Genomic DNA, 57,671 nt, shown 5'->3' on the forward strand with positions numbered 1-57,671 from the left:
CGCTCGCAACCTCAGAAGGCTTGTCAGTTTGACAAGTCTTTTTTTATTTTTCTCCTTATTCGTTCCTCTCTTCTCGCCATTTGGAATCTTTTCTCAATAGTTCTACGTGTTTTTTTCGGTATTTTTGATTGTTTTTCCTTTCTGTGAAAAAGTCTTGAATCTCTGCTCAAATCTGAATATGCTAAAAAGAATAATACTAACAGTAAGGCTAAAGGAATCAATATCAGATAAAAAGCAGTATAGTCGACAAAATAGTCATATGATTTGACAGAAAAAGATGTAAAAATCAATTTTGCAAGTGTTGTTATACCCAATAAAAGCCCAATGACTAAAGGTTGTTGTCTTTCAGAAGCCTGTGTAATTACCACAGCATAAATAATTGGAAGAATTGGAGCTAAGCAAAATGCAGTAGCTGCCAAAAGTAAAGAATACGGCGATATATTGTTTAATTCAGAAGCTGCAATAATAATAGTATCCTTAAAAATATCGCTATTCCATAGAACAAGTAATATCACTCCCACAATACAGAACACAAAAATCATGAAGCGTCCTGCTCGTTGTAAAATTACTCCAATAAATAAACGACTTACTGCCATAACAAAAAATATAACTGCCAATACGCCTAAATTATAAAACTGCTTGGTTCGCAAATCTATAAGTTTAACAGCAAAAATATTAGCCCACTCTTCAAAATGAACATAGATAATGGAAGCAATAAAAACACAAAAAATAGAAAGTATCAAAATAGAATTGACCAATAATCCATTTAAGGATTTGCTCGCATGTCGAAACTCATTTTTCCAAGATTCAGGCTTGGTTCGCAATGGATAATGATAATGTAGAAACTGAAAACCTATAGAAATAATTAAAAAAGGTAACAATATCCAGTAGGCGTGTGTCCAAGAAGAGTCAATATCTTGAATATAAGGCAAAAAAAGCCCATAACTAAGAGCGACTCCCAACAGATACATGCCTTCTAAGTGCATAATACGCCTTGCATGTTGTCCTTTTTTTTCTGATTCTAAACTTATGAGCCAGTAGGCAGCCAGCCTTACAAGGGCAAAAGAACCTCCTGTAAGACAAAACAAAAATTCAGCTAAAGCAAAGTTATGACTCTGAAAAGAAACAGCTAATGAGCAAATTGCCATCAGAGAAAGACAAGCAACAATAATATTTCTAGCAGACCAACGAGGTACTATAATCGCTCCTACTATGGTAAAAACAATATAACTTATATCACGAATATTCATCAGAATTGTAGTCTCACTACTACTTCTGTCGTACGAAAATACAGCTCCCAACACGGCAAATGCAGCAGCATGATAAAGTATTCCATAGATAAGAAAAGCACTACCCAAAACTGCCGTAATTGGAAGCTCTGGACGTTTATAAACTCTCTTCAAGCCTTGTCCACTCTTCAAACTTGAGGAAGGCAAAGGGATATTAATTGAATTTTCTGTACTATTTTCCAAGTCTTTTATATAAGGTAAGGGATAACAAAATAGCTTTTAAAGTTATTTCCCACAAAATACATTATTTTGATAGATTCTCAAAGATAACTTTCTCATTGCTTTCTATGAAGAGAGTTTAAAGATAGAAAGGTGGTGATTTTCTTTGTCTTTTGAAATAAAAAATGCTTCTAACGGATATTATGAAAATAAGTTGAGGTAGATTAGCAAAAAAAATGAAATAAAATTTGCATAGCGTCTTTTTTCTTGATTTATTTGTGAATTGATTAAAAATAGATAGTATTTTGATCGATTCAGACCTTTAGAGAGGTGTCCGAGTGGCTTAAGGAGCTCGCTTGGAAAGCGAGTATACCCCAAAAGGGTATCGGGGGTTCGAATCCCTTCCTCTCTGCAAAGAGACTAAAATAATAAAAAATCAATCAATTAAACTTCTGTTCTTGTCTCTAAGAATGATATTTTATTGATTATCTCAAACTAAAATGTTACTTTTAGGTCGCAAATTGTATTATTAGACTAGCTTAGCATAAGTTTCTGATAAAGACTTTCTAGCCATTTGAGCAGTTTGTGTTAATTTTAAAATAATTTATTTCAGCAGAACTGAAAAGATTATTTTTTTTGATTGAAATTTTATTACTTTGTCAAATCGTATTTCAAGATAATAAACTTGTTTTTAACTAATTGAATCAAAATTTTAAATAATTACCTGCTAAAAAACACAGTAATTACTTTCGTTTTGATTTGATGTTGTCAATTTTAATTTTACAACCTTAGCCCAAACTGCTAAACTATAATATCTTAAAATTATTAAGATTATTTACTCCGTAAATCACTCAGACTGATATGAAAAAATTATTTTCTCTGCTTGCCCTAATTTGCTTCTTCGCTATTGGTACAGTACAAGCCCAACCCCTCACTCCTGAAGATTCAGTTGCAATGGCTGATTCTATTGCTGCTGCTGAAGAAGCTGCTGCACAACAACAAGCTGAAGAAGAAGCTGCTGCAAAAGCAAAAGCTGACGCAGAGGCTGCTGCTGTTCCAGTTGCCCAAGACCAAACTACTCACGAAGCTATCAAAGAAAAATTTATTGAAGGTGGATGGGACTTTATGTCATTAGTACTTATCTGTTTGATTATCGGTCTTGCAGTAGCTATTGAGCGTATCATTGTACTTAACCTTGCTAGTACCAACAAAGACAAATTATTAGCGAAAGTAGAAGATGCTCTTCGTGAAGGTGGCGTAACTAGAGCACAAGAAGTTTGTGCTGCAACTCGTGGTCCGATTGCTGATATTTTTGCACAAGGCTTAATGAGTGCTAACCGTGGTATTGAAATCGTAGAAAAAACAGTTATGTCTGCTGGTTCAGTAGAGATGTCTAAATTAGAAAAAGGACTTATTTGGATTTCACTTTTTATCGCTCTTGCTCCAATGCTTGGGTTTATGGGTACTGTAATCGGTATGATTGGTGCATTTGATGCTATCCAAGCAGCAGGTGATATTCAACCTTCACTCGTAGCAGGTGGTATTAAAGTAGCCCTTCTTACAACAGTAGGTGGTCTTATTGTGGCAGTAATCCTTCAAATTTTTTACAATTACTGTGTATCTAAGATAGACTCTATTGTTACAGATATGGAAGATGCTTCTATCTCTCTCATTGATTTGCTTATGAAACACGACCTTTCTAAGTAATTAAAGACAAAAGTTGAAATAAAATCGGGTGTATTGTTACACCACCAAGTAATGATACACCCATTTTATTTTTTTCAAACTTAGAAATCACTTTCATTATCATTTCAAATCAGAATACTCATCATTAGATAAAAGAATTATGCAAAAATATCTTTCTTTAATAATCTATGGCATTGTTGTAATTTTATTTGTTGCTTTTGGCATATATGGATGCTCTGGCTATCCAGCACAAAAGAAAGCTGCATTGAAGCAAGCCGTAGAAGAAAAAGGTTATACGGAGGTTACTCCTGAACTTATGGAAAAAGTAAAACTACCTACAAAGGTAGAAGACCAAATCACAGGTAATGCTGTTGCAGATTGGTTTATCCCTCTATCTTATGTACTTGTGGGTTTTGCTATGATTTCAGCTATTGTTCTTCCTTTAATTTATGCCATTACTCAAGACCCTAAATCACTTGTAAAGATTGCCGTTTCGTTAGTCGCTCTTGTGGTGGTCTTCTTTATCTGTTATGCTTTTGCAGAGGGTGAAGCTGTCAAAACACCAGATGTTGAAATGTCAGCAGAAGGTTCAAAATATATTGGAGGCGTACTTATTATGACGTATGTTATGATTGCAGTAGCTTTTATTGGTGCTATCTTCGGAGAAGTAAGCCGTTCATTTAAATAAGAAATTTTCAATTATGGGAAAGAAAAAACGTGAAGACCCAGGGGTAAATGCCAGTTCGATGGCAGATATTGCCTTTCTACTCCTTATCTTTTTCTTGGTAACCACACGTATTGCTTCAGAGAAAGGTATTTATAGAGATTTAGCTCCCAAACCAGAAGGAGAAGTTCCTCCAGTAGAACTCAATAAGCGAAACGTTTATAAAGTTATTATCAACTCTAGTAACGAACTCTTAATTGAAGGAGACGAAGGAAGAATAGGTCAGATAAAAAAAGAAGTCAAAGCACACGTAAATAACTACGGTGCAGACCCAGAACTTTCTGTAAGTCCGAAAGATGCTATTATTTCTATCAAAACAGACAGAGGTACAGATTATACTACCTATCTTGCTGTTTTAGATGAAATTTTACAAGCCTACAACGAACTTAGAGCAGAATATCTGACAAAACAACTGGGCGAGAAAATTACTGTGGAAGATTTCTTAGAAATCTCTAGGCAGGACACACAAGTAAACAAAGACCGTTACAAAATGGCGAAAGATAAATATCCTCTCAATGTTTCTGATGCAGAGCCAACAGGAAGTGGAGGAGCAAAGTAATTTAGCCAATTAGTAACCAATGAATTATACAGAAACAACATTTCTAAACTAGAAATAGCATGCCTTTTAAAAAGAAAGCCAAAGCGAATCCAGAAATACCTACTTCTGCTTTACCAGATATTATTTTTATGTTACTTTTCTTCTTTATGGTTTCTACTGTAATGAGAGAAAATACACTTAAAGTAAACGTACTTTTGCCACAAGCAAATCAAGTACAGAAAATGGAAAAAGCCAATTTGGTAGCCAATATTTATATCGGTAAGCCAAAAGAAGCAGACCAGTTTGGTACAGCACCTCGTATTCAAGTAAATGATGTATTCATCAACTTAGACCAAATTCAACAGTTTGCGATAGAAGCTATGGCAAATGTACCCGAAGTAGATAAAAATCGTTTTCGTGTAGCTATAAAAGGAGATGTTGGTTTGGATATGGGTGTAGTTATAGATGTTCGTGAAGAACTTCGTGAAACAGAAGCTCTCAAAATCTATTATGCAGCCTCTAAAGGAGAAGAATAATCTCAATACTAATATTATATCTATTAAAAGTCATTTTCAAAAATTGAAAATGACTTTTTTTATTGTATATTTATTCAGAATAACCTCTTCTAAATTAACTATACATGGAAAAGACACTTCTTACAGACATACAAAATGAGTTGGGAGATACGTATGCTCAATACTATAAATTGGAGCAGTATCCTCATATTCTACTTCAAGAATGGAAAGGCTTCTGTATGCCAGACGAACTCAAAACTGGTCATCAAAAAGTAATAGACTTAGTAACTAAACACAAATTTACTCACTTAATTTCTGTAATTGTAGATATAGAGGGGTCATTTGAGGAAACAAACGAGTGGTTTCTGACAGAATTTAATCCTAAAATGGTAGAACTGGGAATGAAATACGAAGCCATTATTCAAAGTGAAAATCTTTTTGCACAGCTTTCAGCAGAAGAATTAGTAGAAGACAGCACACTCAAAGAGATTGGCTACCACATGCGTTTATTTGACTCTGTAGAAAAAGGATTAGAATGGTTTGAGGAAAGTAAAAAATCTTAAACAAAATCCACATCAACAACAACCTGAACTTTTTTAAAAGACTTGTCCTTATAAAGTTCATCTATTTGAGACTGAATAAAATCCTTTGTTTTTCCTAAAGCAAACTGACTGCGTTCTAATTTTATCAAAATAGCCTGTTGAAACTTATTTCGGATACGCTCAATAATAGGAGCTTCGGGTCCCAATACACGCTGATTTCCAAGTTTAGATTGTAATTTTTTAGATAAAATAATGGCTGCTTTATAGGCTGTTTCTCGCTCTTCGTGTCTAACCATTAGTTTTATAAGTCTTGAAAATGGTGGATAGAGATACTGCTCTCTTTCTACAATTTCTTGATTATAAAAAGTCTGATAATCGTGCAAGCCAATGATAGAAAACAAAGGATGTGAAGGAGAATATGTTTGAATGACTACTTTTCCCTCTCCACTTCTTCGTCCTGCACGCCCACTTACCTGCATAATAAGCTGCATAAAACGCTCTGATGAACGGAAATCTGGAAAAAATAAAATTCTATCAGCATCAAAAACACCTACTAGATTTACCTTTTCAAAATCTAGCCCTTTGGTTATCATTTGAGTTCCAACCAAAATATCTATATCGTGCTTTTCAAAGGCTTCAATAATTTTTTCATAGCCTGTACGTGTGCGAGTAGTATCTTTATCCATTCTTGCAACTCTACTTTCTGGGAGCATTACTTGTAAGTCTTCCTCTATTTTTTGTGTTCCGAAACCTTTTGGATATACTTTGGTAGAACCACAAGCAGAACAGTTTTGAGGAACTTGCGTAGAAAAACCACAATAATGACAACGCAACTCTTGCGCTCTTTGATGATACGTCAAGCTAACCGAACAGTTCTGACATTCTGGAATCCATTCACATTCCTCGCAACTCAAAAAGGGTGCATATCCACGACGATTTTGAAAAAGTAAAATCTGCTCTTGCTGTTCTAAAGCTGTTTTCATTTGCTCAAAAAGCTCTAGCGTAAATTGTTCTTTGAGTTCTTTTCGTTTTTTAGATTCCCTCAAATCTACAAGTTGTATTTGTGGCAGAGTAGCCTCACCAAAACGCTGTAAGACTTCTACCAAACCGTATTGTTTTTGCCGAGCTAAATAATAACTTTCTACTGATGGCGTAGCCGAACCCAAAACAACCTTTGACTGATGTTTGTGCGCCAAAACAAGTGCAGCATCACGAGCGTGATAACGTGGCGCAGGGTCGTATTGCTTATACGAAGGGTCGTGTTCTTCATCAATAATAATCAAGCCTAGATGTTCGAAAGGCAAAAAAACTGACGAACGAACACCAATCACAAAATTTATATCGCCATTCAAAACGCCTTTCCACACTTCTACACGCTCATTATCTGAAAAACGAGAATGATACACTCCCACAGCATTTCCAAAAATACGCTTCAAACGCACTACGATTTGGCTTGTAAGAGCAATTTCTGGCAAAAGCATCAAAACTTGACTTCCACTTTGTAGAACTTGTTCTATCAGACTGACATACATTTCTGTTTTTCCACTTCCTGTAACGCCGTGCAGTAAAACAGTAGATTTATCTTGAAAATGCTCAAAAATTTGATGAACAGCTTTTTCTTGGGTAGAAGTTAAATTTATACTTGAAGTTTCCTGTATCCAATCTTCAAACTCAAAACGAGACAGTGTTTTTTCAAATTCTTCAAATATTCCGTTTCTAATTAAGGTTTTGAGCGAACTAGGAGACAAATTTTCTCCTAAAAGTTCTTTCTTCGAAATGCTTTTAGGATAATCTTGTATAGGATTTTTGGAGAGATAAGTCAGCAAAACTTCTTCCTGTTTTTTGCTTCGTGTTGTGTGAGTAAAGGCTTTAGCAATTCCTTCTTGTGAAGCATATTTTTTGGCAATTCGAATTTGTTTTTCTTTAAGTGGGCTATATTTTTCCTTTAGCTCTTCAAAAATAATAACAATTCGCTTTTGCGTGAGTTTTTTGATGATTTGATAAATATCTCTTAAATTCAGTTTTTCCCCAGCTTGTTCGTAAGTAAGAGAGCTTTCTAATTCTAATAAATTGATAAGGTTAATTTCATCGTCTGACAGATTATATTCCTTTCTTTTTTGCTCAATGTCTTCCTTACCGATTCCACTTTTCCATTCTGGATGGAGTTGCAACCTACTCGTACTACTCAATTTCAAACCAGAAGGCAAGGCTGCATTCATTACTTCCCCAACAGAACACATATAGTATGATGCAATCCACTGCCAAAACCAAAGCTGAGTAGGCGTAACCACTGGATTTTCATCTAAGAGTTCCAAAATATATCTTGCCGAATAGCCTTTAGGTGCTTTATCTGTAACAGATTTCACTATCCCCGTCAGTACTCTTTTTTTTCCGAAAGGAACAACCACACGAACACCTGTTTGAACAAAATCATTGAGTTCAAAAGGAATACGATAGGTAAAAGTAGTTTTGAGAGGCACAGGAATAATTACTTCAGCAAAAAGTGTTGTTCTTTCAGCAGAAGAAATATTTTGAGCATCAGAAAAGGATTGAAAAAGTGACAAATTGAAGTAAAATTATATAACAAAACTAGAATAAAAGAAGCAACTGATTGTAAAGCAATGACTAATTGTATCAACAATTATTAGAGCAGCATTTTATTACTATAAACATACAAAGTTCGTCATTTTTATCAAAAAATCTCTTCTTATAACGACATATTGCTAATATTTTTAGATTACAGCTCGCATGCTATTTTTTGTTTAACTGAGGTTGATTATATTTGCTTTATATAACAAACAAACTTAAACAAATTAGATTATTCCCTTTATTTTATGAAAACATCCTCTTGCCCTATTTGTCAAAATGAAATATTTTATGACTCTAACTATCCTAACGAACTTTGTAAATCTTGTGTAGGACGTGCTACTGACGGACATGGACGTTATGTAAAGTTTTATAATCGCAACTTGGCAAGTGGAATAATTGGTTTTTATGCAGATGCCGACGGTAAAGAAGAATATGAGCATACGACGTGTTATGTAAGTAAGCAAAAATGCGAAGCCAAAGAAGCTCGTTTTGGAGGTGTAGTTATAGAATTGATACCCTCAAAAGATGGAAATTCAGAAAAAAAATAAACTTTTTTGAAACTTTTTTTCAGTATTTGTAACCTTTCAAATTAGATTACGTTAGTTCAAGCAGTAGAGAAAACATTTTTTATTCTTTCTCTACTTTTATATGAGTTTAGCCTAACTACTAGACTTCATTTTTTAACCTTAATTTTTGTTTTCTACATAGTTCACTATTCAAAAATTCATTTTCCATACGAACAAAAAGTCAAATTAGATAGATTGTTGATTTTTGTATGCTTCATATAAAGTTTACATATCTATAATCTCTCAAAATTTGGATTTAACGCAAAAAATGCTATATTTAGTAGTATTTGAAATATAAATTTTCAAAACAATTGTACAAACAACCTTTTGTTCAACTTTTTTAACTAAATAATTACACAGAAATTTGGATACTTGTTTAATAAATAGTAGATTTGTATTAAACAAACTCAGAAAAAACATTTTTCTACAAACCCAAAATTTTTTTAACTATGACAGCCTTCGAATTTGGATTTGCACTACAAAAAATAGCGTATTCTTTACGTCCTTTCGCATTAAAACTTACTAAAGATTCTGATGAAGCTAATGATTTGCTTCAAGAAACTATCCTTAAAGCTTTCTCTAATCGTGAGAAATTTACAGAAGGAACAAATCTTAAAGCTTGGTTATATACAATTATGAAAAATACGTTTATTACGAACTATCAGCGTTTGGTGCGTCGTAATACGTTTATTGACACAACTGAAAACTTACACTTTTTAAATTCTCCAAATCATGTTGCAGCTAATGGAGCGTATGGAGACTTTATGATGCAAGATGTAGTTCGTGCGATTGAGAAATTGGATGATGCTTACAAAGTACCATTTATGATGCATTTTAGAGGTTTCAAATATTATGAAATTGCAGAGCGTTTGGAAATCCCTATTGGTACAGTAAAAAACCGTATTCATATTGCCCGTAAGGAATTGAAAGGAAATCTGAAAGTATATGCTTCTAAAAACTAATGATTTTTTATAAAGAAAATAAAAAAAACGTACACTTTTTTCAAACAAAAGTGTGCGTTTTTTTATTTTGACAATATAATCAACAACTTCACTATTCCGTTTTATAAGAAAAATTGTAAAGCTACTAATGAACACTATTACCACTTCACCATCAACAAAAAAAATAGAAACTGATACGATTTCAGATTCTATGGCACTTTACAATACAACGGCTTTGAAGTGTAGTAAACTCATTACACAACATTACAGCACTTCTTTTACGCTAGGTATTCAAACCCTTCATAAAAAGTTACATTTTCCTATTTATGCCATTTATGGATATGTACGCTATGCTGATGAAATTGTAGATACTTTTCACAACAATGACAAGGCAAATTTACTTGCTCGTTTTAGAGAAGATACATACAGAGCGATTGATGAAAAAATAAGCACTAATCCTGTTATACATTCTTTTCAACTTGTGGTGGACAAATATTCTATCGAAACTGAGCTTATAGAAGCCTTTTTGGAAAGCATGAAAATGGATTTAGACAAAAAAGAATACAATAGCCATAAATATAACGAGTATATTTATGGTTCGGCAGAAGTGGTAGGACTGATGTGCTTGAGAGTCTTTTGTGAGAATGATAGTGAGCTTTATGAAAGTTTGAAGGCTGGAGCAAGAAGTCTTGGTGCTGCTTTTCAAAAAGTCAATTTTTTAAGAGATATGAAAAGCGATTTTGATGAGCGTGGAAGAGTATATTTCCCAAATGTCAATTATTCTAAGTTTGATGCAAATGCAAAAATTCAAATAGAAAATGATATTCAGAAAGATTTTGATGCAGCTTATGAGGCTATATTGAGACTTCCTAAAACCTCAAGAATGGGAGTTTATTTGGCATACGTATATTATCTCAAACTCTTTAATAAAATAAAACAATCTTCAGCACAAACTATTCTTTCGAAGCGTGTTCGTGTGCCAGATAGTAGAAAAATGGTATTATTGCTCAAAAGTTATGTCAAACATCATTTAAATTATATTTAGAATAAAAAAGCTCGTAGAAATAAGATTTTTCCACGAGTTTTTATTTTTGTATTAGTAACTCATAATATTTAGTTTAAGATCACTCTCATCCATAAAATCTTCTCCCTCTATTCTCATATCATCGTGGTCTTCTTCAGGATAATACCAATTTACTGTAATTTTCTTTCCTTTCTTCTCATAGTCCTTTAAAAGCCTAAACAAATCAAGAATTGCTCTTGATGAGCTGGTATTAAAATATGATAATTTGCAATCTATAGTTACTTTTTCGTGTAGTTTAAAATATTCTTCAAACCATTTGTTTAGATTTTCATAAAACTCAAAAGCATCTTCTAAATATGACTCACCTTCTAAACGGCAGTACTCTTCATCTGCATTAAAGTTTACATAAGGAACAAAATGAGTTCCTTCTTTAGCTTGAACCACTAAATTTTTTCCATTTTCTAAAAACATAGTTATATAATAGTTAATAATTTTTGATAAGATTTATTTCTCAATAGTAGATGAAATAATAAAAAATGAATTTATGTCATCTATTACTTTAGCTTGTACGTGCAAGGGATGCTCAGATTTTAGAGCTACCTGTATGAGTCCAATATTTCCTCCTATGTGGTCAGTTTTTCGCTCTTGGCTTCTGACTTCTTTTTTTAATTCTCTAAGTTGTTCTGTACTTAGTGAGTTTATTTTTTCACACTTTATTATAATATCTTGGACTTTATCTGTTGGAACAAGATTTCCAGCACTCAGAATAATTTCATCACCTTCACTATGGATCACTACAGTTCCTACTCCATGGTTTTTTACACGGTCATTTTCTCCATATAGAATATTTTTCTCTTTTGAATCATCATAAAAAAAATTAGATTCAGCTGAGTAATAAGAAATATTTTGTGCTAACTCTATAAAAATAGAAAATAATTTGGCACTCATACGTGGGTTATCTGCAAACCTACGACGTAGCTGTGAGCTAATATTTGCTAAAATTTCTCTATCAAAAGGTCCTTTGTAGTAAAGAACTGCACTCTGAGGGTTTAATATGTTATGGTAGTCGACCATAATGATTAGTTTTTTGAGATTAAAAAATAAGTTTTATTAGTAATAATCTAAACTCTAAAACCAATCAGTGTAATATCATCTCTTTGAGCTGTATCTTTCTGATGGTCTTCAAGTTGGGCTATAAATATTTTACCTTGTTCTTTCATGGATAACTGTCCTACTTCTTGTATGAGTTCTCTAAACCTTTTTTTAGAAAAACTCTTTCGTTCCTCATTGGCTTGGTCTGCATAACCATCAGTAGCTAAATAAATGGCGTCCTTTGCCTCCAGTATAATACTTTCTTGTTCATACTTTCTATCATCTAGCCTTTTACTTCCCCCAATGGAACGACGATTGCCTCTAAGCTCTAAGAGTTCTTGTCCTCGGCAGAGATATAGATTTTGTTTTACTCCACCAAAAGTAAGTCTAGTAGTATTGTCAGTTGCTGGTTCTAATAAACAAAGTGATAAATCCATTCCATCATTATTTGCCCCTTCTCTCTGATTGAGTTTTTGTACAACTCCCTTATGAAGTTCATTAAGGATGAGATTAGGTTGTATAATACCTCTTTGATTTATAATTTCGTTCAATAAATTATTTGCCACCAAGCTCATAAATGCTCCTGGTACGCCATGTCCTGTGCAGTCAATTACACCAATAAGTATTTTATTTTCATGACTAGAAAGCCAATAAGCATCTCCAGAAACAATATCTTTAGGCTTATATATTATAAAACTCTCAGACAACAAATTATCAAAACTACTTTGAGGTGGTAAAAACGCACTCTGAATAGTTTGAGCATACTGAATACTTTTTGTAGTTTGTTTGTTGGTTAGTTCTAGTTCTTCTTTTTGATTTGCCAATACTTCTTGTGTAGCATGTAACTCTTCCATGTTTTGCCTCAACTCTTCTTCTTGAGTTTGTAACTGCTCTACACTTTCCTTTAAAACATATTCCTGTTTTTTCATTTTTTCTAAAGCCTTTTTCAAAACAGCTTCATTTGCCTCTAGTTTTGATTTTTGCTTTTCTACCAAAATCTGTTTTTTTACCATTTCCTCTTGTGTAGCACTCAACTCTTCCATGTTTTGCCTCAATTCTTCTTCTTGACTTTGTAGCTCTTCTACCGTGTCTTTGAGGTCTGATTCTTGAATTTTCATCTTACTCAATGCTTTTTTGAGGATAGCTTCACTAGAAAAGAGTTTCTTGTTTTGTTTTTCTACCAACTCTTGTTTCTCCAACATTTCCTCTTGTGTCATTTGCAGAATCTCCATATTTTGGCGTAATTCCATTTCAGAAAGTAGGAGTTTCTCATTTTGTTCTTGTATGAGTGCTTCTTTACTTTTTTGTTCTGTAATATCTTCATACATCCCTAAAACACCAAATACTTTCCCTTTTTCATCTCTGAGAGGTATTTTATTTGTTCTAACCCATCTTTCTTTTCCATCTGCTGTAATTTGTGGTTCAACAATTCCTAGTTTAGGTTCGTTTTGTTCCATTATTTGCTTATCATCTTTACGATATAAGCCAGCATGCTTAGCCCATGGCATATCAAAATCACTTTTTCCTATAATTTCGTCAGCACAATCTTTTCCAGCCCCCTCTGCAAATAATTTATTACAACCTAAATAATTAAAATCTAAATCTTTCCAAAAAACAGCTTGAGGAATGTTGGCGATGATAAGTTCAGATAGGTTTTTTTCTACAAATAATTCTTTTTGAAGTCTTCTGAGTTCTTGTTCCTCTTCTTTTCTTTTGGTAATATCTGCATGCGCCCCAGCCATACGCATAGGGTTTCCATCCTTATCTCTAAGTAAAGCTCCTCTAGTATGAATCCATTTTATACCTCCATCTTTGGTTTTCATTCTGAACTCTATATCATAGTCTTTTATTTTCCCTTCAAGAAACTGATTTAAGTTTTCTGATACTCTTTCTTTATCCTCTTCATATAGAAGTTCATTAAAGGTATCAAAAGAATTGGCAAGCTCATCTTCTTTATACCCTAACATTTCTTTCCATCTTGGAGCAAAATAAATTGTATTGGTTAGAATTTGCCAATCCCAAATACCATCAGCAGTTCCCCGTACGGCTAAATGAAACTGTTCAGCTTGTTTTCGTAGTTTTTCTTGTACATTTTGAATTTCAAACTCTTTTTCTTTCTTATCTGTAATCAAATATCGAATAGAGAGATAACTCATTACTTTGCCATTATTATCTAGCATTGGGTTAATGACCGTATCGACCCAATAATGAGAACCATCTTTGGCTTTATTTTTTACATCTGCTCTCCACGTCTTGCCTCTTGAAATATCTTGCCACATCTGTTGCCAAAACTCCTTGGTATGATAACCCGAATTGACAATATTATGGTCTTTGCCTATAAGTTCTTCTTCACTATACTTTGAAACTTTACAAAACTCTTTATTTACTTTTGTAATTTTACCTTTTTTATCTGCAATAGAAATAATGGCACTTCTGTCTAGTGCTTCTGTGATAGCTTTTAATTGTTGATGATGATGTTGCTCTTCTGCATTACCACGCAAAATAACCTGTGTTAGCATTTTATCACCTATTTCTAGTTTTGATAAAAATACTTTTGTAGGAATAATCTTTTTGTTGCTTTCAAAATTCCAATCAAACTCTGTTTTACCTTCTTTACCACATGTTTCCAAATAAGAAAGTAGCTGCGTGTTTGTTTGAGAATGATTAGCAGAAAAGTTTGATAGCTTTTTGCCCAACAGTTGCTGTTCGTCATCTATCTTCAAGAGCTTTTGAGCAAGCGCATTACTAGAAATAATTTCTTCATTTTCAAGAAGTAGAATTGCATCTGGATAGTTTGAGTAAAAAGATGTATATAATTGTAAAGTGTTCCCCATTTTTAAATTCCTTTAAAACAACTAGATAGTGGTAAATCGTTTGTCAAATATTGTTTTGATTTTTTAATTAATTATAAAGCTAGAGTACTCAAGATTTTGCTTTTATTTTATAGCTCAACAATGGCAACATATCCAGCACTCTCCTAGAAAATATATTTTACATCATAATCCATTCTCTAGCCTCTTCTACATTATCAAAATATTGTGTTGTTATCTTTTGCCCTTCTTTTTCTTCCATCACTTGCTCTATGGAAAGCTGTGCCAAAAACTCGGAACTCATCACAACAGCTAACTTGTGAAAACCAACTTCTATAGCAGGAACAAAAACATTAATATTCATCCACTCTTGTGTATCTGGATTTACCACAAAACCTAAATCTTTTACATTTCCTACTACTTTTTGTGTTTTCTGTTCTAGCATAAACTTTAGAAGTTCTAAATGCTCATTTCTATACTCTTCATCAGTCATATCAACAGTTGCTTTTAGCCAAGTCAGCTCTAGTAGTTTTTGGTCGTCAAAGGCATCTATTTGTAGAAAGTTACTGTTATATACTTGCATAAAAATATGATATATGTGTAATAAAAAAATTGTGGTTATAGAATCATAGAGACTGACACTAAAGACCTATTATTTTGAGAAGTAGAAAAATTAATTACCGACTAAATATAAAAAAAATAATAAAGTTAAAAAAGCGATTTTCTATGATTTATAAGTAATAGCTGACTAAAATTTATTTTACCTAAAAAATCTATTTATGTAGCCTATAAAAAATGTACAAATAAAAAGCACCAAGTATGACAAACAATATTAACTTGGTGCTTTGTACTTAAAAAAACTCTAATGACTTAATCCTGTTAATCATTCTTAATTCTCTCTTTTCTATTGACAAGCTCCCAAGCTGTGGCAAAAACTAATCTACTTATTGCTTCCATTTTTCCAAAATGAATTTTATCTACCTCGTCAGTGTGTTGGTGATAGTCTTCATGAACTCCATTAAAATAAAAGATGACCGGAATGTCGTGTTTTGCAAAATTGTAATGGTCTGAACGATAATAAAAACGATTTGGGTCGTCTTTAGAATTGTAAGTATAATCTAACTTTACGTTTGGAGCATACATTTTAGCTGTTGCTTCACTAAGATTGTGTAATTCTGTTGAAAGCATTGTAGAACCAATAATATAAACATAATTTGGATTTCCTTCGTGAGCTTTATCCATTCTTCCAATCATATCAATATTGAGATTAGAGACTGTATTTTTGAGAGGGAAAACAGGGTTGTCAGAATAATAACTAGAGCCTAAAAGTCCTTTTTCCTCACCAGTAACGAGCATAAATAATATACTTCTGTGTGGTGCATTGCCCTCACTTTTTGCCTTAGCAAATGCCTCTGCAAGTTCTAAAATGGCTGTTGTTCCAGAGCCATCATCATCTGCTCCATTATGGATTTTTCCATCAATGATTCCGATATGGTCGTAGTGTGCTGTCAATACTATGAGTTCTTCTTTTTTGTCTGTTCCTTCTAAATATCCCAGTACATTTTCAGTTTCTACTTTTTCTATTTTAGTTTCAGAAAAAACATTAGCTTTGCCTTCCAAAATATTTTTCTTTTTATTCCATTTCTTAAATACTTTATTCCATTTTTTGTCGGTATAGCCTAAAAGATTTGGAAGTTTGTCAGTAGTAGAAAGAGCCATCAAAAAATCTGGAGTATCTTGCTTTTTTTCAGAAGGCAATTCCCATTTTGGATCTTTGAAGTAATGCCCATACATCTGGTCGAAGAGTGTATATTCTGACTTACCTGTTACGAAAATAACCCCCTTTGCTCCTTTTTCTTTAGCTAATTTGGCTTTAAATCTCATCTGTAAATAAATAGACTTTCTAGCTTCTTCGTCTGGAATAAGGCTTTCCTTGCCTTTTGGAATGCCTGTCATTACAACAGCAATTTTATTCTTTACATCAATATTTCGGTAGGATGAAAAACCATTTTCATTTTTATCTTCTAGTCCGTAACCAGCAAAGACAATATCATAATCTTCTTTATTTCTATCTTCTTTGAAAGAATTTACAACAATAATTTCATTTTTAGACAATTCAATTTTTCCTGTAAGTGTTTCTACTCTAAATTCAGTAAGACTCGTTTTGTTGATGATAAATTTCTGAAAATAAGAACCATTTACAGGAGCATCTAGCCCTAGTTTCTTGAAGTGATTAGCGATATATTCGGCTGCCATTTTTTGTCCTTTCTCTCCAGTTTCCCTTCCTTCGTATTCATCAGAAGCTAAAATGGAAAGATGTTTTTCCATATCCTTTTCATTGATATGTTGAACATATTTGAGCAAAAGGGAATCTTTTTGTTGTGCAAATACAGAGGAACAAAAAAGAAATAAAGACAAAACCAAAAGCGTGATTTTGTGTGTAGAAATTTTAAACATAATATGATAATTGAAAATTAATAATGAACAATGGATAATAAATTACTTTAAAGGTTATCACGGTTATTTACGTAGGTCAGACTTCCAGTCTGACGACAAAGACTAAAAAGACTTTATTTCAATCCAAAACCTATGTTTTGGATTTTACAGACCAGTCTGGAAGACTGGTGTACAAAATTTAACTGTGATAACATTTTTTAAATATGTAGGGCAATTTAAGTAATTATTACAAAATGAATTTTATATGATATAAGAACATGAGCTTACTTATCAAACCCTAAAAAAAACTATCTTTTTACAGAACTTACCCTTAATAATTATCAATTCTTAATTATTCCTTGTACATTTAATTTATGCAACGCCTAATAGATTACTTAGTAGTTTTTGCCATGAGCATGTTCAAATTTATTTTTGGATGTGTGGGTGGTGCTGTGCGTGGTTTTTCGTACTTCGAAACAGTTTTGATTACTGTTTTAGGAATGATGACTAGCGTAATTATCTTTACATTTTTTGGTATTTCGATACGAAATTGGTATTTCCGAAACTTTCGTAAGAAACGTAAAATATTTTCCAAGCGCAGCCGAAATATTGTAAAAATATGGCGAAAATATGGAATTGTGGGTGTAGCTTTCCTAACTCCTGTTATTTTTTCTCCCATTGTCGGAACAATCATTGCCGTCTCGTTTGGAGAAGATAAAAAACGTATTTTTTTTCACATGCTTTGGAGTGCCACAATTTGGGCAATGATACTTTCTTATATCACTACCCAATTTGACGTTAATTCTGTAAATGAATTGAAAAATTATTTTTTTAATTGATGGTTTATTTGTTAAAGGCGAGCCTTTAACCTATTTGTTCATTTTCAATTTTAGTGGTGTTACACAAAGTATGACGAGCATTTATATTTTGATATTGAATATGAATTATTGTTGGTGTCTCACTGATGACCAATATCCTCCATCATACTTTTTACAACACCACCTCAATTTTTAATTATTCATTGATTTCTCTTAGTTTCAAGATAAGGTCAGTTTTTAGGTTGTAAAGTCCTTTTTCTAGCCCAACAGGATATGAATGTGGGTTGGTAAAACGTTTGATGCTTCGGTGAAGCGTAGCAAGTTCTTCTTGTACTTTTGTTCGGATAGTTGCAAGTTCTGGTTTTTTATATACACGTTTTCCTTTCACAAAAATAGGTTTCAAAAGGTCTTTGTAGTCTCCTTCTTGGCTAGACATTTTCTTACGGCGTGTCATGTCCATTGGGTCAACGATAGTCCAATTTTCAGAAGTGGGTTTGTTTTCCTCATCATAAATAGCATCTCCAATACACTCTCCATCTGCATAAAAACGGCGTACTTGCTGTAACCCTGGTGTAGAAATTTTGATAGCTTGTTCGGATAATTTCACTTTGTAATCCCAAGCTGTATTTTCTTTATTTCTTAATGCAGAGAGTTTATAAACTCCCCCAAGTGCTGGTTGTTCGTAGGCAGTTACCATTTTCGTTCCTACTCCCCAAACATCAATCTTTGCATCTTGCTGTTTCAAACTATCAATGATATGCTCATCCAAATCGTTACTTGCCACAATTGCTGTATCTTCAAAACCAGCAGCATCTAAAAGCTCTCTAGCTCTCGTACTCAAATAGGCAAGGTCGCCAGAATCTAGGCGTATTCCAGCAAACTTATAACCCTTTTCTTTGAGTTTGTTTCCTACCTTGATAGCATTTTTTACTCCTTCAATGGTGTCATAGGTATCTACTAAAAACACACAATTATTAGGCAAACCTTCAGCGTAGGTTTCAAAGGCTTCAATTTCAGATTCGAAAGACATCACCCAACTATGAGCATGTGTTCCTTTCACAGGAATACCAAAAAGTTTTCCAGCCAAAACATTGGAAGTGCCTACACAACCACCGATATAGGCAGCACGACTAGCAGCCAATCCTCCATCTATTCCTTGTGCTCTTCGAAGTCCAAACTCCAATACATCTTGTCCTTTTGCAGCCAAACAAATACGTGCAGACTTTGTAGCAATAAGCGTTTGGAAGTTTACCATATTGAGAAGCAAGGTTTCCAAAATTTGGCATTGGATGAGTGAGCCTTTGATACGAATGAGTGGTTCTTGTGGAAAAACAACTGAACCTTCTTCTACGGCATCTACATCACAAGTAAATTCTAATTGTTGGAGATAGTCTAAAAATTTTGGGTCAAAAAGTGGCTCATCATCGTTTCCTTTGAGCGTAGAAAGATAGGCTACATCTTCGTCTGAAATATTGAAGTTTTCCAAAAAATCTATAACATAGCTCAATCCACATGCAACAGCAAAACCACCTTTGAAGGGATTGCGTCGGAAAAATAGATTAAAAACGGCTTCTCTGTCTGTCATTCCAGCTTTCCAATAGCCATGTGCCATTGTAAGTTGGTAGAGGTCGGTTAGTAAAGTAAGATTACTACTGTATAGGTTTCTAGTGATTTTCATAAAAGATAAATTGTAGTTGATTATAATGATATGCAATATAATAAAATTATCTTAGTGTACGAAAAACACTTAGCAAAGTTTCAGATTTATTTTTGTTAGCAAAATCTACACTTGAAACCCTACCACAATCACATCATCAATTTGTTTGTTATTTCCTTTCCAGTCGTCAAACTCTTGTGCAAGGAGCTGTCTTTGCCTTACCATAGGTTCTTTATGAATATCTAAAAGCAGTTGCTTGAACCTTTTAGTCATAAACTTACGATTTTGCTTTCCTCCAAACTGGTCGACATACCCATCAGAAAAAATGTAGAAAGTAGTAGGTTCATCAAAATTTACTTGATGTGAAGTATAAGCATTCTCTGCTTTTGTTTGGAAGCCTCCAACAGAATGTTTGTCTCCTTTTATCTCAAAAATAGTTTCGTTTTGGATGTAAAGAAGTGGACGCTTTGCACCTGCAAAAGTAACGTGTTTTTGTTCTAAATCTATTACACAGATGGAAATATCCATTCCGTCTTTATTCTCTGTGCTAGATTGGCGTAAAGCTCTACGAATTTGTCCGTGCAGACGGCTCAAAATAGAATCTGCCTTTGTTATGCCTTGCAAATTAACAATCTGATTGAGATAAGAGTCACCCAAAATAGACATAAATGCCCCTGGAACACCGTGTCCAGTACAGTCGGCAGCAGCTACAATAATTTGATTGTCTTTCTTAGCAAACCAATAAAAATCTCCAGAAACAATATCTCTAGGCTTGTAGAGAATGAAACAATTTGGAATATTCTTTTTAAAGGTTCTCAAATCTGGTAAAACAGCATCTTGAATACGTCTTGCATAATTTATACTAGAAGTGATGTCGTTGTTGCGCTTTTCCATCAAGCCTTTTTGCTCCATTAAGGAAGTATTTATGGCTTCTATCTCTTCTTTTTGTTGTTCTATTTCTACTGTTCTTTGCTTTACCTTTTTCTCTAAAAGTGTAGTTGTTTCTTTTTGTAGCTCTAAGTTTTCTGCGAGTGCATCTGACTTTTCTCTCTCTAGTCGATTGACTTGATAGCCAATTCCTAGCGCATAAAATACTAACTGAACCACTACTCCAGCTTGAAATAAATACGTAAATATATCAGATTCTACTTCTACACCATTCAAATAGAATAAATATGACATCGCATAAAAGAAACCTCCTATTAATAATCCACTTGTAGCAATAAGGTAATAACGAGCTGCTAGATATCCTTTTCGAAGTGTCATTACCCCAATCATAAATGCAAGGATAATAGAAATTAAAGCAATAGAGAGAATAATGAGCAGTGAATATCCACCAATGTTTACTTTGTCATTCCAGTCGGGCGTAGAAGAGAGTAAGTTATTGGAAATATAGGCAATAACAGCAATAGCTAATACGTAATTGATACCATTGATAATCTTGTTCCATTTTGGCAATAACTCTTTTACATTTAAAAAACTCTTTAAAAACAACAGCCCTCCACCAATCATAAATAAATGAGATATCACGATACAAGAACGTATAAGAAGGTGGGAAGTAGGGAATAGGAAATAAATATATCTGTAATAGTAAAAAACATTGAGTTGTATTCCTACAATCATCAAGACATAGTAGATATAGAGTTTGTCTCTAATAATAAAAAACAGAAGAAGATTATAGAACGCCATTACCCACAAAATCCCTTGAAAAATTCCTTGTGCATACGTAAACTCATCTGCTCCTTGTCTGACATTTGCAGCATCTTCTATAAAAGCATAAATAAATTTGGGATGGAAACGCTTTGCATTGGAGTGTATTCTAATATAAACAGTAACCTCTGATTCGGATGGCACATCAATATTAAAATAATTGCGCCATTGTTTTACAGGTTTATTTTCTGGGTCTACATCAGTTCCTGAACGTTCTATGCGAAAGGCTTCATCTTCTACTGGCTCATAAAAAATAATTTCTGACCACGTTTCAAACACAGAACCAACTTGCAAAGCTACATTTTCATCTCTTACTCCATTTCCCACCAGTTTTACACGTATCCAATAGTAAGCACCCACTTCCATATTGGCATAAGTAATATTATTTTTACTAAAAGTAATATTCGGATTATTGATAATATCCTCAATCGTAGCAGTTCCATTTGTTGTATCTTTCCAAATACCTAAACTTTCCTTAATACGAGTTTGCCCTTTTTTGGGAAGCTCTAATGGCAAAATATACTTAAACTTTAGATTTTGTTTTTCTGAAAGAAAGTAGTTGAATTTTTTTGTGTTTTTTTCTTTATAAAACTGTATGAGAGAGTCTAAGATAGCTAGTTGCTGGGTAGAATCTGATGAAGATAGTTTTGCTATATGATTCAACTTTTCAAACTCCGTCTCTAGTTTTTGAGCAGAGAATGCAAGAGAACTATCCAAAAGAAAAATGGTAGTGTCTTGTTGTCCGTTTGCAGTATTAGCATAAAATACGACAAAGAGGTTAATTAAAAAGTAAAATATATAGCCTCTCGGCATCATTGTAAAGGGATTAAAAAGGTTAAGCAGAAATAAATCTATATCATCAACGTAATTTTATATTTGTCTTGTAAGAATTTCAATTATGTATTTTTTATATTAAAATTCCTTTTTCAATTAATTTATCTAACATGCCCATAGAAATCAGTGTTCCAGCGATTTCTAACTTAGAATTAGGACTACAAAAAACTGCATCAGTCTCTGTTGAAATAGGGGAATATTTACCTACTACTAAGTTATTGTTATTATTGGTCTTGTCAAACAAATATAACTTTTTTGGCTCAAAAAAGTAAGTAATTATTTCGCAAAGTAGCTCAGAGGCAGGAAAAAAACGATGAGTGAACTTATCAAACAGAATATTCTTTGATTTGTCTTTCAGATTTTCAATGAGAGCAAATCTTTCCTCATTAAAGACATAACTCACGTTTTCCTTATTTGATAAAGACATTTTTCTATTGGTTTTGGAAATATCTTTTTGAATTTGTTTGAAAAATTTATTTACAAAAATCCATCCTTCCCACTCACCCATTAAAGAGGTATTTTTGCTATTTTTTATTACCTCACTTTCTAAAATAGCATATAGTTTTTGCATAGTTTGAGCAGAATACTCCTCTTTTGAGACGTTATTTTTTTGAGTATAAATACTTGGAAGAAATTCAAATTTTCTCTTTATCGTCTTAATACCTTTTGCATATATTCGGCTAGAAATAACAGGCACTATCGGCACGTCACAGAGATAAGACAAAAATGCTACACCTTGCCGAACCATTAAATCTTCACTCAAAAACTGAATGTTTGCTAAATTTTTACTTTGTTTGTTAGAGTTATTTGAACTAATATTTCCATCTGGATAAACAATCAGAGACTTTCCTTCTTTCAACATCTTGATAGCTTGCCAAATACCTTTTTTCTCTTCTACATTGATAAGGTGCATTTTTGATGTTACAGAAGTTTTTTCTTGTTTTCCTATTTGGATACACAAATTTTTATGTGCTTCTGAAAATATATTTGCTTTTCTCTGATGAAGCGTTTCATTAAGCAAAAAACCAAATTCTAAATCGTTGTAGGTAAATAGGGTAGGAAGTAAAGAATATGCACCTAAATGAAAACAACAAAATAAAAATGGTTTTCCGTTTCGTGTCTGTTCAAGAATGTTATCTTCATCAACTACTTCAAAATGGGGAGCAAAAAATGTAGGATTTTGCTCCTCAATATCTAAGAGTTGGAGATTGTGAAGCAGCTTTTGAAAAATAGACTTGTGTTCAGTATATGGAATCTGAGGCATCAAACGAAACAAACTAGCAGAAGTAGTCGCAAATAAATAGCTATTTTTTCGAAAAAACTCATTTTCTTCTTCCTTATTGTTAAAGGAAAACGACTGTTTTAGTTGTTCTATTTTTTTAGCAACCTCTGACATATATTGTAAAATTATGAAAATATATACTCCACTAAAAAAGCATAGCCTTTAGAATAAAAACCATGCTATCAAGATACAAAATATTCTTTGATAAGAAAAAAACCTCACTACTAAATATTAGAATAATCCTAAAAAATTACTCTACACGCTCAATTTTTCCAGAGCCCGAAACGTTTGATGTCATATTTCCATTTCCCTTTACATAGATAGTTCCACTTCCACTTAATTGAGCATTTATTTCTGCATCTGAGTTGGTAGAGGTTGCATTTGGGTCGTTGGCAGTTAGTTCAATATTTCCAGAGCCAATCAATTCGGCTGTACTTATCAAGACAGGTAAGTCAAAGGCTTTAATATTTCCAGAACCACTGACATTGAGCGTATTTTCTGTTGCTTCTCCCCTCAAAGTAATATTTCCAGAACCATCAAGTGCCGTATTTATAATAGTTGAGTTGTCAAACTCTAATTCTATGTTTCCAGAGCCTTTTAGAGTAACAAGACATCTTGTAGAAGCTATAATGGGAAAATTAGGAGTGGTAGAAATATTTCCAGAGCCTTCTAAAACTATTTCTATTTCAGACTTACGAACAGTATCTTGCAGAACAATGTCTCCAGAACCAGTCAAAACTATTTGAGAAAGTGCAGGCGTTCGAACAGTAATTACTACTTCTTCATTCGTATTATAACACTCGTCTGTATCGATGATAAGGCTTTGTCCAACAAGGTTGGTTTGTATAAGATTTATAATACTTTCTTGTGCAGAAACAGTAACCTCTTGTGTTGTGATACTAGCATCTTGAAAAAGATGAACCGTAAAACTTCCCTTAGATTCTATAGCTGAAAAGCCTGTGATATTTCTTTGTTCACTTATTACTTGCCCAGTTCCATCTTTACAAACTGTATCTACAATACTACATGAAGAAAGCGACAAAAACAGGAAGATGAAAGGCAGAAGATATATTTTAAATTGATGCTTCATTTTAATTTTGATAAGTATTTTGTTGTTGAACTTGTTTAAGAATAAAAAAAACTGTGTTATGTGTGCCACAGAACACGAATAATAGTTTTATTTTGTCTTTAAGACGTAAAATTATTTTATACACCCTAGTTCAATCCTTGTAATAACACTTTTTTATAATTTGTTAAGATTGAAAAAACTCTCCCCAAAATAGTTTTTGAAGAGAGTTTGATAATAGTAGAAGAACGAATTTAGTTATTGTAAAACGTGAATCCAACCTCTACAAGTATCTCCGTCTGGAGAAGTCAAGTAATAATAATACATAGCAGGCTTTGCATCGCTTCCCCAATCGTTGTTGTAATCATCTGAAGTAAAGACTTCTTGTCCCCATCGATTATAAATTTGAAGTTTCCATCCTGCATTGGCTTTGTCCAAAACAAAAGTTTCATTAATACCGTCTCCGTTTGGCGTGATTACATTTGGAGGCAATACGTTATCAACTGTGATGGTAGCTGTCTGTTCTTCATCACAAATTCCATTAGAACCCTTTAATTTAATAGTATAAGTTCCTGCTTCTGTATAAGTATATTCTGTTGGATTGGTAACTCTAAGCGAATCGCCATTTCCTAAATCCCATACCCAATTTCCATCTCCTGTATTTTGGCTATTGAACAAGATAGTAGCTGGTGCGCCACATTCAGGCGAGTGTTGAATATCAAAATCAATCACTAATTTGTCTACTACTGTAACCGTAACGGTACTATCTGTGAAACATCCTCCATCAAGATTTGAAATTCTGACGTTGTAAATTGTCGTTTCTGTTGGTGAAGCTATCGGATTTCTAATAGTTGGGTCGCTTAATCCTGTTGTTGGTGTCCATTCAAAATTATCTCCACCCACTACATTTAATTCTGCACTTTGCCCTCTACAAATTGTCGGACTCTCTGGCATTCTTATCGTTGAAATAAAAATATTATTATCATCAATAATCGAATTAGCATCATTGCTTACTGAATCTTGACAAAGTGAATTTTCAACTCTAAGCGTGATTGTATAAACACCTTCGCTATCGTACTGAAATGAAGGTGGATTTTGTGCTGTTGAAGTTCTACCATCTCCAAAATCCCAAAAATAAGATGTTGCTCCTACTGTATTATTTGTAATCTCCACAATAGGTAGTTTATCACATCTATCTAAAATAGTAACATCAAAATCTGGCTTGAGTTCTGGCAATACAGTAATGGTTACTTCTTCTTCCTTCACACATCCGTTTTGTGTAGTAATACTGACAGTATAGGTGGTTGTTTCTGTAGGTGAAGCTATTGGATTTGAAATGGTAGGGTCGCTTAGTCCTTCTGCTGGAGACCAACTGAAAGCTACACCTTCTCTAGCTTCTAACTGAACAGATTGTCCCAAACAAATAGAGTTATCTGGCGACACAAAGAATGAATTAGTAAAGAAATCAAATTCTTTTGTAAGAGAATCAGAACAGCCTACATTTCCTAAAACTAACTTTATTCTATATGTTCCTGTAGAATCATAAAGCAAGTTAGTTGGATTTGGAGAGGTGGAAGTTTGTCCATTACCAAAATCCCAAAAATAGGATGTCGCTCCTACTGTATTATTGACAATGCTTACTGTCGGAAACTCCTCACAAATATTAGACTGTACAATGTCGAAGTCTGGAATAATTTCTTCTCCTACTGACACTGTAATTTGTCTTTCCTCCTCACAGCTATTTCTACCTACTACTTTTACAGTATAAGTTGTTGTTTCTGATGGTGAGGCGATAGGATTTCCAATAGTAGGGTCGCTGAGTCCTGTGGTTGGTGTCCACTCATAAGATGTTCCTCCCGTTACATTGAGCTGAACAGACTGTCCAAAACAGAGCGTTGTATCTCCACTAAATGTAAAAATATCTGGATTGATAACTACCTCTTGGGTTACAGAATCTCTATCATCACAAATATCATTTATGGCTACCAATTTTATAGTATATGTTCCTGGTGCATAACTTTGTGGAGCTGGGTTAGTCTGTGTTGAAGTTTCACCATTTCCAAAATCCCAAAAATAAGATGTTCCATTTTCAGTTGTGTTGATAAAACTAATAATTGGATTGGCAGAACAAGGGTCTCCAACATTGAAGGTAAAACTTGGCAAGAGTTCTGGTAAAACAGTAACTGTTGTGGTAAGCTCTTCTCGGCAGCCTCCTGCATTTTGTGTAAGTAATGTATAAGTAGTTGTTTCTTCTGGCGTAGCTATCGGGTTCGGACTTCTTGGGTCGCTGAGTCCTGTGGTTGGCGACCAAAGATAATCTGTCCCTCCACTTGCTTGAAGTTGTGCAGATTGCCCTTTACATATCGTTGTACTTGGAGAAATTGCAAAGTCGGCAGGAGCAACTCTAATAGTAAGGAAAGCACTATCTTCTTTTATACAAAGGAACGGATTTCTAGCAGTGAGCTTTACTCTGTAGGTTCCAGCTTCTGTAAATGTAAAAGTATCATCAGTTTGTGTTGAAGTTCCCAAACCTCCAAAATCCCACTCATAGGTAATACCTTCTACACTTTGATTTACAAAATTGACAGTAAGTGGAACACAACCACTAATGTCATCTGCTGTGGTAAAGGCTGCGTCCAACACGCCCAACTCTATCTTAAAAGCTGCATTGTTACAATTAGAAGAATTATTAGTATTGGAATATGCTCCTGCTGTAGTAAAAAAGCCACTTCCTGTACAAGCACATACAGCTTGGTAGATAGTTCCTGTTTTTTTGTCAAAACGACTTGTTCCTCCATCTACATGTTCTCTGATGTAGTTTGTTCCTCCAAAATAACTACCATACACCAAATCAGTAGCATCTTCGCTCAATATCATTGTATAGAAATCATTTCCTCCAGAATCAGTAATAGGTTGGATGGCATTGGAAGTAATTGGAAGTCCTGTTACATTTATACCTGTGAGATAAGTAGATGGTCCTCCACCCGAATAAATATTTGAGCTTCCCCACCCAGCAAGGTAAATATTTCCACAGTCGTTTATCATAAAAGCTGTTGGAGTAATATTTGGTTGAAAGCTACTTCCTCCAATGGTTGTTGCCATCAAGATATTATTCAGATTTGGAGAAATTTTACGTATAAACAATCCCCCTCTATTATTGAAATAAACTCCTTGCGTTACAGGCTGTGAACCTCTTGTTTGTCCGAATACAAAAACATTGTCATCTAAATCTACATCTACATAGTAGGCTTGATCGAAGGCAGCCGTACCCAAGTAGCTTGCACCCTGCCACGCAAAGTTAGGTGCATAACGAACAATAAATCCATCAATTTCTCCAGCATAACCCGATTGCATTGTTCCTCCATGAGTAATCAAATCACTACTTGTCGTTCCTCCCACTACATAAATATTTCCAGTAGAAGAAACTTGAATACCGAAGGCTGCATCTAAATTGTTACCTCCTACATACGTACTCCAAAGCAGTGAACCAAGATTTGAGTTCAACTTTGCCACTACTCCTTCTTGCCCTCCTTGAAAAGTAGTACGGTGTGCCGAAACCATTGGAAAATCGTTAGAGTTAGAAGTACTGGCAATATATATGTTGTCTCTACTGTCTAAAATAACCTCGTTACGCACTTCATCTCCATAATTTTTTAAGAGTTGATTATCAACAGCTCCAGTTCCTCTTCCTATACGCACTGTATTAAGTCCATCGTTTCCACTACCTCCAAGATAGGTTGCACCTGTTAAGGTACTTCCATTAGTTGTAAGCTTAGCAAGAAAAATATCAGAGCCATTCGGAAACTCATACGCTCCTAATATACTAACATTTGAACCTCCATTAAAAGAATTATCGTACGCATTAGGAGATATAGGAAAATTACTTGACCCTGTAATACCTAAAATTACAAGCTCGTTGGCAGAATTTACTATCATACTAGAAGGAACATCTGTTTGTCTTCCTCCTAAAAAAGTAGCATAAAAAAGTCCTGTACCTTGTGCATTAAACTTTAAAATAGAAACATCTACCAACCCATTAAAATCTATATCAAACGCTCCTGCTGTAATAGGAAAACCTGCACCAAAAACAGTTCCTCCAGAGTATAGATTTCCAGCATCATCGTAAGTAGCTGTGTTGCCCCAGTTATCTGAATTAGCACCAGAAAAGGTAGAAAAAATAAGTACGGGGTCTATAATAAGTTCATAATTTTTATTGTAGCCTTTTGGAAATTCGAAGGTAACCTGTGGTACTTTTCCCTTTCCTTTCTTTTGTTTTAAGACAAATTTTGAAGGAACTTCCACTTTTTTTCCATCAATAATTTGATAACAATACGGAGCTTGCTCCATAATTTCATTGACAGAAGTTTTGATAATCAGACGACCGTTTTCTAAACTCACACTTTCTGCGTGTTTATAATTCATTTTTATTTGAGAAGCATCAGCACTAGCAGCGACAATAAAATCGTATTTCAATTGCTCTTCTTGTAGGTATAGATGCAAATTTATATTTGGATATAATTCTTGATAGGTCAGTTCTGCATATCCGTTTGCATTACTTGCCCACTTATTAGGGTCGTTGTCTAAGAAGTAATTAAACTCTGTTTGGTGTTTTTGGGCAGGTAAAATAGTTGGAGAAAGATTAGCATTCTCAAACTCTACTTCAAACGAGTGTGCTTTTATTTTTCCTACGTGGTCTTTATGTTCGGTTTGGTGGTGTCCGTGTCCATGTTTCAATGCACTTTCATCATAAAATGAATACTGCAACGAGTTTTGGCGAATAAATAAAAACCCAGCTGGAATAGAAGCTCTATACTTTACTACCTTGTCCCACTGATTTTTATTTTCTATGAATGTAAGAGGAGTTTTTGCATTAGGTGGCTTTACAACCGACTGTTCATCGTGATTATGGGCTTGTAAAGAAGCCTGTTCAACAAGAGGAGTTGAGAAATTATCTTGCCCAAAAATCTTTTGAGAGGTCAGAAGCAGCAATACAGGCAAAATAAAGAGAAAAAGATTATTTTTCATTGGTTCAAAGTAATTGAAAGACTTTTTACTCAAAAGTCAAGTAAAAATACTATTTTTTATAAAAATTGTTAAATACCTTATTTTTCGTATATCATTTTAAAAAATAACCATTTAATCAATCTTTTGTAGTGAGTTATATTTTCATAGAACTTGTTTAAGAATGGTTTTCTAGCGCAAGATTCCATCTTGTGCTTACCGTTTCGTCAGCATATGCTGACAAAAAAGTGCGTCCAAGCAGAATGCTTGAACGAGAAATAATAAATAAAATTTACTCTACACTTCATTCAAGCTACTTTTTTCCATTCTTAAACAACTTCATACATAGAAGTCCAATAAAACATTACTTCTTATTAAAATAAATAAACTTCAATACACTTTCAAGCGAATCAAATTTTATAAAATCTATAAAATGTAAAAGGACTAGATAGCAAATATAATCAATTTCTGTTATGGTTTCTACTCTCAAAATACGTAGAGAATGGTATAATTTTCTCAAAAATAGCTACCTTTAGTCTTTGTTTTTTCTTTGGATAAGTCAATCCTTATCTCTACCTAAATTCATTTAGAAACAACTATGTCTCTTACTATTCATAAAATCTTCCTTTTTTTCCTCATTATAGGTTTGGTATCTTGTAATAATACATCTACTACTGAAACTACTACCTCAACGGAAACAAATAAAGTACAAGATAAGCCTCTTCTTCCTACTCCTTCCTTTAATCAAGACTCAGCCTATCACTACATCGAAGAACAAGTCGCTTTTGGTGCACGTTACCCAAACAGTGAAGCACACCAAAAGACAGGAGATTATATTATCAATAAACTAAAGAGTTTTGACAAAATCAGTGTACAAGTTCAAAACTTTACAGCAGCTTCTTTTGATGGCAAAATGCTCTCTGGAAGAAATATTATTGCGTCTTTCAATCCAGAAATAAAAAGACGTGTTTTGTTGGCTGCTCACTGGGACACACGTCCGTTTGCAGACCAAGATGAAGAGCGCACAGATGAGCCTATTTTGGGAGCAAACGATGGAGGAAGTGGAACAGGCATTTTGTTAGAAATTGCTCGCACATTATCCGTTTCACAAGAACAACCACAAGTAGGAATTGATATGATTTTCTTTGACTTGGAAGATTATGGAGATAATAATACTCCAAATTCATACTGTTTGGGTTCACAACATTGGGGGAAAAATAAGATGCCAGCCAACTATTCAGCTTACTACGGAATTTTGTTGGATATGGCAGGAGCAAAAAACGCTCAATTTGCTCAAGAAGGCTATTCTCTACAAACTGCACCAGCTATTGTATCAAAGGTTTGGAAGATGGCTCACAAAATTGGACATGGTGCATATTTTCCATTTAAGGAAGCTCCAGCCATTACAGACGACCACGTTTATGTAAACCAACTCACAAATATTCCAATGATTGACATTATCGAATATTCAACAGAAGGAAAAGGCTATTTTGGAAAATATTGGCATACACACGACGACAATATGGATATTATTGGAAAAGAAACCCTAAAAGCTGTCGGACAAACAGTAACACACGTAATTTACAATGAAGAGTATCAAGGACAGTAGTTTCCTTTTTAGAATATAATCTTATGCAAAAAATACTGTCAGTCTCATATTCTATTGTACTCTAATTGTCTTCTTTTCATCACCAAAGTCATAGAAAACAAAGCTAGAGTATTGTTGTATTTTAGATAATAGTTTTCCTACATTAGATTCTTTGTAGGGTGACCATTTTTCACCTATTACAACTTGATTTTCTATATTGGCAATAAAGTAATAGTTTGTTCCATCAAGTCCCATAGTGGTTCTGTCAGTGTCTTTTGCTTCTTTTACTGCCTTAGTAATGCTACTAATGAGATAGTTCAGTGATGCTACATCGATGTTTTCTCCAGCTCTCTTTACTATGTCTGTTTTGCATGTTTTGGGGTTTAGATTATCAGCTATGCTTGTTTTGGTAATTCCATCTTTATCAATTTTTAGATAAAAATAATATTCAAATGATGGCATAACAAACAGTGCTACTTCATTATTGCTTGGTAAAGCTACGTTCATGCGATGAATTATTTTCCAAACGTATTTGCTTTTACAAACTGTTAGGCAAGCACTATCAGCAATAGCATCTTTATAGTCCTTGTAGGATACTTTCATCAATTCTTCATTATAAGATTCACTATGCTCTTCAACTCTTTTTTTGTAATACTCTCTATACTGTTCTAAATCCATAATTTATAGTATTTTGATAAAGTTTAAATAATCACAGATAAATCGTACTGTTTAGTTCAATTCAACATACACCTTTTCCCCAGAGCGATACTTGATGTAAAATAAAATAGATTTAAGCTGTTCATCATCAAAAAAATCGTGATTAGGCATAAACTGTCCATATTCTTCATACATTTCTTGGGCATACTTATTTTTGTTGATGATTTGTTCTGGATATTTAATAAACTCTATCAGTTGCTCTTCACTCTCCCAACGCTCTGAAACTCCTGCAAGTGCAGAACCTACAACTTTTTTGTTCAGCGCATGACATTGAGCGCAGTTTCCTTCGAAGAGTTCTTTTCCGATTTTCACAATTTCTTCTTGTTGAATATTTAGAGAGTCAAATACTAATATTTCTCCATCTATTCCTGTTGGAACTGTACCACAATACCACCCTTTTACTTCTTCCTCTTTTTCAATCCACATTTTTTCATCAAAAAATATTTTACTCAAGGAAAGAATAATTATAGTTCCAATCGTAATAATAAAAATATAAAGACTTGTACTATTATTCATTTTTTTGAAGTTTAAAAAGTCTATTAAAATAGAATTTATACAATTTACCTAATAATTTGCACAAAACTTTGCTTTCCTATCAATTCTTTATTCAGTAGATATTCAAATTTTCGTATCTTTTCCTTCCAAATCAAAACAGGTTGAAAATCGTCTGTACTATTCATTTTTAATTGTTCATTTTTCCATGCCTAGTTCATCGCTCGTTACTCGTGTTGCCTACATTAGAGATTATTACAGAGAATTTCGTTACAAACAACTCCTCACGGATAGTCGTAAGCTCGGTATTGCTCACGATACAGTATTTTTTGCCATCAAAGGAAAACGCCAAGACGGACATAGTTTTATCAAAAAACTCTATGACAAAGGTGTTCGCTATTTTGTAATTGAAGACGAAGAGGCAGCACTAAGAGGCTTCCAAAATGAAGAGGAAGCCAATGGAGCAAAATTTTTACTTGTAGATAGTAGTATTCGAACTTTACAAGCTCTAGCAGCTCACCATAGAAGCCAATTTAAACTTCCTGTTATCGGAATTACAGGTAGTAATGGAAAAACGATTATTAAAGAATGGCTCTCACAGCTTTTGGCAGATAGTTTTCAGATTATCAAAAGTCCGAAGAGTTATAACTCTCAAATTGGTGTTCCACTTTCTGTATGGGAACTTTCGGAAGAACACACTCTTGCTATTTTTGAAGCTGGTATTTCGCAGCCCAACGAAATGGAGCATTTAGAAAAAATAATTCAACCCAACATCGGTATTTTTACAAATTTGGGTAGCGCACACGACGAAGGTTTTGAAAGTAGATTACAAAAAGCACAGGAAAAAGCCAAGCTCTTCGAAAACTGCAAGTTTTTGATATCAAGAGATATTTATTCTGCTGTCAATACGGCAATTTTAGATTTAAAGGAAAGAGAAGGCGACCCTCATTTTTTTGGTTGGACAACACAAGACGTAGCCATCTATCCTTCGGCTGTCGATATGCGCTATCTTGACCCTAATGTAGGAGGTGTAAATGTAGGACTGTATGACCCACATACCGACCAAAAACTCAATTTTTATCTTCCTTTTTCCAATCCTGCACACGTAGAAAACTGTCTGCACTGTATCGTAACGATGCTACTCTTTGAATATAAGGAAAAAGAAATACAGGAGCGAATCAATAAGCTCAAAGCCGTAGAAATGCGCCTTGAACTTAAACAAGGACTTTTTAATTGTAGTCTTATAGATGATACATATAACAACGATTTTGCAGGACTAAATGTAGCCTTAGATTTTCTTTTACAGCAGAGCAACAAGCCTAAAAGAACAGTTATTTTGTCGGATATGCCAGAGGAAAACCAAGAAGGTTTGTATGAGAGAATATTTCAACTCTTTGCAAAAAAAGGAGTAGAAAGAGTGATTGCGATTGGAGAAAATATCAAAAAAATGGTTCTTCCAGATACAGAAATGCTCATTGATACAGAATTTTTTGCGACTACAGAAGATTTTTTGAGTGATTTTGCTGATGGAGATGTTCGTTTTGGAAATGAAGCTATTTTGATAAAAGGCGCAAGGCGTTTTGAATTTGAAAAAATTGTAGAAGCTCTAGAACTTAAAGTACATGGAACAAAGCTAGAAATCAACCTTAATAATTTAGCACATAATTTAGATTATTTCCGTTCACTTATTTCTCCTAGAACAAGAGTTATGGCAATGGTAAAAGCATTTGGCTATGGAAGTGGAACAAATTTCGAAATTGCTCACCTTTTGCAATACCACAGAGTAGATTATTTAGCTGTGGCGTATGTAGATGAAGGTATTGCTCTTAGAAATGAAGGCATCCGAACGCCGATTATGGTAATGAATCCAGCCGTAGATAACTTTGAAAAAATGTTTGTGCATAATCTTGAACCTGAAATTTATAGCGTCGAAACGCTAAAAAGATATGTAGAATATGCCAAACAGAAAACGTATGAACTCAACCTTGCCGATTTTGGAGCAGATGTAAAAGACGTGTTCAAAATTCATTTGAAATTAGATACTGGAATGAATCGTTTGGGTTTTTCTACAAGTGACTTGCCTACCCTAATAAGTTTGGTAGAATCTGTAGGAGAATCTTTAGAAGTGGCGAGCGTCTTTACGCATCTTGCAGCAGCAGACGACGAAGCGATGGACGATTTTTCTCGCCAACAAATTCAAGAATTTGAAGAGTGGGCAGCCGAACTAGAAAATCAGTTGGGGTATTCTTTCCTTCGCCACGCTGTCAATTCGGCTGGAATTATTCGTTTTAAAGAAGCTCATTTTGAGATGGTGCGATTAGGTTTGGGACTTTATGGCGTAGATGCTTCTAGTACTTCACAACATCATTTACTACCTATAAGTGCGCTGAAAGCTACTATTTCACAGATAAAGGAAATTAATCCAGAGGAAAGTGTGGGCTATTCAAGAAAGGGAAAAGTAGAGCGTCCTTCCAAAATTGCGACGATTGCCATTGGTTATGCTGATGGCTATGACAGGCGTTTTGGAAATGGTGTAGGGAAAGTTTACTTGCACGGCGAACTTGCCCCAACCATAGGAAATATTTGTATGGATATGTGTATGATTGATGTTACTGACATTGAAGATGCAAAAGAAGGCGATGAAGTAATTATTTTTGGAGAATATCCTACCGTTTCTGACCTTGCTGAAACTATTGGCACAATTCCGTATGAGATTCTAACTAATGTAAGTGAGCGTGTGAAGCGTATTTTTTATGCAGACTAGGAATCAGTTAGCAGTAAACAGTTGCCAGTAATCAGTCAAATTCATAAATGAAAAAATATGTATTTCTAGTGTTAGCCTCTCTACTTTTTAGTTGTAGTCAGTCTAATCACCAACTTAGCGAGAGAAAAGAAAAAGAAATTAATCCTTTGGATTATACTAACCCTCAATTAGATTCTATCAATGATTATTTTAAGGATTCTATATTCAGTTTCTTTGACAAAAAAGAACCTCAAAAAGACACCACTCTACATTTCGGTTGGACAACAGTAGATTTTTTCTCTAAAAAAGATAGATTTCCTTCTTTCTTTACCTTTTTTCATAGAGTGAACGGCTCTAAAGAACCGTATTTGTATATAGCTTGCAAAGTAAATCAAAAGTATGAGGTCGTAAACCAAGTCGATTATGATGAAATGATGTATGTTCAATCCATATATTTGGAGGATGTTAATTTTGATAGTATAAATGACCTTGTTATAAAATCACATTATCATGCTTCAAGTAGGATTGTCTTTCGTTATGATTTGATTCTGACCTCTGATTTTCAAACTACTGCATACTTGCAAGGTACAGATTCCTTATACATCAATCCTAAGAAAAAAGAAATAATAACTTTTGGTGATGGAGGCGTTTTTGGTCCTCACGATAAAAACTTTTATAAGTGGCAAGATGATTCTCTTACTTTGGTGCGTTACTGGACTGCATCTACTGATATAATTGGTACTAGAACAACAGAAAAATTTGCTATCAAGAATGGAGAGCCTGTAAGAACAAGCTATGATACTATGCATGTTGAAGAATCTGATATGGATTCTATTTGGTATGCTATTGATTAAAAAATAAAAATGAACTCCCACCAAAACATCCTAAAAAATATCAAACGCTATGTTGATTTGTCTTCTCAAGATGAAGAAGCATTTGTTAGCATCATTAAGCGAAGTAGAGTAAAGAAAAGACAGTTTATAGTTCAGCCAAACTTTGTCTGCACACATCAAACCTATATTGAGAAGGGAACGTTTCGCTCCTACTTTCTGACTGACCAAGGCACAGAACACACACTACAATTTGCTATCGAAGACTGGTTTATTAGTGATTTCACGAGTTATATTTATCAAAAACCAGCCTCTCTGTATGTTGAAGCCTTACAAGATTCTATCATTGACCAAATAGAGTACAACGAGGTAGAAAATCTCTGCAATACGCACCCTGTTTTTGAAAAGTTTTTTAGAATTGTTGCACAAAAATCATTTGCCTTTGCACAACAGCGAATTTTATCCAATTTAGGCAAAACGGCAGCCGAGCGTTATCGTGAATTTAATAAAATGTATCCTACGATTGTAGAACGAGTTCCACAATATGCACTAGCTTCGTATTTGGGAATGAGTGCAGAGTTTTTGAGCAAAATCAAAAAGGAAATGCAACCATAGAGCAAAGATTTAGCTCTTATAAGATAGTATCAATTAGAGTACTAGACATGTAATATTTTTTTGTTCTGTCGGACACCTCAAAGGTGTCAAGACAGTTAAATTTTATAATTGTCTGACACTTTCAAAGTGTCTTGACAAACTCATGTCCAGTACTCTAAGTATCAATACTCCTCATCTTTGCTTTGAATCAAATTTAGTGATGTCGTTACTTTTTCTTCTTCTTCCTGTCTTTTCTCCTCTTCTTCCTGTCTTTTCTCCTCTTCTTCCTTCTTGCGTTTTTCTTCTTCTTTACGCTGTTTTTCTTGTTCTTTGATTTCTTGTTTGATGCGTTCGGCTTCTTTATCTTTTTTGAAAAGTTCACTAAACTCGTCATACTCTCTTACAAAAATAAGCGATGCACCTGTTTGGATAATTTGTCCATCAATCACACCAGCATAGCTATTTTCTCTAAAAATCTGAACTTTATAGCGTCCGTCTTCTGTAATTAGATACGAAATAATAACATCGCCAGCAATGCTACTAAGTCCTTGCTGTTGTTGTTGCTTTGCTGCCTCTCCCTCCAAATCTACATTTGTTCCGACTTGGAAAGTAAGTCTATCATCCATAAAAGATTTTGAAAGATTGATGCCTAGTTGAGTTCTGCTCTGTGATTCGCCTGTCGAATAGTCTTCATACGAATTTAGGTCAAAAGACAAATCTACTCCAGAAAGATTTTTATCTGCTAGTTTGTTGAGCTGGTCGGTCAGAAGTCCACTTACTGTATTTCTTGCCGTAGCTTCAGCAAAACCCATTTCTCCTGTGGCTCTGTCTAGTGGATTTTCGGAAATAAAACCACCCAAAATAAGCAAGGCAAAAACTTGTTTGTTGAGTTCGGATTCTTGTTTGTTTAAGAGTTGTAGGCGAGTATTTATTGTTCCTCCCATTGCACCACGCTCTGCATCGGCAATATCAATATCAAAATCAATGGTTGGATTCATAATCTCACCATTCATATTCAAGACGACTTCAAAAGGTAATTTTTGTTTGTATTTATTGAGTTCAGATTCAGATGCTCCACCCATTTGATTTGCCATAAGCTCATACGAAGCAGCTTCCACAACATGAATCGCTGTAATATCAGCTCTCATGTCCATTATGTCGCCATAAAATGTAATAGAACTTCCTTTTTGAATTTGAAAATCTTTTTTAGCAAAGTTGAAGAAATTGAGTTTATAGATTCCATTGGTAATTTCGTAACGCCCTGTCAGAGACATTTCTCCACTAGGATTAAGGTTAAAATTAATATCTCCACCTCCACTCACTTCCAAACGGTTCGAAGGGTCAATTTCTACATTTACTTTTGCCAATGGATTTATTTTGATAACAGCACGAATATCCATATCAGTTGCATACTGTGTGGTGTCGGTATCGTTTGGAGCAACAGAAACCAAAGAATCTCCATAAAAACTTCTATCGACAAACTCTACAATACCTTCCTTATCAATTGTAGCAACCTCACTCTCTGGCAGCAAATAAGTCAAATCTGTTCCCTCCAAAACATTTACATTTGCTGTAACTGTCGGACTAGTAGCTGTTCCTGTTACATCTACATTGATTCCAGCTAAGGCTTTTCCAAAAAACATTTGGTCTTCTTTTGGGTCTTCCGATTTTTCACTATCGACAAATAAAAACTCCTTACTCTTTACATTCAATGCCAAATTAAAATCTGTCAGCGTAGGCATGTTTATTCTACCATTGATGAGTAAATTATTGTTTCGTTTATCCTGCAATTTGAAGTTATTGAAAGCCAGTCCTCTATTATCAAACTTTATGGTTTCATTTTCTAATTGAAGGTACGTTCCAGAAGCCGTTAGGAAAAATGAAGCCTGATTGAAGTCTAAATTTCCTAAGATTTTTGGATTTTGAGTTGTTCCTTTCACAGTAAAATTCCCTGTAATTGTTCCCTTTGTATCTTCAAGATTTCCCATAGTGAGATTTTCTAAAGAGGGCAGGTAAAGCCTCTGAATATCCAAGTTCATATTAAGTGCATCGCCTGCATCTTCTCTAGCATTGTAATAGCCTGTAAGCTCAAAACGATTTTCTCCTGTTAGGTTTACATTTACATCATAACGGTCTTTTGCCGTGCTATTTTCTGCATCAATTTTTAAATCTCCTAACTTGCTATTGAGCACTGTCAAATCTTCAATTTTCAAATCTGCCAAAAACTGCATTTCAGTTTGGAAATTTTGTAAATCTACTTTTCCATTTAGCCTTCCTGCTGCGAGTTGTGTGGTATCATTGGGCGCAGCCATTTCTGTAATGGTAGAGAGTTCGAAATTGGTAAAGCGAGCTGCCAAATTCTTATCATTATCCGTCGTTCTTGCACTTATAGTTTGGTTGTCGTGAGTAAGCATAAATTCTTTTATACTAAGGTTTACACTATCATCACTTGGTAAAATAATTTGATTGCCTTTCCTTGCTGTCCAGTCTTCATAATTCAAAATCTGTGTTGGAGCAAGCGAAACAATAAATTTTGTTGTGTCTGGACGTTCTAATCGTGTTGCAATTCTAAATTGTTCCTTTCCTTCTGTATCTGTAAGTTTGATATTCAAATCCGCTTTATTATTGGCTGCTTGTCCAGAAATAAGAGGATGTTCAAACTGATACGTACCACTGACCACCTCTGCTACGCCAATTCTATAGTTTAAGGCTTCTTTATCCGAATCCACATTTATTTTTAAGGAGTCCAGTACAATTCCACCATAGACAATTTTTGGAAAATTACCATTGAGTTCGAATTTTTTAGTATCACTACGATATTTTCCATCTAAAGAAGCAGGTTCAAACTTAGTCAGACTAGGTACTAAAGCTGTCAAGAGTTCTGACTTATGAATTTTTATATCAAAATCCATTTGTTGTGTTCCAATTTCTTTGTTGGGCTGAACGGGGTCAATTTCTATGTAGGTATTGACATGATTTTTGACGGTCGCCACAAATGTAGAAACATCTAAATTACCCTCAATATGAGCAGAAATAAGGTCGGATTGTAAGTTAATATTCGTTTCTCCTTTCTGTGAAACCGAAACAAAAGCAGCTGTATCTATTCTAAAAGTTCTTTTTTTTGTGCCAATAATTACTCTTCGAAGATTTGCATTTCCTCTGACATTATCTAAACTCATTCCTGTAATATCAGCATCCAAGTTTAGACTAACTGTTAGAGGTTCTTCATAGAAATTTAAAGCCTGTAAATCTGCTTTTTTCAAGTCTAAATCGACAACAAACTTTGGCTTTAGTGTATCCCAAACTACATTTCCAACAAAATCGAAGGTTAGATTTTTGTCTTGCATATTGAGTTTGCCATTATAAGCCAAACCATCCACTTTGCCATCAATTTTTAGGTCTTTATAGACATAGTCTTGAAACTCAAACTTATTGACATTACCATCAATGGTGGCTTTCATAATTTCTGGCTCAAAACCACTACCATTCGCCGAAATTTTTAAATCTGCGATACCAAGTGTGGTGTCTTGCAAGATTGTTCCTAGCTGTGCATTTTCTACGGTTGCCGTAATATTATAACTTGGAATAGCATTTTCAGCTATCAGATTTTTTAACGTTCCTTCTGCACCTACATTTCCTAAAGTAGTCTTTAGCTTTGTATCAGTTTTGAAGTCGTTTAGATACCCTGTAAAGACGATATTTCCATCGATTTTTGGAGGTAACGTCAGATTTGAAGGTAAAAGCGTATCTGGAATCCAATTTTTGACATCATTCAAATACACCAAAAATTCCTTGGTAGAAATATTCAAATACATTTTTTCTGGGTCAGTCGGATTTTTGACTGTTCCACCCAAATTGATTTTTGTATTGTCCAGATTTGCCAAAAGTTCTACAAACATATCTTCCATAGAACCCTTCGCAGAGGCATTCATAGAAATACGTTGTGGAAAATTAAAACCTGCTGGCAAAGTTCCACGAGGTACAAGTTTATTCAAATCTTGACGTGAAGAAGTCAGTTTGTTGATTTTTATATCAGCATAAATATTTTCTATTTCTGGAAGCCCTTTGATATTTCCATTGACTAAAAGATGTGTATTAATTAACCCTTTGATTTGAAAATCTTTGAGTGTAGCATTGTTGGCTTTTCCTGTTGCTTGTCCAGAAATTTTGATTTTTTCGGTGGTTTCTCTAGGTAAATTGACTTGCTTTGCCAAGTCTGGAACAAAATAAAATACATCGGCAAGAGCAATTTCTGTTCCGTCCAAATTGATTTCTAAGTCTGCATTTTGCCAGTCCTGAGCAAGGTTTTCAAGTGAGGCATCTAGTTTTACTTTTTGTCCTATTTTGCTTCGTGTAGTCTGAATTTTTAAGTCTGTAACCGAAATACCATTCGAATCTAAATGAATATTTCCATCAAAATCTTTGAGCGCAAACTGATTATCGTGGTCTGTAGCTTGGATAGTTTTTAAGTCTGCTGCAATATTGTCTGGATAAAATTTAAAGTTTTCTGCTTCTAGAGCAATATCTTTAAAATGAATGTGGTTGGCATCAAATCCGTAGTCTAGTTTTTCCGCATTCTCATTGGTAAAGATAATTTCATTATCTGCTAACACCACATTTTTCACTTCGATAACCCACGGTTTGCCTTCATCTTCCTTTGTTCCAGCTACCTCTTGTGCTTCTTTCGCTACATTTTCAGCAGATTTTTCGATAGCAGAATCTAGGGCGGTTGCTACAATGCCTTGTTTATAAGAAAGATATGTTTTATTTAGTTCCACATCTTGAATAACTATTTTTTGTGTTCCCAAGTTAGTTTGTTTGGCTTTGATAAGAAGACTTCCCACCTTTCCATCTACTTGCTGTCCTGTTACATTACTCTGATAAAATGCTGTGATATTCTCCAAATTAATTTCATTCATATCAATCTGAAAACCAATTTCAGAACTTGTTGTGTCTGGTTTCTCTGGAGTAGGAGGAGGTAAATGGGTTTGGATGTAGCGCAAATCAGTGTCTTTTAGCAAAACATCTTTGACTGTGAAAGACAAATTATTCAAATCAAAATCATCTACATCTACTTTTATCTGTCCAATTTTTCCTACAATATCGTTTCCACTATAACGGTCATCAAACTTTGCATTAATATTTTTAAAATCTATTCCACCCAGTGAAATAATAAAACCTGCGCCAGAAGTAGTATCATTTGCTTCAAGCTGTGTAGTGGTTTGGTCTTCTGACATTTTTGCTGAGTCAGTAGGTGCAAAGGCTTTATCTAAAAAATCAATATTCGAAACGCTATCCTTATCTATCCAAATATTGGCATAAACATCTTCCAACTCTATTTCTGTAATCTGAACTGTTTTTTTGAGAAGAGCAAACGGATTGAGGTCAGCATTAAAATGTCCTGCATAAAGCAAAGTATCTTTTTGGAGGTCTTCAATATAAAGTCCATTGATAGTTACACCAAGAGGAAGACTAAGACGGATTTTGTTTATTTCTACTTTTGTAGTGAGTTTTTTACTTAAAAAATCTTCTGCTTTGTTTGTTAGAAAATTTTGAACTGGAGGCAAGAAAAGTAAGACAAAAATCAGCAGAACAAGTCCCAAAACAGAACCTACAATCCACATCAAAATCTTAGTTATCTTTTTAAAAACTCGTTTTGTTTTGGATTGAGGTTTTGAAGATTTATCTGACTGATTAGCAGTTTTTTTATTAGAAAATTTATTTTTTATGTTTTGAAGGAAATTCATATAAATTGCACTAGAAAAGTAAGCTAAAAAATGGACGTAAAAAAATAGTATTTTACTCTATGTAAAAATACTTTGCGTCGTAATGTGCATAACTTAGAATTGAAGGGATTTGTTTTTATTTTAAGATTTAGAAATACTATCTATTTTCATTCATTAAATAAATGCCCATTTAATAATGAGGTAAATCCCTATGCCTATAAATAAAACACCCCACAGAGTAGATAAATATCTCCATTTGCTATAATCGCTGAGAAATTTATCTTTTTTCTCGCTATAAACAACAAAATAAGTATATCCTTTCTTACCAAAACCTCCATTCCAATCATACACTTTTCCTTTGTATTCAATTTGAGGGATAGATTTTCTATCATGTCTATATCCAAGCAGTACGACTTCTACTTCTATACCTTCCTCTCTTATTTCCTGTTGTTCTAAAAATTCTGTTGTTAAAAAATAAATTAAAAATACGCCTAATACACACATTATAGTTCCGATAGTGAATACAGTAAGACTAAATTTCATAATGTCTAATCTCATCCTCAATAAAATTCCTATTCAAAAATTTATTAAACGAGCAAAGTCTTATTTTTGATATAGATTGTAAAATGATTAGAAGGAAAAAAACTCTTAACTTGCCTACTGGTTATATTATTTTCAAAAAACTAACCCAATACATATGTTATTTCAAAATACCAAAACTATTTTTTCAATTCTGTTATTTTTGAGCATTTCGCTTTCTGGCTTTGCTCAAACAATACACTATAAAATTTCTTTTCCTGCGCCTCAAACCCACTACGCAAAAGTGGAAATAGAAGTAAACGATATTCCAAAAGACAAGGAAAGCCTTGATTTTGTGATGCCAGTTTGGGCTCCAGGGTCGTACTTGATTCGTGAATTTGCTAAAGGTGTTGAGAGCGTAACTTCTGATGCTTCCATTACGAAAACTTCAAAAAACGTTTGGAGAGTAGAGACAAAAGGCAAGTCTAGTGTAAAGCTAATGTACGATGTATATGGTTTTGAACATTCTGTCCGAACCAGTTTTATCGATGCTTCACACGCTGCTCTTATTCCGACCAGTATTTTTATGTATGTAGATGGAATGAAAAATGAAACAGCCACTTTAGAAATTGAAAAACCAAGCTATTGGAAAACTATTTCTACTTCTTTAAAAAATAAAGATGGAAAAGAAAACACATTTGAAGTTCCAAACTACGATATTTTGGCAGATTCGCCTATCGAAATTGGCAATCAAGAAATCTTGACCTTTGAAGCTGCTGGCGTAAAACATTCTGTTGTGATGTACGGACAGGGCAACTACAATAAAGGCCAAATCACAAAGGATATGGCAAAAGTTGTGGAGGCAGCGACAAAAGTTTGGGGAGAAAATCCAGCAGAAGACTACAAATTTATTGTTCATAACTCCAAACATGGAGGAGGAGGATTGGAACACCTCAACTCTACAAGCTTGGTAGTTGATAGAATGTCGTATGGAACAGAGCGTGGTTATTTAGGATTCTTGGGTTTGGTAGCACACGAATATTTCCACCTTTGGAATGTGAAGCGTTTGCGTCCGTTTGCGCTTACAAATTATGATTATACGCAAGAACAAAATACTAACCTACTTTGGATTTTTGAAGGTTTTACATCGTATTATGATGAACTTCTCTTGACAAGAGCAGGCTTTGTAAGTGAGGAAGGTTATCTCAAAACACTTTCTGGAAATATTTCAGCAACAGAGAATAAGAAAGGAAGACACGTACAACCTGTAACAGAAGCCAGTTTTGATGCGTGGATAAAAGCCTACCGTCCGAATGAAAACTCTGGGAACACTACGGTTTCTTACTACGGACAAGGGAGTGTGTATGCTGCTATGCTAGATTTGATGATTATTGAGGCAACAGATGCAGAGAAAAATCTTGACGATGTGATGCGTTATCTCTATAATGAATATTACAAAAAGCAAAAGCGTGGTTTTACAGATGCAGAGTTTCAAGCAGCTGTTGGAAAAATTGCAGGAAAGCCATTTCCTTCATTTTTTGAAAATGTAGTCTATGGAACACAAATGCCCGATTATGCTACTTATTTAGGATATGCAGGTTTGAAACTAATGGTAGGAGAAAATAAATCTAAGGCAACTCTTGGCATCAGAACAATAGAAAGTGGTAACAATCTCATAGTAAGAAGTACAGAGCGAGATGGAGCAGCTTACAAGCAAGGGTTGAATGTAAACGATGAGGTTATTTCAGCAGATGGTTTTAGAGTAACCTCAAATGGCGAACTTTCAGAAATCTTACACTACAAAAATGTAGGTGATGAGGTAGAGCTTGTTATTGCTCGTGATGGACTTTTGCAAAACCTTACCATCAAATTAGAAGCTGATGATACAAGAGGATTTGAAATTCAAAAAATAGACAATCCTTCTAAAAAACAGCAGAAAGTATATAAAAAGTGGATGGAGAAGAAGTAATTAGTTAGAGTACTGGGCATCAATAGATGTTTACTGTTCTGTGAGTCACAGAACAGAGAAAAAGTGCCATTCGTTGGTGTTTTAGCGTAGCGAGACCAACAATTTTTTATCTCATGTCCATTACTCTAAGTAATTATATAAAACAGAGATAGCTTATAATAAAAAGCATCTCTGTTTTTTTTAACGGCTTCTATAAAATAGTAATTGTCCGATAATGAGTACAAACAAACTTAAAATAGTGCTTGCTATAATAGATAGAAAGTTGGAAAGCCATAAGGAAAAACTACTTCCTTGTATCAGAAATAAAATAGAATGATGAAGAAATAGCATAATACCTGCATAAGTAGCAAACCAGTTAAAACCCAGTTTTGAAAGAGTGGGAGTTTCTACATTGTCATATCCTCCACTTGGTCGTATAAACTGAATAATAGAAGGGCGAATAAAAGCAATGATTACTGTAGTGGCTGCGTGTACTCCAGCTGTGTCGTAAAAAACATCTACTGCTAGTCCCATTCCAAAACCCAAAACCAAAAGTGTAGTAAGACTGGTTTCAAGAGGAAGTAAGAGCAAAAAACCGATATAGACAAAACAAAATGCTGTATCGAAGAGAGCTATATTTCTAAAAAATAAGACTTGAAGCAACCAATAAATAAAAAAACTGATAGTATGAGTAATACTGCTTGGGTTCATTTGTTTTATTTTTCTAGCGTAACTTGTTCTAATGAATCAATTTCAGGCGTGTACTGGTTTTCAATAACATATACATAAGAAAGCCGAGTAAAGTCAGTTGCCAAATCTATACGAACTTCATTGAAGTTTCCTTTTGCAGAGGTAAAATCAACCTTTTCTATATAACCTACTAAAAATTCTTTAGGATAAAAATTATTTGCTACACTCGTAACCACAGTATCGCCTACTTTAATATCTTTGGCAGAAGTATATAAAAGATTAGATTTTCTATAATCCTTTCCATCCCACTGTGTAGTTGCATTGATTCCATTGCGCTTTATCTGTGAAGCTACTTGATAATCTATGTGTAAAATACTCCTTACAGTGGCATAATTACTAGAAACAGCTTCTATTTTTCCTACAATTCCAGAATCTGTAATTACTCCCATTCCTTTCTCTATGCCCTGTTTGCTGCCTTTATTTATAGTCAGAAAGTTGCGTTCTAATAAGTAGGAATGCTTTATTACTTTTGCTGGAATGAGTTGATATTTAGAAACTGATAGAAGCTGAAGAGAATCCAAATTTGTAAACTTCTCTGAAAGTTTAGCCAACTGTAAACTATCCTGTTTCGCTTGAGATAGATTAGCATACGTCTCATCAAAGGCTACTGTATCGTCTATTTGATTTTTTCGTATTTGTGAAGCCAAAAGTGAATGTAGCTTTGCATTCTCTTCCAACAGTCTTTCATTCTCATCTTTCAGATTCCAACGAGTAGCCACCCAGTTTTGCATATCCAAACCTGTCCCAACTACTGAACTAGCAGAGGTAAGAACTACAATTCTCTGATAGGTATTATGATTGACTATAAGCCAAAAACAAATACCCTCCAACAGTAGAAATAGTAGGAAATTACGAAACCGATAAAGAAAATTAATTAATTCTTTCAATTTTGTTAATCACAAGAATTTAACTCAAAAACATCGAAACTGGACTGTCAAAGGCAAGCCATTTGACCTATAAATTTATAATCTAAATAGATTTTTATTCTAAAATCAGCAAAATTAGTCAAGCAACACAGGCTTAAATCTACTTACATCATTGAGCGCAATTCCTGTCCCACGCACTACGGCACGTAATGGGTCTTCTGCAATATGGATAGGAAGTTTTGTTTTAAGAGAAAGACGCTTATCCAAACCACGAAGCAATGCACCTCCACCTGTTAGGTAGATTCCATTTTCATAAATATCGGCAGCAAGCTCTGGAGGAGTAATTTCAAGAGCTTTCAAAACAGCTTCTTCAATTTTAGAAATAGATTTATCAAGAGCAAAAGCAATTTCGCTATATGATACTTTTACTACTTTTGGAATACCAGTCATCAAATCTCGTCCACGTACTTCATAGTCGTCTGGAGCAGTTTCAAGTTCTGACATTGCTGCACCTACTTCAATCTTGATGCGTTCTGCCGAACGCTCACCAATCAGAAGGTTGTGCTGACGACGCATATAATCCAAAATATCTTTGTTAAAAACATCTCCTGCTGTTCGGATAGACTGGTCGCAGACAATTCCTGAAAGGGCAATAACAGCAATTTCTGTTGTTCCTCCTCCTATATCTACAATCATAGAGCCGATAGGCTGCTCAATATCAATTCCGATACCAACGGCTGCTGCAATCGGTTCTTTTATCATATAGACCTGTTTTGCCCCTGCTTGTTCGGCAGATTCTTTTACAGCTCGTTTTTCTACTTCCGTAATGCCAGAAGGAATACAGATAACAATTCGGTTGGAAAGGTTGAAACGTCCACGCTCTATCATCTTGATAAGTCCTTTTATCATTTGTTGAGCAGCGTCGAAGTCAGCAATTACACCATCACGAAGAGGACGAATAGTACGAATATCTTCGTGTGTTTTCTCGTGCATTTGTTGGGCTTTTCTTCCGATAGCCATTACTTTTCCAGAGCGTTTGTCAAGTGCGATAATAGAAGGTTCATCTACAACGATTTTTCCTCTATGAATAATTAGTGTGTTGGCTGTGCCTAAGTCAATAGCGATGTCGCTAGTAAATATATCGAAGAAACCCATATAAAAGAGTGAATAGCAGGATTGATTCTTTTATTTTATCTATTCAATTATTTTAGATAAAATAAAGGAAAATATTTTTAAAATTATCTCACACTGAAAGTACAGATGAGATAAAGGGAAGTTGTAAAGTCAAAATTTTATTAGATAAATTGTATTTTCTATTGTATTGGTACTATGTTACAGTTGTGTAAAAGTAGTATAATAGTGTCAATAACGAGTTAATAGAGAACATTTTATCAATTCACTTGCAAAATTAGAGAATTTAGACGGAAATCAAATATATTTTGGATTTTTTTGAGGAAAATCTATTTCTTACTGAATCGCTTTTATAGAAAAAACATATTATCCCTTTTCGGCTTGTAAAAACTGCATTTCGTAGAGTGTGTTGTAATAACCACCTAGTTTTAGGAGTTCTTCGTGTGAGCCACTTTCTTTTATTTCTCCTTTATCCAAAACCATAATTTTGTCAGCTTTTTGAATAGTTGCTAATCGGTGTGCGATGACGATAGCTGTTCTGCCTTCCATCATTTTTTCAATGGCATTTTGAATAAGTTCCTCTGTTTCTGAATCTACAGAAGAAGTAGCTTCATCTAAAATCAATATTTGAGGGTTATAGACCATCGCACGAACAAAGGAAATCAGTTGTCGTTGTCCTACGGAAAGGGTTGCGCCTCGTTCTTGTACATTGTAGTAAAATCCGTTGGGCAATTTTTCGATAAATTCTTTTGCACCTACAAGCTGAGCAGCTTCTTTGACTTTTTCTAAAGAAATATCTGGATTACGCAGAGTAATATTATCTATGATAGTTCCAGAGAATAGAAATACATCTTGCAAAACAACGCCAATATGTCCTCTTAAAGAGCTTAAGTCATAGTCTTCCAAATTTCTATCATCTATGAAAATATCTCCTTTCTGAATTTCATAAAATTTATTTAAAAGATTGATAATAGACGATTTTCCTGCGCCTGTTGCTCCTACCATTGCCACCGTTTGCCCTTGTTTTACTTCAAATGAAATATCCTTCAAAACCCACTCTGGTTTTACTTTCTCCTCCACTTCTTTGTTTTTAGTGCTGTCCATATTGTAGGCAAACCAAACTTCTTCAAAACGAATATTCCCTTTTAAATGCTTGGCAAAATAAGTTCCGTTGTGTTGGATAGTGCTATTATCATCTAAGAGTTTTAAAATTCTGTCTGAACTCACAATTCCTAATTGAAGCGTATTAAAACGGTCAGCAAGCTGTCTAACAGGACGGAAAAACATCGATAAAAACAGAATAAAAGCAATCAGTGTTCCTAACTCTATGCGCTCACCCAACACACTAGAAGCTCCGTACCAGACCACTAAACCTGTTCCTGCTGCTCCTACAATTTCAGCCAAAGGAAAATAAAGTGAATAATATAAAACTGTTTTTACATTGGCTTTTCGATGTTCTTTATTGATGGCTTCAAATTTTTTGTATTCTCTTTTTTCGCTATTAAAAATCTGAACAATTGCCATTCCTGTAACGTGTTCTTGTACGAATGAATTGAGATTGGAAACGGCTGTACGAACATCGTTGAACGATTCTTTTACTTTTTCCTTAAAAATATATGTTCCGATAAGCAGGAAAGGCAAAACTGAAAGTGTAACTAAAGTTAGTTTCCAGTCTAAATAGAGCATTGCTATCAAGATAAAAGTAAGTTGTAGAATATCTCCTAAAATATTGGCAATGCCTTGTGTAAAAATATTAGAAAGTGTTTCTATATCTGAAATCGTACGTGTTACGAGCCTACCAATAGGTGTTTTGTCATAAAATGAGAGTTTCATTTCCATCAAATGATTATAGACTTGCATACGAATATCACGCACTACATTTTGCCCTAACCACCCTGAAAGATAGCTATGAATAAATTCCACACCTACTTGTAAAATAGCAGAAGCAATAAGCAGAATGAGCATAAGATTTAGCCCTTCCCAGTTGCTTTGAAGAATATAATCATCAACAGTAAGTTTGATAAGATAGGGACGAATAGGCGCAATTACGCCCAACAAAACAGTAAGAAAAATTATAAAATAAAAATAGCCTTGGTAGGGCTTTACAAAAACAAAAATACGTTTGAGTATTTTCCAATCAAATATTTCTCCTTTGGGAGTAGATTTTTCTAAATTTGCCATAAAAAAGTAGTGGAAATAGAGTACATTCTGCAAGTTACATATCTCACTTGATTTTGCTACAACGAACTCGTATTGCAATAGGTTTTTTTAACAATTCATATCCCCTATTTCCAATGTAAAGTTAGGACAGAAACTTACAATTTGATACCGATAAGTGTAATATCATCTCTCTGTTCTGCACTTCCCATGTGATGATATAAACTATCTAGTATTATCTTTTTCTGTTGTTTCAGAGGTGTTATTTTTGAGATTGATTCTAATAGTTTGATTAGTTCTCTAGTTCCATACTTATTAAGTTTTTCATCAGATTGGTCTGGAAAGCCATCACTAAAAAGATATAAACACTCTCCTTTATTGAGTTGTAATTTGTGGTGTGAAAATTTACGCTTGCTTTCTCTTTGTACTCCACCTACTGAGCGTCTGTCTCCTTTGATAACTAAAAATTCCCCTTCTTGTGTGTACCACAACGAACGTTTGGCAGCAGCACTCTCAATATCTACTTTTCCATTCTCTAAATATTTTGCTTTGATAAGCACCATATCCATACCATCTCTATTATTAGTAGTAGTTTGGCGTAAAGCCTTTCTAACTCCGATATGTAGAGCTTCAATGATTCGTGAGGGCTGGGTAATATTTTTTTGTAAAACCATCTCATTGAGTAGTGTATTTCCAATCATGGACATAAATGCACCTGGTACGCCATGTCCTGTACAATCTACCACAGCCACAAGAATTTCATCTTTTACTTTTGTTATCCAGTAAAAATCTCCACTTACAATATCTTTGGGTTGGAAAAGGACAAATGCATCAGTAAAGTGTGATTTTAGTTCTATTTTGGCTGGGAAAATAGCTTTTTGAATTGTTTCAGCATAACGAATACTTGATGTAATGCGCTCTTGTGAATGTTTGAGTTCAGTTGTTCGCTCATCTACAATAGTTTCAAGATTTTCATAAACTAAGGCATTATCAATCGAAACAGCAATTTGGGAAGAAAGTAGATTTAATAAGTTTAATCGCTCTTTGTTAAAAATAGTATGAGAATGGTTGTTCTCCAAATACAATAATGCTAGAACTTCTCCTTGCTTCATGATAGGCATGCAAAGTAATGACCTTACTGTGTGTTCTTTTATGTAACTGTCTTGCTTAAAAGTAGCATTCTGATATGCGTTATCTAAAATAATAGCTTCTTTTGTGCGAATAACATAATTCAAAACTGTGGAAGCTAGCGTATTGCTATCTTGAACAGGCTCAGATTGCATCACTTGAGTTATATTATCAGCAAGTGAGTAATAGGCATCAATTTGAAATCCTGTATCTTTTTTCAAAATGAGATAACCCTTTTCTGCACCAGCATTTTCTACAATAATATGAATCATCTTAGAAAGCAGATTTTCTAGTTTTATTTCACTAGAAATGGCTTGACTAGCCTTTAAAATAGTATTTATATCCAATGCCGTTCCGATAGATGTTCCCTTAGAACTAGATGTGCTATATGAAGAAATAACAGTAGCTCCAATAGTAGAATCACGTGAAAAGCCACTTGCTTTTCTTTGACCATCCAACAATAATCGATATTGTTTCTCTAGTAGAGAAACTTTCTTGTTAGCTCCCCACATCCTATATAAATAATCAGCTTTTTGAATATAGATTCTTGCAAAATCTTTCTTGTCCAAACTCAAATAAAATTTTCCTGCAAGCTCATTGACAAGTGCTTCGTCATGTACAAACTGATTTTGTTGAGCAGCAAGTATTGCCTTATCATAAAACTTCATTGCTGAAACAATATCTTGCTGTATTTGAGCTAATTGTGCTTCCACCATAAAATATAAATGAGTAAAATTTTCAGGACAGTTTTCCATCCAAATTTTCATTTGATTTTGGTTAGTTGCTATTATGTCTAAATACTCTTCCTTTTTTGGATGATTTGGTTCTTGAATAATAAGACCACAAAGCGCAAGGCTATAATTATTGTTATGAAACCAGTTCCATTCAGAACCAAAGAGAGCTATCATGAGAGGAATGGCAGCTTGAGAGTGTGTCAGAGCCTTTTGATAGTCTTCTTGATAGAGGTACATTCTAGCTTTTAGTGGCTCATAAACTGCTGCTCCTATTGGAAGCTCTTTGTACCCCTCTAAATAAGTTTTTTCATTAAATTCATCATTATCAAAACTATCAGAAGTTTTGCTTAATCCCATCAAGTTTTTGACATAGGCATTTACCACAACACCAAGCTGTGCTACCCCATGATTTTTTATACTATGCTGGATGGCTGTGTTTGTATCTATATCTAAGGCTATTTTTTCTAAATTAATACCTGATAATACTTGATGCCTTGCCAAAACACAATGTGCATAGCCTGCATAGCCATAGTTTCCTGCAGCAACACTTGCTTCAAATCCAGTTTTCAAATAGTGTAACCCTTCTCTTACAGGCTTTCTCCAATGATGAATAAATACTCCAATAAGGTGATTTATAGGTCCTTTCGTACGCAAATCCTCAAATTTGTCATTAAGTTTGAGAGATAGTTGCCCTAAATCGTATCCTAGTTTATATTCTCCCATTCCAGAAGATACAAATGTGGCATACGCCGTATATGCCCACCCTGTTTCTGCTGTATTTCCATGTTGGATGGCTAAAGTAATCATTTTTGCAGATGTTAATAAAACGAGACTCATATCTCCAACCATATAACAGGAAGTCCAAGTTAGATAAAGAATCTTAACAGCTTCTTTTAGCTCTTTATTCTGCATAATAGGCAGAGTTTCTAAAAACCCTATTCCTCCATTTTTATCTAAAATTTCACTAATATATGCTGTTTCTTTTTGAAAAACCGCTGTTTTTTCATTTTCTTCTTGAGGGAGTTCAATATCTAAAATAGCAAGAGCTTTCCTAGCTAATTCGATGGCATCATTAAATTTAAAGGAGCTTTCTAAAAGTAAAATTTGAGTATTATAAATTCTTACTTTCTCTAGTTTAGATTCAGATTTTTCTAATAGTAGATTAAAAATTTTATCAGCTTCTTTTTTCTTTGCTTTTAAAAATAAGCAGTCAGCTAACAGACTATATATTTCAAAAGTTTGGTTTCGTTGATTTTTCCAAGCATTCTTATCCAACAATGAAATAGCTGTTTGCAGATAAGCAATAGCAGGAAGATAAGCCAATGATTGTTTGGCTTTGCGTGCTGCCCTAAGATTTACACGAACAAGCTCTTTTATTTCTTTCTCTTCTTCTATTAAATCTATTCCTTCGTTGTAGTAGTTAGCAACATCACAAATCCATTCATTGACATACTCTTCATCTCTTTGGTAATAGACAAAACGAGCAATTTTCAGACTTGCTTCTTTTTGCTCTTCTTCTTTCATAAGAGAATACGCTGCCTGCTGAACTCTATCGTGTAGAAAATAAAAAGCTATTTGAGCATTTTCTGTTGTTTCATCAATTCCTTTGTAGCTATCATTTTCTGAATAAATCAAGCCTTCTTGAAGAGCAGGAGTAAGCCTATCTACCGTTTCTTTTAAAGAATATTCTGCAACACTAGCCACCATGTGAATATCAAACTTGCCTCCCACACAAGAAGCATATTTTAGTATCTCCTGTGTTTTTTTATCTAATTGCTTTATTTTTTGAGACATGAGTTCTACTACATTGTCTGTACTGTCTCTTTCTTTTATCTTATCAATATTCCATGTCCATTCTTTTTTCTTTTTATTGAACTCTATGAGGTGTTGGTCGTAGAGCATTTCCAAAAACTGGTTGGTAAAAAACGGATTTCCTTGCGTTTTTTGGTAAATTATCTTGGTTAGGTCATAACTACCTTCGCTTTGTTGATTGAGTGTTTCGTTTACAAGTGTAGCAATATTCTCAAAGCTGAGAGGTTGTAATATTATCTTTGTCATAGATACATTATCATTTTCTAGCTCTCCAACTTTTATAGAAAAGGGGTGTGAGGTATCTACTTCGTTGTCTCTATATGTTCCGATGAGCATTAAATGCGTATTATTAGTATCAGTCATGAGAAGTTCTAACAAACTCAAACTTCCACTATCTGCCCACTGCCAATCGTCAATAAAAATAACTAATGGGTGTTCCTGTTTACTTATTGCCCTTACAAAGTTCTGAATTACTAAGTTAAAACGATTCTGAGTTTCACTTGGTCCTAGCTTTGGTACTGGATTTTGTTTGCCTATAATAAGTTCTAAAGAAGGAATTACTTCTGTCAAAACACCTCCATTTATGCCTAATGCAATTTTTATTTTTTGTTCCCATCTCTTGATTCGTTCTTGCGATTCGGTCAAGATTTGCTGAATGAAACTTTTAAAACTCTCAATAATTGCACTGTAAGGAGCATCTCGCTGAAATTGGTCAAATTTTCCTTTTACAAAATATCCTCTTTTTTGAGTGATAGATTTATAGAGTTCATTTACTATAGCCGTTTTTCCAATGCCTGAGTATCCTCCTAAAAGAACTAAATGACTTGCTCCATAGCTTACCTTATCAAATATTTTGCTTAGTTTTTCAATTTCTTTTTCTCTTCCATAAAGTTTTTCTGGAATCTGAAAGTTGGTTGTAATATCGTTTGTCCCTAACTGAAAATCTATTTTTTCTTTACCTTCTTTAAGTGCCTTAGAAAGCCGTTCTAAATCTTTTTGTAACCCAAAAGCAGTTTGGTATCTTGCTTCTGCATTTTTACGTAATAGTTTTTCTAATATCTTGGAGAGAATAGGAGGAATATTCGTGTTTTTTGTATGAGCTAGAGCTGGAGTGAGTGCAATATGTGAGTGTACCAATTCCATTATATCTAACGATTCGAAAGGGAGTTTGCCAGTGAAAAGCTCATAGAGTGTTATACCTAAAGAATACAAATCTGTACGAACATCTATCGAACGGTTTACTCTTCCTGTTTGCTCTGGAGAAATATACATAATTGTACCTTCCATAGCATTGGTTACTTCAGCATTTTGCTTCTGTCTCTTAAACGTTGAAGCAATACCAAAGTCAATAATATAAACACACTTATCTTTTCCTATAATGATGTTTTTTGGATTTATATCTTTATGAATTACATTAGCCTGATGCACTTCTTGTAATGCCATCGTAGTATGTATAGCAATGCTCAAACTATCTTCTAATGAAAGTTTATTGGTTTGCTGATACTCTTTCAAAGACTGTCCATCTATATAATTTAATATTAAAATATGTCGGTCATCTATTCTAAGCTGCCTTATTGATTTACGTATAGCATCTGATTTTATATTTTGAGTTAGGGCGTGTTCTTCTTTAAATTTAGCAATGTCTCTCAAAGACGGCATACTGTCTCTCAAAACTTTAATAGCTACCTTCTTATTTAGTTCTTTGTGTATTCCTTCATAGACAATTGTCATCTGTCCGACATGTATTTCTCTGACATCAGTAGCAAAGGGGAAAATATTATTCATAAGTAGTAGTAAATATTATTTTGCATAAGTTGGGGAAGTCTGAATATACCATTTTTCCTGCATAAAAATATTCTTTATTTACGTTTTTTTCTATACAATTTATCTATTTCGATTAAAAAGGCTAAAACATGTTATGAAACTTCGCTTTGAAGGAAAAAGCAGTGTAATAGAATAACTCTACTAAACAAACAAGGAAAAAAATAGCTTTTTCAAGCTAGATTACTCAAAAAATTATGCTGATATTGCTAAACTGAATTAGTCTGAACTTACTACCTTTCATGCTTGGTATATTGGTACTCATTCAGATGGCTTTTATTCTAAAAAGTAAGTTTATTTTAAGAAAAATTGTAGTAATAATCCAGTCTCAATATATCATTCAACACCAAAAAAGGCTATTACTTTTTGAGTAATAGCCTTTTGTTTTTTAATAAAAAATAGACTTTCTATAAAAGTCAGTTCTTACATACCGTCGCCATCAGTTGCTTCTTCAACAGCAGCTTCTGTAGAATCTACAGTAGCCTCTACATCAGTAGCAATAGAATCAAGTGCTTCACCAGTAGCTTCCATCATGTTTTCAGAAGCATCTTCTGCATCTTGAAGTAAGTCTTCAGTAGAAACTGTATCAGCAGTAGCTTCACCACCTGCATTTGAGCCCCCACAAGAAGTAAATGCTAAAGTAGAAAATGCAACAAGAGAAGCAAATGCAATAGTTTTAAGAGTTTTCATGTTTTTTCTATTTAATAAGAGTCGTTCGTTTAGAGAACTTAAAAAAGTTAGTAAGTTTTGATTGTGCAGAAGTATTGCACCTTGCATAACATTTGACAATCAAAGGCACAAAATAATACTTAAAAAATTAGAAAACCAAAGATTAATTAAAATTAATTTTGTTTTTTTGAAGCGTGAATAAATATGTATTCAATATTGTAAAAATTTTATCCGTAAAGTGATATAAAAAATATGAAAAGTATAAAAAATCAGCTTTTTAAACTCAAAAAATGCTTCATTTCCAATCAATCAACGTTTTTATTCACATTCTTTACGATTTACTCTATCTTTTTTTTATCCAGTTCTGTCATTGCACAAAATGAAGATAATATTGCTATTGGAGAATGGCGTACTCATCTTACCTATTTTGATGCTCAAACAGTGGCTGCAAGCGAAAATAAAGTATATGTAGCCTCTCAAAATGGTCTCTTTTTCTATGATAAAGAATTTCAAAGCCTAGAAGTAGTTTCAAGAATAGATGGTCTTTCAGACATCGGTATTTCAGCCTTAGAGTATCTACCTAACACAGACGAGATTTTGGTAGCTTATCAGAATGGAAATATAGATTTTTTGTCTGATAACCAAATCAAGAATTTTCCTGTTTTTTTTGAAGATGCAGCCATTTTAGACAAAGAAATTTATCATACTCACTATTTTCAGAATGTAGTTTGGATAAGCACAAATGCAGGTATTTTAGAAATAGATGTAGAAAACTCTGCCAACAAACGCATCAGAAACTCCTATCAAAATTTAGGAGAAAATGGAGAACAAATTAAAGTTTTTGCGACAACTATTCAAGACAATACTATCTATGCAGCTACTGAAAAAGGTGTACGTTATATTTCTTTCAATAGCTCAAATAATCCAAATGACTTTAGGAACTGGCAAACACTACCATCCACACAAAACAAAATAGTAGAAGCGATTGCTTCAACAAACTCAACGGTATTTTTTTCTATTCAGAATGAAGGTGTTTTTAGTTATAATGGAACAAGCAACGCTTTAGGACAGATACCAACTACAAACGTGTATGATATTAGTGAAGATAAAATAAATTTAACAAGTGTTTTTGTTTCATCAGAGGCAGGACTTTTCAGAGTAGAAGCGACATCTTCGTCATTTCAAGTAGAAAAAATAGAAAATGAACTACTAAAAGCTCCTCGTCAAGCAATTTCTGAAAATGGTACACTTTGGGTAGCAGACAACCGAGCAGGATTAGTTACCAACACTACTGGTAATTTTGTTTCCTTATTTCCTTCTGGAACATACAATCAAAATGCTTGGGGTTTTGTTCAAGCACAAGGAAAAATTATTGCTTTTTCAGGAGGGTATGAGCGACCTTTTCGTCCTCTGAACCGAACCACAGGTTTTTATGTTTTTGAAAATGGAGAGTGGACAAACTACAACGCCGAAAATAAAGATATTACGAGCCAAACCATTCCTAATGTGAGAGATTTAGTAGGTGCTACTTATTCAGAAATCGAAAACAGAGTGTATTTTGCTTCAATACAAGATGGAATTTTAGTTTGGGATTTAAGTGATGATAGTTTTTCAGTTTTGGATTCGTCTAATTCTCCCTTGCCTCATAACAGAGTCATTGATGTTGAAACAGATAATTTGGGTAACCTTTGGGTAGCTCTTTCTGCCAGTACTTTAAGAGAAGATGCTTATTTTAGAAAACAAGTTGGCAACGACGGACTAGCTGCTTGGAAAGGCTTTAGATTTAATCAAACCCGCACTACTTTTCCATTATCCATTGAAATTGATGAGAATAACAATGTTTGGGCAAGCCTTAGTCCTCTAGTGCAAGGTGGAATTTTGGTTTTTAATGAAAATGAAGAGAATACCATTTTGATAGAATCTGTTAATGCTGGAAATTTAGCTTCTAATGATATAAGAGCCTTACAATCTGACCAAAACGGCGTGATGTGGATAGGAACTCCAGCCGAAGCAAATGCTAGTGTACGTACATTTTCTGATATTTTTGGAATTTTCCAAAGTCAAGATTTGAATGCTAGAGATGTATTTTTCGAATCCAGACAGCTTTTAAGAGACGAAACCATTACTACTATTGCCTTAGATGGTGGAAATAGAAAATGGTTTGGTA

The 57,671-nt window shown here is 34.1% G+C and carries 37 protein-coding genes and 1 tRNA gene (1 of these 38 running past the window's edge); 16 read left to right on the plus strand and 22 right to left on the minus strand.

Annotated elements, in window-relative coordinates; all coding sequences use genetic code 11:
* Positions 1-23: 23 nt before the first annotated feature.
* Positions 24-1,436 carry an MFS transporter gene (locus QZ659_RS04150; protein WP_291722279.1) on the minus strand — a complete coding sequence of 471 codons (1,413 nt, stop codon included), beginning with the start codon at positions 1,434-1,436 and terminating at the stop codon, positions 24-26.
* Between the two features lie 336 nt (positions 1,437-1,772).
* Between QZ659_RS04150 and QZ659_RS04155 the strand changes: the two genes are divergently transcribed.
* The 6 genes from QZ659_RS04155 (at position 1,773) to QZ659_RS04180 (ending at position 5,474) form a co-directional block, all read left to right on the plus strand.
* Positions 1,773-1,860 (plus strand) — tRNA-Ser (locus QZ659_RS04155).
* Between the two features lie 449 nt (positions 1,861-2,309).
* The gene (locus QZ659_RS04160; protein ID WP_291722281.1) at positions 2,310-3,155 is read left to right on the plus strand and encodes a MotA/TolQ/ExbB proton channel family protein; all 846 of its coding nucleotides are present in this window, start codon (positions 2,310-2,312) and stop codon (positions 3,153-3,155) included.
* Between the two features lie 139 nt (positions 3,156-3,294).
* Positions 3,295-3,822, plus strand: coding sequence for a hypothetical protein (locus QZ659_RS04165; protein ID WP_291722283.1), 528 nt, complete (start codon positions 3,295-3,297; stop codon positions 3,820-3,822).
* Between the two features lie 13 nt (positions 3,823-3,835).
* Complete coding sequence (locus tag QZ659_RS04170; protein WP_291722285.1) at positions 3,836-4,417, plus strand: ExbD/TolR family protein; 582 nt, start codon at positions 3,836-3,838, stop codon at positions 4,415-4,417.
* A 59-nt stretch (positions 4,418-4,476) separates the two neighbouring features.
* Positions 4,477-4,932 carry an ExbD/TolR family protein gene (locus tag QZ659_RS04175; protein WP_291722288.1) on the plus strand — a complete coding sequence of 152 codons (456 nt, stop codon included), beginning with the start codon at positions 4,477-4,479 and terminating at the stop codon, positions 4,930-4,932.
* Positions 4,933-5,036: 104 nt separating this feature from the next.
* Entirely contained in the window at positions 5,037-5,474 is a 438-nt protein-coding gene (locus QZ659_RS04180) for a hypothetical protein (RefSeq protein WP_291722291.1), read from the plus strand.
* Here QZ659_RS04180 and priA read toward each other — a convergent pair.
* On the minus strand, positions 5,471-8,017 hold the full coding sequence (gene priA, locus QZ659_RS04185) for a primosomal protein N' (RefSeq protein ID WP_291722294.1): 2,547 nt from the start codon (positions 8,015-8,017) through the stop codon (positions 5,471-5,473). The genes QZ659_RS04180 and priA overlap by 4 nt on opposite strands.
* A gap of 270 nt (positions 8,018-8,287) precedes the next feature.
* Here priA and QZ659_RS04190 point away from each other — a divergent pair, with 270 nt between their 5' ends.
* The 3 genes from QZ659_RS04190 to QZ659_RS04200 all read left to right on the plus strand — a co-directional run bounded on the left by QZ659_RS04190 (position 8,288) and on the right by QZ659_RS04200 (position 10,594).
* Positions 8,288-8,590, plus strand: coding sequence for a hypothetical protein (locus QZ659_RS04190; protein ID WP_291722297.1), 303 nt, complete (start codon positions 8,288-8,290; stop codon positions 8,588-8,590).
* Positions 8,591-9,057: 467 nt separating this feature from the next.
* Entirely contained in the window at positions 9,058-9,570 is a 513-nt protein-coding gene (locus QZ659_RS04195; protein ID WP_291722299.1) for an RNA polymerase sigma factor, read from the plus strand.
* 127 nt (positions 9,571-9,697) lie between these two features.
* Entirely contained in the window at positions 9,698-10,594 is an 897-nt protein-coding gene (locus QZ659_RS04200; protein WP_291722301.1) for a phytoene/squalene synthase family protein, read from the plus strand.
* 51 nt (positions 10,595-10,645) lie between these two features.
* On the opposite strand, the gene QZ659_RS04205 is transcribed toward QZ659_RS04200, so the two are convergent.
* From QZ659_RS04205 to QZ659_RS04225, 5 genes are all read right to left on the minus strand, one after another.
* Entirely contained in the window at positions 10,646-11,044 is a 399-nt protein-coding gene (locus QZ659_RS04205; RefSeq protein WP_291722304.1) for a DUF1987 domain-containing protein, read from the minus strand.
* Between the two features lie 33 nt (positions 11,045-11,077).
* A complete protein-coding gene (locus QZ659_RS04210; RefSeq protein WP_291722307.1) occupies positions 11,078-11,647 on the minus strand; it encodes a SiaB family protein kinase in 570 nt (189 codons plus the stop codon).
* A gap of 47 nt (positions 11,648-11,694) precedes the next feature.
* The gene (locus QZ659_RS04215) at positions 11,695-14,499 is read right to left on the minus strand and encodes a PAS domain S-box protein (protein ID WP_291722309.1); all 2,805 of its coding nucleotides are present in this window, start codon (positions 14,497-14,499) and stop codon (positions 11,695-11,697) included.
* A 157-nt stretch (positions 14,500-14,656) separates the two neighbouring features.
* Entirely contained in the window at positions 14,657-15,058 is a 402-nt protein-coding gene (locus QZ659_RS04220; protein WP_291722312.1) for an STAS/SEC14 domain-containing protein, read from the minus strand.
* A gap of 296 nt (positions 15,059-15,354) precedes the next feature.
* Positions 15,355-16,932, minus strand: a complete 1,578-nt coding sequence (locus QZ659_RS04225; RefSeq protein WP_291722316.1) for a M28 family peptidase — start codon at positions 16,930-16,932, stop codon at positions 15,355-15,357.
* 353 nt (positions 16,933-17,285) lie between these two features.
* Between QZ659_RS04225 and QZ659_RS04230 the strand changes: the two genes are divergently transcribed.
* Positions 17,286-17,750 (plus strand): hypothetical protein, encoded by a 465-nt coding sequence (locus tag QZ659_RS04230; RefSeq protein WP_291722319.1) that lies wholly within the window; start codon positions 17,286-17,288, stop codon positions 17,748-17,750.
* 175 nt (positions 17,751-17,925) lie between these two features.
* On the opposite strand, the gene QZ659_RS04235 is transcribed toward QZ659_RS04230, so the two are convergent.
* The 5 genes from QZ659_RS04235 to QZ659_RS04255 all read right to left on the minus strand — a co-directional run bounded on the left by QZ659_RS04235 (position 17,926) and on the right by QZ659_RS04255 (position 29,303).
* Positions 17,926-19,407: a nicotinate phosphoribosyltransferase gene (locus QZ659_RS04235; protein WP_291722322.1), complete on the minus strand. Its 1,482-nt coding sequence runs from the start codon at positions 19,405-19,407 to the stop codon at positions 17,926-17,928.
* A gap of 105 nt (positions 19,408-19,512) precedes the next feature.
* Positions 19,513-21,912, minus strand: a complete 2,400-nt coding sequence (locus QZ659_RS04240) for a 7TM diverse intracellular signaling domain-containing protein (protein ID WP_291722325.1) — start codon at positions 21,910-21,912, stop codon at positions 19,513-19,515.
* A 91-nt stretch (positions 21,913-22,003) separates the two neighbouring features.
* Positions 22,004-23,326 carry a hypothetical protein gene (locus QZ659_RS04245; RefSeq protein WP_291722328.1) on the minus strand — a complete coding sequence of 441 codons (1,323 nt, stop codon included), beginning with the start codon at positions 23,324-23,326 and terminating at the stop codon, positions 22,004-22,006.
* Between the two features lie 136 nt (positions 23,327-23,462).
* Positions 23,463-24,302, minus strand: coding sequence for a head GIN domain-containing protein (locus tag QZ659_RS04250; protein ID WP_291722331.1), 840 nt, complete (start codon positions 24,300-24,302; stop codon positions 23,463-23,465).
* 234 nt (positions 24,303-24,536) lie between these two features.
* Positions 24,537-29,303: a PKD domain-containing protein gene (locus tag QZ659_RS04255; RefSeq protein WP_291722334.1), complete on the minus strand. Its 4,767-nt coding sequence runs from the start codon at positions 29,301-29,303 to the stop codon at positions 24,537-24,539.
* A gap of 574 nt (positions 29,304-29,877) precedes the next feature.
* On the opposite strand from QZ659_RS04255, the gene QZ659_RS04260 reads away from it, so the two are divergent.
* Positions 29,878-30,888, plus strand: a complete 1,011-nt coding sequence (locus tag QZ659_RS04260; RefSeq protein WP_291722337.1) for a M28 family peptidase — start codon at positions 29,878-29,880, stop codon at positions 30,886-30,888.
* A gap of 51 nt (positions 30,889-30,939) precedes the next feature.
* On the opposite strand, the gene QZ659_RS04265 is transcribed toward QZ659_RS04260, so the two are convergent.
* Both QZ659_RS04265 and QZ659_RS04270 read right to left on the minus strand, forming a co-directional pair.
* Positions 30,940-31,545, minus strand: coding sequence for a hypothetical protein (locus tag QZ659_RS04265; protein ID WP_291722340.1), 606 nt, complete (start codon positions 31,543-31,545; stop codon positions 30,940-30,942).
* Between the two features lie 51 nt (positions 31,546-31,596).
* Entirely contained in the window at positions 31,597-32,100 is a 504-nt protein-coding gene (locus tag QZ659_RS04270) for a c-type cytochrome (RefSeq protein WP_291722344.1), read from the minus strand.
* A 184-nt stretch (positions 32,101-32,284) separates the two neighbouring features.
* Between QZ659_RS04270 and QZ659_RS04275 the strand changes: the two genes are divergently transcribed.
* From QZ659_RS04275 to QZ659_RS04285, 3 genes are read left to right on the plus strand one after another with little or no spacing between them, the layout of a single operon-like run.
* On the plus strand, positions 32,285-34,840 hold the full coding sequence (locus tag QZ659_RS04275) for a bifunctional UDP-N-acetylmuramoyl-tripeptide:D-alanyl-D-alanine ligase/alanine racemase (protein WP_291722347.1): 2,556 nt from the start codon (positions 32,285-32,287) through the stop codon (positions 34,838-34,840).
* 47 nt (positions 34,841-34,887) lie between these two features.
* A complete protein-coding gene (locus QZ659_RS04280; protein ID WP_291722350.1) occupies positions 34,888-35,673 on the plus strand; it encodes a hypothetical protein in 786 nt (261 codons plus the stop codon).
* A gap of 9 nt (positions 35,674-35,682) precedes the next feature.
* Complete coding sequence (locus QZ659_RS04285; protein ID WP_291722354.1) at positions 35,683-36,264, plus strand: Crp/Fnr family transcriptional regulator; 582 nt, start codon at positions 35,683-35,685, stop codon at positions 36,262-36,264.
* A gap of 161 nt (positions 36,265-36,425) precedes the next feature.
* Here QZ659_RS04285 and QZ659_RS04290 read toward each other — a convergent pair whose 3' ends face one another.
* Entirely contained in the window at positions 36,426-41,990 is a 5,565-nt protein-coding gene (locus QZ659_RS04290; RefSeq protein WP_291722357.1) for a translocation/assembly module TamB domain-containing protein, read from the minus strand.
* Positions 41,991-42,143: 153 nt separating this feature from the next.
* A complete protein-coding gene (locus QZ659_RS04295) occupies positions 42,144-42,527 on the minus strand; it encodes a hypothetical protein (protein ID WP_291722360.1) in 384 nt (127 codons plus the stop codon).
* 139 nt (positions 42,528-42,666) lie between these two features.
* On the opposite strand from QZ659_RS04295, the gene QZ659_RS04300 reads away from it, so the two are divergent.
* The gene (locus tag QZ659_RS04300; protein ID WP_291722364.1) at positions 42,667-44,457 is read left to right on the plus strand and encodes a M61 family metallopeptidase; all 1,791 of its coding nucleotides are present in this window, start codon (positions 42,667-42,669) and stop codon (positions 44,455-44,457) included.
* A 180-nt stretch (positions 44,458-44,637) separates the two neighbouring features.
* On the opposite strand, the gene QZ659_RS04305 is transcribed toward QZ659_RS04300, so the two are convergent.
* The 6 genes from QZ659_RS04305 to QZ659_RS04330 form a co-directional block, all read right to left on the minus strand.
* A complete protein-coding gene (locus QZ659_RS04305; RefSeq protein ID WP_291722367.1) occupies positions 44,638-45,147 on the minus strand; it encodes a Rod shape-determining protein MreD in 510 nt (169 codons plus the stop codon).
* Positions 45,148-45,152: 5 nt separating this feature from the next.
* Complete coding sequence (gene mreC, locus QZ659_RS04310; protein WP_291722370.1) at positions 45,153-46,073, minus strand: rod shape-determining protein MreC; 921 nt, start codon at positions 46,071-46,073, stop codon at positions 45,153-45,155.
* A 114-nt stretch (positions 46,074-46,187) separates the two neighbouring features.
* Entirely contained in the window at positions 46,188-47,207 is a 1,020-nt protein-coding gene (locus QZ659_RS04315; RefSeq protein ID WP_291722373.1) for a rod shape-determining protein, read from the minus strand.
* A 342-nt stretch (positions 47,208-47,549) separates the two neighbouring features.
* Complete coding sequence (locus QZ659_RS04320; RefSeq protein ID WP_291722376.1) at positions 47,550-49,364, minus strand: ABC transporter ATP-binding protein; 1,815 nt, start codon at positions 49,362-49,364, stop codon at positions 47,550-47,552.
* 134 nt (positions 49,365-49,498) lie between these two features.
* Entirely contained in the window at positions 49,499-54,799 is a 5,301-nt protein-coding gene (locus QZ659_RS04325) for an AAA family ATPase (protein ID WP_291722379.1), read from the minus strand.
* Between the two features lie 459 nt (positions 54,800-55,258).
* A complete protein-coding gene (locus tag QZ659_RS04330) occupies positions 55,259-55,525 on the minus strand; it encodes a hypothetical protein (RefSeq protein ID WP_291722382.1) in 267 nt (88 codons plus the stop codon).
* A 231-nt stretch (positions 55,526-55,756) separates the two neighbouring features.
* On the opposite strand from QZ659_RS04330, the gene QZ659_RS04335 reads away from it, so the two are divergent.
* Positions 55,757-57,671 carry the 5' portion of a two-component regulator propeller domain-containing protein gene (locus QZ659_RS04335; protein WP_291722385.1) on the plus strand. Its footprint extends 458 nt past the window's final position, so only the first 1,915 of its 2,373 coding nucleotides appear in the window; it begins with the start codon at positions 55,757-55,759; the stop codon falls past the right edge of the window.

The organism is Bernardetia sp., from assembly GCF_020630935.1.
GTDB lineage: Bacteria > Bacteroidota > Bacteroidia > Cytophagales > Bernardetiaceae > Bernardetia.

What these genes read in the sequence shown, in the direction of transcription:
- QZ659_RS04305 (WP_291722367.1), bottom strand. Translation starts at nt 45,147, where the DNA reads ATGAACCCAAGCAGTATTACTCATACTATCAGTTTTTTTATTTATTGG.
- QZ659_RS04200 (WP_291722301.1), top strand. Translation starts at nt 9,698, where the DNA reads ATGAACACTATTACCACTTCACCATCAACAAAAAAAATAGAAACTGAT.
- QZ659_RS04300 (WP_291722364.1), top strand. Translation starts at nt 42,667, where the DNA reads ATGTTATTTCAAAATACCAAAACTATTTTTTCAATTCTGTTATTTTTG.
- QZ659_RS04285 (WP_291722354.1), top strand. Translation starts at nt 35,683, where the DNA reads ATGAACTCCCACCAAAACATCCTAAAAAATATCAAACGCTATGTTGAT.
- QZ659_RS04255 (WP_291722334.1), bottom strand. Translation starts at nt 29,303, where the DNA reads ATGAAAAATAATCTTTTTCTCTTTATTTTGCCTGTATTGCTGCTTCTG.
- QZ659_RS04325 (WP_291722379.1), bottom strand. Translation starts at nt 54,799, where the DNA reads ATGAATAATATTTTCCCCTTTGCTACTGATGTCAGAGAAATACATGTC.
- QZ659_RS04195 (WP_291722299.1), top strand. Translation starts at nt 9,058, where the DNA reads ATGACAGCCTTCGAATTTGGATTTGCACTACAAAAAATAGCGTATTCT.
- QZ659_RS04170 (WP_291722285.1), top strand. Translation starts at nt 3,836, where the DNA reads ATGGGAAAGAAAAAACGTGAAGACCCAGGGGTAAATGCCAGTTCGATG.
- QZ659_RS04160 (WP_291722281.1), top strand. Translation starts at nt 2,310, where the DNA reads ATGAAAAAATTATTTTCTCTGCTTGCCCTAATTTGCTTCTTCGCTATT.
- QZ659_RS04240 (WP_291722325.1), bottom strand. Translation starts at nt 21,912, where the DNA reads ATGATGCCGAGAGGCTATATATTTTACTTTTTAATTAACCTCTTTGTC.
- QZ659_RS04250 (WP_291722331.1), bottom strand. Translation starts at nt 24,302, where the DNA reads ATGAAGCATCAATTTAAAATATATCTTCTGCCTTTCATCTTCCTGTTT.
- QZ659_RS04175 (WP_291722288.1), top strand. Translation starts at nt 4,477, where the DNA reads ATGCCTTTTAAAAAGAAAGCCAAAGCGAATCCAGAAATACCTACTTCT.
- QZ659_RS04210 (WP_291722307.1), bottom strand. Translation starts at nt 11,647, where the DNA reads ATGGTCGACTACCATAACATATTAAACCCTCAGAGTGCAGTTCTTTAC.
- QZ659_RS04205 (WP_291722304.1), bottom strand. Translation starts at nt 11,044, where the DNA reads ATGTTTTTAGAAAATGGAAAAAATTTAGTGGTTCAAGCTAAAGAAGGA.
- QZ659_RS04260 (WP_291722337.1), top strand. Translation starts at nt 29,878, where the DNA reads ATGTCTCTTACTATTCATAAAATCTTCCTTTTTTTCCTCATTATAGGT.
- QZ659_RS04320 (WP_291722376.1), bottom strand. Translation starts at nt 49,364, where the DNA reads ATGGCAAATTTAGAAAAATCTACTCCCAAAGGAGAAATATTTGATTGG.
- QZ659_RS04295 (WP_291722360.1), bottom strand. Translation starts at nt 42,527, where the DNA reads ATGAGATTAGACATTATGAAATTTAGTCTTACTGTATTCACTATCGGA.
- QZ659_RS04215 (WP_291722309.1), bottom strand. Translation starts at nt 14,499, where the DNA reads ATGGGGAACACTTTACAATTATATACATCTTTTTACTCAAACTATCCA.
- QZ659_RS04275 (WP_291722347.1), top strand. Translation starts at nt 32,285, where the DNA reads ATGCCTAGTTCATCGCTCGTTACTCGTGTTGCCTACATTAGAGATTAT.
- QZ659_RS04220 (WP_291722312.1), bottom strand. Translation starts at nt 15,058, where the DNA reads ATGCAAGTATATAACAGTAACTTTCTACAAATAGATGCCTTTGACGAC.
- QZ659_RS04315 (WP_291722373.1), bottom strand. Translation starts at nt 47,207, where the DNA reads ATGGGTTTCTTCGATATATTTACTAGCGACATCGCTATTGACTTAGGC.
- QZ659_RS04230 (WP_291722319.1), top strand. Translation starts at nt 17,286, where the DNA reads ATGCAACGCCTAATAGATTACTTAGTAGTTTTTGCCATGAGCATGTTC.
- QZ659_RS04245 (WP_291722328.1), bottom strand. Translation starts at nt 23,326, where the DNA reads ATGTCAGAGGTTGCTAAAAAAATAGAACAACTAAAACAGTCGTTTTCC.
- QZ659_RS04225 (WP_291722316.1), bottom strand. Translation starts at nt 16,932, where the DNA reads ATGTTTAAAATTTCTACACACAAAATCACGCTTTTGGTTTTGTCTTTA.
- QZ659_RS04270 (WP_291722344.1), bottom strand. Translation starts at nt 32,100, where the DNA reads ATGAATAATAGTACAAGTCTTTATATTTTTATTATTACGATTGGAACT.
- QZ659_RS04330 (WP_291722382.1), bottom strand. Translation starts at nt 55,525, where the DNA reads ATGAAAACTCTTAAAACTATTGCATTTGCTTCTCTTGTTGCATTTTCT.
- QZ659_RS04290 (WP_291722357.1), bottom strand. Translation starts at nt 41,990, where the DNA reads ATGAATTTCCTTCAAAACATAAAAAATAAATTTTCTAATAAAAAAACT.
- QZ659_RS04235 (WP_291722322.1), bottom strand. Translation starts at nt 19,407, where the DNA reads ATGAAAATCACTAGAAACCTATACAGTAGTAATCTTACTTTACTAACC.
- QZ659_RS04165 (WP_291722283.1), top strand. Translation starts at nt 3,295, where the DNA reads ATGCAAAAATATCTTTCTTTAATAATCTATGGCATTGTTGTAATTTTA.
- QZ659_RS04265 (WP_291722340.1), bottom strand. Translation starts at nt 31,545, where the DNA reads ATGGATTTAGAACAGTATAGAGAGTATTACAAAAAAAGAGTTGAAGAG.
- QZ659_RS04190 (WP_291722297.1), top strand. Translation starts at nt 8,288, where the DNA reads ATGAAAACATCCTCTTGCCCTATTTGTCAAAATGAAATATTTTATGAC.
- QZ659_RS04280 (WP_291722350.1), top strand. Translation starts at nt 34,888, where the DNA reads ATGAAAAAATATGTATTTCTAGTGTTAGCCTCTCTACTTTTTAGTTGT.
- QZ659_RS04180 (WP_291722291.1), top strand. Translation starts at nt 5,037, where the DNA reads ATGGAAAAGACACTTCTTACAGACATACAAAATGAGTTGGGAGATACG.